Raw genomic sequence first — 56,295 nt, 5'->3', positions numbered from 1 at the left:
CACCTCTTACCATTCCGAACAGAGAAGTTAAGCCCGTTAGCGCCGATGGTACTGCATTAGTGGGAGAGTAGGTCGTTGCCTTTCTTGAAGGCCCTTCATTCTAAATGAAGGGCCTTTTCTTTTTTAAATTGTGATCATTACTTTATTATAATTTTCCTGATCGTTTTTTTTGCAATCAAATCTGTTATTTCCAAGAATTGAATCCCCTTTTTGAAGAGGGCAAATTAAACAGGGGTTTAATGGTCAATTGAATAGGTGTTCCAACCCTAGAAGATACCAAATGTAAGTTTGTTTCTGATTTTAGACTAAATGCATAATTTTTAATTGAATAAAATTAGTATTTTAGTCTTCTATGAACACCATTCTTCAGGCCACGCTAAAGACCCTTCAAAAAACAGAATACTTATTGTTAAACTTAGATGATGGAACATTGTCCGATGTGTCTGTTTCGCCCTACTATTCAAGTATAGGTGGCCATATACGTCATATTTTGGATTTTTATGATTGTATCCTGAATATGGATGAGAACAACAGAATTGATCTCACCGCAAGACAGCGAAACATAAATGTTGAAACCTGCTGCAATCATGCGTCAGATTATTTAAAGGGTATTATTGAAAGATTAAAAACCATGGAAACTCGTCCTGATTTAGAGGTTACGGTTACTGACGATCTGGGTATGGGCGCTACAGATATGCCCTATACGTATGGGGCATTACTGGCTCAGGCCAATAGTCATACCATTCATCATTATGCCATTATCAATTATATATTAGATCGCCTCGGACTTACCATGAAAGACCATAGCTTCGGATACAACCCAACAACGCCTCAGGCATCCGGTTTGAATTAACCCTTTTTAAACATGCTGTCCATTATGGTATGTATTCCTCGAAACCCGAGGTATACCGCTAAACAACATATAGCGATGGCAATCACCAACATAATCGTATCAATAGGAGCTGTTAATTTTGTTTGGGAAATATAAATCAGGCTTGGTCCGGTAAACATACAGATCAAAGAACCTCCCATTTGCTTCAGTCCTTTAACGAGTGTTTCTTTATGTGTTCGCTTGGTTTTGGTCATTATAATGTTTTATCGCACTGCGTACATTTCCAAATTGGTCCAATAGCTGCTGGGCCTCTTCCTCTGTAATATGCAATTCTTTCATAAGCATCTTAGTCCCTCTGTCGACAAGCTTATTGTTGCTCAATTGCATATCCACCATTTTATTGCCCTTGATATGCCCCAATTGAATCATGGTGGTGGTAGTAATCATATTCAGGACCAGTTTTTGGGCTGTTCCGGCCTTCATTCTTGAACTTCCGGTTACAAACTCCGGTCCTACAATGATTTCTATAGGGTATTTGGCCGTATTTGAAAGAGGACTATTGTTGTTACAGGTAATACAACCCGTAACAATATGGTGGGTATTACACTGTTGTAGCGCACCGATGACGTATGGTGTTGTTCCCGATGCGGCGATACCAACAACAACGTCCTTACTGGAGATGTTATACGCTTTTAAGTCTTCCCAGCCCTGGACGGTGGAATCTTCAGCAAATTCTACGGCATTTCTAATGGCGGTGTCCCCACCAGCAATTAAACCAATAACTAAATCGGGCGAAACACCAAAGGTAGGCGGACACTCCGAGGCATCCAAAATACCTAAGCGTCCACTGGTACCCGCACCAATATAGAACAGGCGACCACCTTGTTTCAATTGGTTGACAACCTGATGTACAAGGACCTCGATTTGCGGCAGCGCCTTCTCCACAGCCAAAGGAACCGTTTTGTCTTCATTATTAATGTTTTGAAGCAATTCAGGAATGCTCATCTTTTCAAGATGGTTATAATGGGAATCCTGCTCTGTGGTTTTTATAAAATCCATAGTTCAAAAATATACATTTTTACACTGACCAGCTTTACGAATAGGGGATTATTCAACCTCATAAATAAAGACAGAGGCCTCAGATAGCCTGAAATACCCCAGTGGGTAGTTTTCCGGATTGGTTTCATTGATGCAATTTCCGCGGACGGTTGCTGGTTGAACTTCAAAAGGATCGCCCTGTTCCTCATCGGTCTGTTGAAGTAAGATATTCATGAATTCATAAAATTGGTTGGAAATTCCAAAGTTTCTTATTTCAACGATATCGTTCGCCTTGAGATTTTCATCGGCATAGAAGGCAAAGATTTGATTGCCATCCGTAAATTCGTCATCATAGACTTCCAGAGTTCGGGTATTGTTTGCAGTATTTATGAATTCAAAGAGATAATAGTTCTCGATCCCCAAAGGATCGGTATAATAGGCTTCCAATTCGGTCTCATCACCCGCAAAACCACCGTTGTTATTCTGTTCTACAAACTCTATGGGACTTACAGACTGCAACTGTCCGGATGCCGTATAAGTTTCGTCATCATAAATTACGGTTAGAAAATAGAGGCCATCAATTCGGGGAATGAAGGCGTCATTAATATAGCTTCCCGTTCCATTTTCTTCGATAAAATCGAACCTGTTGTTAAACGTATCCGTTACATAAACGGTTGCCCCTGTAGCCGGAGGCACATCTGCATCATAAAAGGGGGCTGTCAGGCTTAACCTTATATGTTGCTCCTGGCCACTGGTCCCCTTGAACCAGTTTAAGCCGGCGTCGATGACCAGTCGTGGTTCGGAGGTCTCAAGTGCCACATCAATCACATCCTCACAAGATAAGAGACTCATACTCAACATGAAAAAGAAGCCATATTTTTTCATAGTTTCAAAACTTAAAATTATATGAGATTGACGGTACAATCCCAAATAGGGATAATCGTGTTGCCTCATTTTTCCCGTTCTCCTGATTTCGTCCAAAGGAAATGGAGTTGGCATTTCGTCTGTTGTAAATGTTGTAAAGACTGAATACCCAATAGGTTTTCCATGTTTTCGTTTTGCGCTTTTTCGGAGTGTAGGTGGCTGCCAGGTCCAGACGGTGATAGGAGGGCAATCTGTTACTGTTCCGCTTCCCGTAATTCGGAACGATCACACCGTTAAACGCATATTGTCCGTTAGGAAAAGTGGTGGGTTGCCCGGTCTGAAATAAAAAATTGCTGTTTAATTTCCATTTCTCATTGATTTCATAACTTCCCGTAACAGAAATATCATGTGTTTTGTCAAATGGAGTATAATACCATTCCCCATTATTGATACCGGTTTCCTCCGCGGTTCGACCTCCGGTCTGTTGTTCCGATTTCGATAGGGTATAGGCCAGCCAACCCGTCAGGCGACCCTCATTCTTTCGCAAAAGGAATTCCAGGCCATAGGCTCGTGCTCTACCATTTAAAATGGCCTGTTCGATGGCATTGTTGGCCACTAAATCGGCACCATCGATATAATCTATTCTATTTTTCAGCTTTTTATAATAGCTTTCAATCTCCATGGTATACCTCCTGTTTTTGAAATTTCGGAAATAGCCTATCGCCACTTGATCCAATAGTTGCGGTTTGATAAATTTGCCGCTGGGCGTCCAGACATCCAGGGGAGTTGGTGAGTTGGTATTCGATAACAGATGCAGGTACTGACTCATTCTGTTGTAACTCGCTTTTATAGAACTTGAAGAATTCAGTTGATAGGCCAATGAGAATCGAGGTTCTAAATTGGAGAATTTAGCGATGACATCACTGCGTTTATAGTTTGTAACTCCTATGGGATTGGCTTTCTCATAGATCTGGAAATCGGTGTTAAACACCACAGCCTGGTCATTCTCATAAACATTCAGTTCATCTTGTCCCAAACGATGAAACATACTGAACCGTAATCCGTAGGATAAGGATAATTTATTGGATAATTTATGTTCTGCATCCAGATAAAGGGCACTTTCCACGGCGTATTTGTCTATGAGTTTAAAGGGATTGATGCCTGAGGTTTCAGTAGTTGGAGTGATATTTCCCGGATTGAATTTATAATAGATGCTATTTAATCCGTACTGTAATTTAAAGTTGTTGCTGATATAATGTTTAAAATCGTACTTCAGGTTAAAATTCCGAATGCCTGAAACCCAATCAAATTCTACAAAACCCAGTTTTAAATCGTAATGATAGTTGGAATAAATGAGTGATAGATTTGAAAAGAGTTTGTCCGAAAACAAATGGTTCCATCTGAAATTAAAAACGGCATTCCCATAGGCGTTTTCAAAAGCATCCTGAATGCTGAAGACATCACGCCCAAAATATCCCGACAGATAGATATTGTTGCGATCATTGATCTTGTAACTTAGTTTTGTATTCAGATCGTAGAAATAGGCAATGTTGTCCAGATCGAACAGTGGTAAAAATAGATGGGCATAGGTCGATCGTCCACCAAATAAAAACGATCCTTTATTTTTTTTCAGGGGGCCTTCAGCCAGGAGTTTGCTGCTCACCGCTCCAATGCCGCCATTCATATGGAAGGCATTGCTGTTCCCTTCCTTCTGATAAATATCCAGTACCGAAGACACTCTGCCACCATAGCGCGCCGGAATACCGCCTTTGTATAAGCGTAGGTCTTTAATGGCATCCGGATTAAATACGGAGAAAAAGCCAAACAAATGGGACGAATTATAAAGAATAGCCTCGTCCAGAAGAAATAAATTCTGATCGGCCGCACCCCCTCTGACATTAAACCCGGATCCCGATTCTCCTCCTGTGGTCACACCCGGTAATAGGGTAATGGCTTTAATAATATCGGATTCACCGAGCACCATGGGTATTTCTTTTATGGTGGCTGAAGATAATCTATTGACACTCATTTGAGGGGTTTTAATAATGAGTTCATTGAGATCCCTGGTTATGACAACTTCCTCCAGACTTTCAGTGGATGGTACTAAACTAAAGTTTTTTACCAGGTCTCCTGACAAGGTAATGGTCTCGGAAACGGAGTTAAATCCGAGATAGCTCACAACAATGGTATAGGTGCCTTCGGGCAGTGTTATGGAATAGAAACCATATTCGTTTGTAGCCGCTCCGGATTGAATTTCAGGAAAGACAACATTCACACCAATCAGGGTTTCATTACTGCTCTCTTCTGTAATAAGGCCTCGTAAGGTATATTTTTCCTGGGCATTTACAATGAGGCCATTTAGCAAAAACGATAAAATGATCCAAAGAAACCTGTGATGCATGCAAAATTTTTGATAAAAATAAAAAAAAGCCCCTAAATAGGAGCTTTAAATGCACGGTTTTAGTTTAATTAATCTATGATATCATTCAAGGTCGCATTCGGTCTCATGACTTGATTTGCGAGATCATCCTCCGGCAGGTAATACCCGCCAAGAGACACCGGAACACCTTGGATACCGTTTAATTCGTTTACAATGGTATTTTCCTTATCCGACAATTGCCTGGCCACAGCTGTAAATTCGGCTTTGAGCACTTCGTCTTTCGATTGATTTGCCAGCTCTTGAGCCCAATACAGGGCCAAATAGAAATGGCTGCCTCGGTTATCCAATTCCCCGGCCTTACGAGAGGGGCCTTTCTTGTTTTCCAGAAGTTGTTCGGTAGCCTCATCCAGAGTTTCAGCCAAAATTTTGGCTTTTTCATTCTGGTTCACTTCACTAAAATGTTCCAGCGAAACGGCCAGAGCCAGGAACTCACCCAGGGAATCCCATCGCAAATGATTTTCTTCCAACAATTGCTGCACATGTTTGGGTGCAGATCCTCCGGCACCGGTTTCAAACAAGCCACCGCCATTCATTAATGGCACGATTGAAAGCATTTTGGCACTGGTTCCCACTTCCAATATCGGGAATAAATCCGTTAAATAATCCCTTAGCACATTCCCTGTTACGGATATCGTATCCTTGCCCAATCTTAACCGCTCACAGGTAAAGGTTGTGGCTTCAATAGGAGATAGGATTCTTAAATCCAGGCCTTCTGTATCGTGGTCTTTTAAGTAGGTATTCACTTTTTTAATGAGTTCCGCATCGTGCGCCCTCTGCTCATCCAACCAGAATACGGCAGGTGTTTGCGATGCCCTGGCACGATTTACGGCTAGTTTTACCCAATCCTGAATCGGGGCATCTTTGGTTTGGCACATCCTCCAGATATCACCGGTCTCAACCTGATGTTCCATTAAAGTCTTTCCTTCGGAATCGATAACCCTTACTGTGCCATTCGAAGCAATTTCAAAGGTCTTGTCATGAGATCCGTACTCTTCGGCTTTCTGTGCCATAAGGCCCACATTGGGCACCGTGCCCATGGTTGTGGGGTCAAAGGCGCCATGCGTTTTACAGAAATCTATGGTTGCAGCATACACACCGGCATAGCTGCTGTCCGGTATGACCGCTTTGGTATCCTGTAATTGCCCATCGGCATTCCACATACGACCGGAAGTGCGAATCATGGCCGGCATGGAGGCGTCTATAATAACATCGCTAGGTACATGTAAATTGGTGATGCCTTTATCGCTATTTACCATGGCAATAGCAGGTCCGTTCTTATAGGTTGCCGCGATATCTTCCTCGATTTCCAATCGTTTCGGTTCAGGTAATTCCTTTATGCGTTCTAACAAATTACCCAATCCGGAATTGACATTTACGCCAAGGGCTTCAATCGTTTTGCCATGCTTTTCAAAAACAGCTTCAAAAAAAGCTCTCACCGCATGTCCGAATATAATGGGATCGCTAACCTTCATCATCGTACCTTTCATATGTAAAGAAAACAGCACGCCTTTATCCCTTGCATCTGCAACCTGTTCCTTCAAGAAACGAATCAAGGCTTTTTTACGCATGACGGTGGCATCAATAATCTCACCTTTTTTTATTGGGAAGGTATCTTTTAAAAGCGAGACTTCACCATGTTCATTGATATGTTCAATTTTGATGCTAGTGGCTTCGGACAGCGTAACGGATAGTTCATTATGCGCAAAGTCGCCTTCAGACATGGTAGCCACATGAGTTTTTGAATCGCTTGACCAGGCACCCATGGAATGCGGATTCTTTTTAGCGTAGTTCTTAACGGCTTTCGGGGCGCGTCGGTCACTATTGCCCTCACGCAATACAGGATTTACAGCACTGCCCTTAACCTTGTCATAACGTGATTTAATTTCTCGTTCAGTGTCATTGTTCGGTGTGTCAGGATAATCCGGAACGGCAAATCCTTTGTCCTGAAGTTCCGATATCGCTCCTTTTAATTGTGGTATAGAGGCGCTTATATTGGGCAGTTTAATAATGTTTGCTTCCGGTTTTGTAGCCAGTTCACCCAAAAATGCCAGATCGTCAGATACACGTTGGTCTTCTTTTAAAAAATCAGGAAAAACAGATAATATTCGAGCGGATAAGGAAATATCTCGTGTTTCAATTGTTATGCCAGATGATTTTACAAATGATTTCACAATGGGCAAAAAAGAACGCGTCGCTAAGGCCGGAGCTTCATCTGTTTTCGTGTAGATAATTTTTGACATCCGTGTCTGTATTTTAATTTAAATAAAGTGAATAATAGGATTAAGAATAAGTGCCGTTTTTGGCGTTGCGAATATACAAAAAAATGACAGTTTATTGGCCTTAAAAAGATGCGAATACGAGAGATAATTCGCTAATTAAATCGAAGTCAAAAAAAAGTAACTCCTGATGTGCAATCCACAAAAATAAGATGGTAAAATAATAAAAAAACAAAAGCCATATCACTGTAGATTTGCATCTACTCTGACATGGCTTTCTTTGAAATAACATTCCGTGACCTATTTGGCACTGCTGCCAACTCGATTTGAATTTTCATCATATCTTTTCGGTTCAAGTGCAGTTATTTCAATGAAGCATTCGTGCAATGTTCAAAATGTATTGACGTATTACTCAAAATGCTCCAGTTTAACTGTCTTCCTTGATGCTCTCTCGCTATCCATTCGCTTGCGCGTTTGCACAGCGCTTAAGCATTGTCCGCATCGGCAGTACTACTACTTTGCGGGCTTTCAACCACCTTAGTTTCCACTCGCTTGCGCAGGTGTTCTTTTTGCAGTATCATGATTCTTCGCTTACGCACGCATACACGTGGCACCTCCAAACCTCAAAAGACAATTATATTAAAGAACGTTACTTTAATTTCGAATCTCCGCGAATTCATTTTTTAAGTGAAACCAAAACAAGTTTGTCTTCGATTCTTTCGCTAATATAAATCAAGAATTCAAAAATGCAAATTTTTCCCCTTCTTAAATATCAACCGTTTATGAACCGTAGTTATTAACAATAGTTAATAAAAAAAGCCTTGAGTTCTCAAGGCTTTTTAAATATATGTTGAAACATAAAAGGATTTATGCTCTGCGTTCTTTAATACGCGCTTTTTTACCAGTAAGACCTCTGAAGTAGAAGATGCGCGCTCTTCGCACCTTACCGCGCTTGTTGACTTCAATTTTCTGCAAAGCAGGTAAATTAACAGGGAAAATACGCTCGACACCTATGGAGCCTGACATCTTTCTTATCGTGAAGGTTTCGGAAGCTCCGGAACCTCTCCTTTGAATAACAGTTCCTCTAAAAAACTGGGTTCGGGTTTTATTACCCTCCTTAATTTCGTAATATACGGTAATCGTATCTCCGGCTCCAAACTCCGGCAAGTCCTTTTTTGTAACAAATTCGTCTTGAACAAATTTTACTAAAGATTCCATATCTTTAAATTTAAATGGTTGATCCGAAACAACATTCACGATTTTCGCCAGAGGTTAATCCGAAATTGGCTGCAAAAATAATTATTAATTACCAATTTGCAATATTTTGATTCTGTTTTTTTAATTCTTTTTTTCACTTCGTTTCAATTTTTAACACAGCTAATTTTTGTAAATTTAACATAGCTAATCAAACTTGTATAAACATGAAAAAGAACATGATAGGTTGGTTCGAGATACCCGTTAGCGATATGGATCGTGCAAAAACCTTTTATGAAACGGTCTTTAATATCGAAATTAGTGTTCATGATTTGGGTGGTTTGCTCATGGGGTGGTTTCCGGATAGAGGTGAAGCGCACGGGGCCCAGGGCACTCTAATTAAGCAGGATTCATATATCCCGAGCAAAGAAGGCGTGCTTATTTATTTTATGAGTGATGATGTGCAAAATGAACTCGATCGTGTCGTTCCTGCCGGGGGGGAGATCTACCAGCCCAAAACACAGATTTCACCGGAATACGGCTACATGGGTGTTTTTATTGATAGCGAGGGTAATCGTATTGCCTTACATTCCAAACAATAAAAAGACATTCCTGGCCGAACGATTTGTTCCTGCTTTTTGAGCCGATATGCGGCTCGTTTTCTGACGAATTGCCAAATAGGATTACTTTTATGGAATGATTGACCTTACATTATTATACCATCTGGAATCGTACTTGTCTGATCGGCGTAGACACAAATTCTTTCAGGTGTTACAACAGCGCACCAAACATGTCACCGTCGCTATTGAGGATGTGTACCAATTACACAATACGAGTGCGGTATTGCGGAGCTGCGATGTATTTGGAATCCAGGATCTGCATGTTATTGAGGAACGGAATACCAAACGTATCGATAGAGAGATTGCCATGGGTGCTCAGAAATGGGTAGATATTCATCGGTATAACTCGGCGATGGATTGTATTAAAACATTAAAGCATCAGGGGTATCAGATCGTGGCCACCACACCACATGCCAGTGATTGTGCATTGCAGGATTTCGATGTGACCCAAAAATCCTGTTTTTTCTTTGGGAGGGAAACTGAAGGCCTTTCAGATGAGGTGATACATCAGGCAGATCAATGTTTAACAATTCCTATGGTCGGTTTCACTGAAAGTCTGAATATTTCTGTTTCAGCAGCTATAATTTTACAACAGATAACAAGCAGGTTAAGGCAATCGGATGTGCCCTGGCAATTGAGCGCATCGGAGCAGTTGGAGAAGCGTTTGGATTGGTGTAAGAAAACCATTAAGAGTTATAAGGATATCGTGGATCGCTTTTATGAATAGACAGTCGCTGCATTATTTGCGAAATCGTTTATAGATCGTAATTTGCCTTAGGCCTCCATTTTGCTCGCTATTAAAATGGTATGCGTTTCATAGGTCGATTCAGATAGGGTGTAGGCCACTTTAAAGGTCTTTAAGTCCTTAAAATGTAACTTTAAAAGTTGCTTTTTTAGATCCTCAAGCTGGTGATAGTACATGTAAACCCTTCCCATATGACTTCCCTTAAATCCCGATGAAGCCGGTCTCCCTTCTACAAAACTTAAATACAAACGCCCATTTCTGTTTAATAATTGCTGCGCATTATTGAGGAGGTCCGCACACGCTTCCGACGATAAGTAAGGCAGGCAAAAGCCACAAATTATGCCGTCGAAGTTGGTGGTGAGTTGGTCGATATGGCGGCTATCCATAATCAGGAAATTTGCCGTGGGGTTATTCTTTTTGGCGCGTGCAATCATATTAGGTGCCAGGTCGATGCCCAGAATATCAAATTCAGGGTTTTTTGATAAAATGTATTTTGTAATGTTTCCAGGGCCGCAACCAACATCCAATAGCCTCGCATTTGGTGTGGGCATCCCTTTTAAAAAACAGTCGTAAGTATGGTCATACAGGTCCAATTGCATGAACTTGTCTTCGTAGATTTTGGCGACCTTATTCCATGTCGCCCTGGTTTCCCGTTCTTTGTCCATTTCACGATATGTTAGAATAGGCGAAGCCATTGATTATGATCAAGACCTGAACCTGAACGTTTTTGCTTGTTGTAGTTGTCGGTGTGTAGAATACAGCCATGCTTTAAGTGCATTACAGGCGTGTTGCATCCGCCGTTCAAAAAGGGATAGCTACAACCGTTTGCTTCTTCCGCGGCTGAGTACCTTGTACTCTTCATAGCATTCACTTATGGCATCAAGAATCTGAAGGTCATTGGCCGATCGTATAAAACCCTTGGAGTAGTTGCATTGACTCACAATTTCGTCTAAATCAACCCGGTCTACCTGTAGCAATACCGTTAGCATTTCTCTATCAAAGCGTGTGGCCAGCAAATTTCGGATTTCATCATCTTCCTTCATCTTTTTTAACTTGCGCATCTCGTTGGGTTTTTTTCCAAACATGCGGTGTAAGAAATCGGCCGGATTAAATATGGATCCCAGGATTTTATTCACCCCGGTCGGTTTTCTGGCTTCATATCCCGTACTGGGTAATCCTGAAATACTATAGCGGTAGTTCTCATTGATTATGGGGACTTGCTTGATATCTACTTCCAGGTACCCGGTGAGTCGCAATTGGTTTACCACCACTTCTTCCAGCGCCAGTGCCAGTTCAGTCAATTCAATTTCTGCATTGCCAAATTTTAACCAGTCGTTCGTCACTCTGACCTTGATCGATTTAAACCCTAAATAGGAAAAGTGCAGCGTGTCGTTAACCGCTGCTGAAATAGAAAATTCACCACTGCTATTGGTCGATGTCCCTATAACCTGGTTCAGATTAACAATATTCACATTTTCCAGTGGCGTACCGTCTGTAGCATTGGTAACAGTACCTATGGCCTTAGCGTCTTCCTGAGCAAGTGCTATCGCAGAAGACAGCATAAAGGTGAAAAGAAGTAGGTACTGTTTCATGGTCTTAAAATCAATGATAAAAATACTAAAGAAAAAATTAGTAATGTGACTGTAGCTCTATTTTGACTTAAAATTAACAAATATCTGCTCTAAATATAAAGAATGTTTAATTATCTCCTGGAGCGTCTTGGCCTCGAGGCCGCAAAGTCATTAGATTTTGAGCGTCTTGATTTTGATTTTCCTCCTGAATGCCTTCGTTCTGCTCTGTTTTTTGAGCCACTGCGTTTGTCAGATCGCTTACTGCCATTTCGTTTTCTGTCCCTGCGCTTTCCACTGCCGCGGTTTTCGGAAACTTCTACATTGACAAACCGACCGTTATGTTTGAAATCGGTAAAGAAATTCAGGACCTTCTCCTTTAATGCCTTTTCGGTATTGAAAAATGAAAAACTGTCTTTTGTTTCCACTTTGAACAGGTCGTCCTTATCGAGTTCCAAAATATCTCGTAAAAAGTCTTTGAGTTGCATCCAGTCAAAACCATCCTTTCGACCCACATTTATGAAGTATCGAACAGAATCGTCCGCATCATGCGATCCTGCAACTTGACTGTCAGATACATTTAAATCCGGCGCCTTTTGATAGTAGTTGTAAAATCTGGAGAATTCTACCGAAAAGAATTTCTTTATCAGTTCGTCCTTTGTGGTATCTTCAAACAGGGCATTTATTTTTCCTAAATAATTGTCAATATCATGATTCACTTCGGTGTGATGTACTTTATTGGCTAAAGACATTAATTGGACTTCACAGATGTCCATACCATTGGGAAGGTCCTTTTTCAGGAACTGCTTTTTTATGATACGCTCAATGCTCTTTATTTTGCGGACTTCACTTTTTGACACAATAACCATGGACACACCCGTTTTACCGGCACGACCGGTGCGCCCGGAGCGATGGGTATAGGTTTCGATCTCATCAGGCAGCTGGTAATTGATGACATGGGTAATGTCATCGACGTCAATTCCTCTGGCCGCTACATCAGTGGCTACGAGCATTTGAATCTGATTGTTTCTGAAGGCCTTCATGACCAGATCGCGTTGGTTCTGACTCAAATCACCATGGAGCGCCCCGGCATTATAACCATCTTCAATTAGTTTTTCAGCCACTTTTTGTGTATCGCGCTTCGTTCTGCAGAATACCACGGAAAATATATCCGGGTTGGCATCGGCCAAACGCTTAAGAGCCAAATAGCGATCCCTGGAATTCACCAGGTAATACTCGTGCGAGACCTGAGCGGTACTTTCGTTCTTATTACCCACAGTGATCTCCTGTGGATTGTACATGAAGTTTTTGGCAATGGAGGCGACTTCGTTGGGCATGGTTGCAGAAAACAACCAGGTGCTCTTATCCTGGGGGGTATAGGATAAAATATCGGTAATATCTTCCTTAAAGCCCATATTCAACATCTCATCGGCCTCATCTAAAACACTAAATTGAATTTTGGAGATATCGACCATCTGACGGCTGATCATGTCTTTCATTCTACCGGGAGTGGCGACGATAATCTGTGCCCCGCGTTTCACCTCACGTGCTTGTTCGGCAATACTGGCACCACCATATATGGCAACCACATTCAGCCCCTTACAGTATTTTCCATACAGCTTCATTTCGTTCGTGATCTGTAAACATAATTCACGAGTCGGTGAAAGAATAAGTCCTTGAGTGGTTCTGCTGTTGATATCAATTTTTTGCAGCATAGGGAACCCGAAGGCTGCTGTTTTACCGGTTCCCGTTTGTGCTAAAGCCACTAAATCGGTTTCTGATTGTAAGAGAACAGGAATTGCTTTTTCCTGTACTTCGCTGGGCGCGGTAAAGCCCAGGTCACTGATAGCCTGTAATAGGTCCTTGTGGAGACCCAAGTTTTGAAATGTGCTCATTTTAAGTAAGTATTCGATTGTGTTATGTGGTGTTACATGAGAAGCGAATCGACATACTTAAACCTAAAACTTCCGGTAACACATCCTCTCCCTGAGGCGTTTATGAAAAATTAAGACCTTGATTAAAAGCTTAAAGTTTCAGCGGGCAAAGATACATTTTTATTTGAATTAACCTTTACTTTTTATTCAGGGAAATGGATCTGCCTTCCAGCGTTCAGCAGATTTTAAAAGCCCCTTGCGCAGCACTATTGCATCAAGTCAGCAGGTTTTTCAAATTTTATAAGCATGATGTTGCAAAATTGTCCTGTGAATTTTGAAAATTCACAGGACAATTTCAAAAATTCACAGGACAATTTCAAAGGTGCATGCCTACAAAATGAATTGAACCTAAGTAGAGTATTACGAACGGATGCTTTAGTGTTGATTGGATACCAGGCAGCATTGGTGCAACTAGCTTCTTAAATTCCGGATGCGCTGCAATAGGGTGGGATGTGAATAATGTACAAAAACGTAGGCCGGATGCGGCGTTAAATTACTTAAACTGTTTTTTGACAGTTTTTTAAGGGAACTGATTAAAGGTTCGGCCCTAAAAGTTGATTTTGCATAATCATCGGCCTGGTATTCAAAGGCCCGTGAGAATAAGTTCATCCCCAAACCTGTAATTTCGGAAATGGGCGAATACAACAAGGCAAAGGCAATTAAGCCAATATGGAAACTGGCTGTTTTCACCCCCAGAGCTTGAGATAATAAGGGATTGGATATAAACAGGGATAGAATATAAAGTGTGATCCCGGTTAATAGGATAGAGGCTATAAGATTAAAAATAATATGATTCTTTTTGTAGTGCCCGACTTCATGAGCCAGAACAGCCACAATTTCATCATCCTCAAGATCATTGATTAGCGTATCATATAAAGTGACGCGTTTTTCCCGACCAAACCCCGAAAAATAGGCATTGGCCTTGGTGCTGCGTTTGGATCCGTCAATAACAAAAATTTTATCCAGTGTAAAACCAACCCCTTTGGCATAGGATGAAATCTGATCCCGCAAAGCACCTTCTTCCAGTGGGGTTTGCTTATTGAACAAGGGTACGATCAGTTTGGAGTAGAACATATTCATGAAAATAGTGAATACAGCTACCAGGCCCCAGGCATACAACCAAAAGTGTGTTCCGGTTATCTGGTAAAACCATATAATCAATGCCAAAAGACCACCGCCAACGATTCCCATCATAAGCCAGCCTTTAATTTTGTCGAGAATAAATGTTTTAATTGTGGTTTTGTTAAAACCAAATTTTTCTTCGATCACGAAGGTGCTGTATACCGAAAACGGCAGCGATAGAATATCGCTTCCCAACATAATGATGCCAAAGAACAGCAGCCCAACTAAAATGGGTTGGCTGGTGATACTTCGTGCCAAATTATCCACATACGCAAACCCGTCAAACCAAAGGAATCCCAATGTTAACAGCAAGGAAAAGGTCGAAGTAATAATACCGAATTTATAGGTTGTGGCCTTGTAGCGCTGGGATGTGTCATAGGCCTCCTGATCGTAAACATCCTGTAATTCCTTGGGAGGGGCATCCTTAAAATGTTTTGCATTCAGGGCATCAATCACCTTATCGACTATAAAATTGATGATTAATAGTATTATGATAATATAAAACAAGCTACTTGCAGTCATAGTTGTTGATGGACATTTAACAATTAATAATTAACGAATTGGAATGAATCAAATGGTAATTATTCCTTTGATCATAAAACAATTTTGTATCGTATTTTAAGTATGCTCGACAGTTCGATGTCATATTCTTTGAAGATTCATTTGGTGTTTTTAGCTCCATATTGATAGTCACTCCTTTCTAATTGATCATCACACATCCTTAATTTCAAATGACCATGCGCTGTCTTTTGGCCTCAAAAATAAGAATTCCTGCCGCAACTGAAACATTCATGGAATCTATTTCCCCATGCATCGGGATTATGATATTCTGATCGGAATGCTTAAGCCACTCCGGACTTAGGCCCGAATCTTCAGTACCTACCACAATAGCCGTTGGCTGCCTAAAGTCCTGGGTATGGTAATGGACTGATGCCTGAAGGGCAGCACAGTAGATTTTAATTTCATGACCCTTCAGAAAATCAATGATTTCCGAAGTTTCACCAGTGGCAATCGGATTGGTGAAAATACATCCCACACTGGATCTGATAATATTCGGGTTATACAGGTCCGTTTTCGGATTGGCAATAATTACGGCATCCACTTTAGCCGCATCGGCAGTTCTTAACAATGCCCCTATATTCCCCGGTTTTTCAGGCGCCTCGGCCACTAAAATTAACGGGGAGGGACCTTGTAATACCAACTCTGAGATCGTATGATGTTTTGCTTTAGCCAGGGCTAGGACGCCTTGGGTGGAATCGCGGTAGGCCAATTTCCCATACACCTCTCGTGAGATTTCAATGACCTTACTTGAACGGTCTGCAATAGAGTTTACCTGTTCCGCAGAGAACAATTCAGGTACATATAAAAGGGTGTCTATAGAATAACTTCCCTTTAAGGCGAGTTCTATCTCACGTTGACCTTCAATGACAAACAAACCTGTTTTTTTACGTTCCCGTGATTTGTACTTCAATTGGACCAATTGACGGACCAGGGGATTCGTGATACTGGAAATTAATTTTACAGACAAGGGTTAATAAGTTTAAAGCATAAATTCAGAGGTTCATGACCTAAAGTGAGACTATGGCTATTCATTTAATCGGTTTACCAGGGATTCGCCCATTTTTTTTCTGTTAACCGTTACGTTTAGCAGGTCCAATACTGTGGCCGCGATCTGATTCGTATAGATTTGTCCTTGATCGACAACCTCCCCTTTGGGCTTCATTTGAGGACCTATAATGGCGAGCCAGGTTTCATTAGAGTCTCTTACACTGCTCCCATGACCGGTCCACAATGATGAGTCTTCAGCTCCCGTACCCCGTCCGTGATCCGTTGTAATAACGAAATAGGTCTTGTCTTTATAAAAGGGATCATTCTGCACAGTTTCCCAAAGATCCTGAATAAGGCCATCGGTATTATGTATGGCGTTAATATAAAAATCAAAATGACCACCATGAGCAAAATCGTCCGTTTCACCGTAGGAGATATAGACCAATTCCGGATGTTTTTTCTTAATATGTTCTTTTGCCATATAATGGGTAAACACGTCAAGTCGTACACTTTCCCACAGTATGGGAGCCTGAAATTGCATCGTGTTGATGAGTTCCTCACGCGCCGTGAGTGGAGTGGTGGTGGCCTTCATATACCCGGCATTTACGGGGATTCCTGAGCGCTTATCATTGATGATATACGGAAAGACATCCCAGCTGCAAAATGCAGCTACCTTCCCATTATAGTCCGCTAATTGGTTTACTTTCTCCAGGAAGGTTACGTTGCTGTTGTAGATCTTGTCATTACTGGTAATATTCTGGTCATCGGGAAAACCGGTTAGAATTTCACTGTATCCCGGGTACGAGAACCACATGGTGTTGGTAAGATCCATCTTATTCCCTTTATCCCTGTTTCCGTATAATTGACCTTTTTCAGCAATGCTATTCCAGAAAAAAGGCATTAATTTTTTACGGTTTTCTTCTAAGGACTGCCCTTGAAACCTTTCTTCTAAGAGATTTTTATTCCTGGTATAATCCGAATTATTGAGCAGTGATGCGTCTGTTCCCCTAAAAACCTCCTGCCACCGGACACCATCCAGGGTGATTAAAAATACTTTGGCATTATCGGTGTTTTGAGCATGGATCTTTCCTGTTAATAACAAGATCAGAATGATAAGAAAAAGCTTGTTTTGCATGAATTGTGAGTTTTAAAATGGTCAGCGACCAATATGTTATCAAATATAGTGAGTTCTGATGTTAAATAGAAAAAGTAATACATTCCATTTGCGCTTAAAGACGACGACCTCTTTAAATAGGAGCCCCACAGGGATCAGACCTTTATTTAACGCTAGAGATAATAGCACCTTAAGTTCTTTGCCAAAAAAATATTAGAATTACATTTCGTTACATCAAGAGGACGATTATACGAGATCCTTGTCGCCAAAATAATTAACCAATAAGGCGACCACATAGCTGTAACTTTCGATACCCCTGTGTTGGTTATTGGCCTTTAAAAAATGGCCATAAAAGAGTTTGAAAAAAGGTTCCAAAGGATTCTCATGGGCTTCCCAAAACTCGCGGGTCTCTTTATAGTTTTTGAGTATACCCGGGTTAACATCCGCTACCATATCTTCGAAAAGACAGGCATCTCGCATGAATATTTCATTGAGGCAAAAACGCAGGGCAAAGGCATAGCTACAGAATTTAAAATAGGCGTTCTCATGATTTGAGGCCGCCAGGAATCCAATGAAATTGGCTTCATTTTCTGCAGCATAACCCAGTTGGTGTGCAATTTCATGGGACGCTGTTGTCGGGAATTTAAAAATGGGAATGATGCCATCGATTTGGGCTTCGTTGGTAAACGGATTTAAATAACCGCTAAATCCCATATAGGTTAGAGGGTAACTGTATAAGGATCTCTTGATGCTTTTCGGATGGTATTCCAAATGTGGAAAGGCAGGTTTTAAATTGTCATAACCCCCGGAAACCATAGACAGTATGTCGCGTTTCGTATAGGGTAGATCAATTTTCAGGGAGTCGTGTTCAGCAATGTCCAGATGAAGGGCATTAGTTTTGGTAATTAATTTTTCCGTGACCGATATCAGTTGTTCAGAACTGTAATCGGCACCTAAATTCAGTTGCTGATGAAGCGGCACCCGATAATAATTGAAGCCCCATAACACATGAAACGCGAAATAAAAGAGCGATACCGCCGATAGTATATCAATGATCCGGTTTTTGAAATCCCGTCGCCATCTGTTCCTGTTCACATAAAACCATCGCAAAACATAGAAAGTCGTTAGCGTGTATAGGATATCCCCAAAAGAAAAGGGAATCCATCCCAATGCATATCTGAAACACGCTGAGATAAATGTATACACACCCTGACTGTAGTAGTGCTCGATAAATTCAGGATATTGCGACACAATTCTCACCAAAACATACTGTGGAACAAGTCCCAGAGCGATCCAAAGTTTTGTGTTTTTTAGCATAGACCAAAAATAGAAAATTGTTTTACATTTTTAGGCCTGTTGGGATTAAAACAGGGAAGGTCTTTATATCTTTGTGATATACCAAAGAAAAACAATGAATTCAGAAATAAGACAACTCGAACCTAAAGCCTTGTGGAATAAATTTGCCGATTTGAACGCTGTACCTCGCCCGTCAAAAAAAGAGGAACGCGTCATTGCCTTCATGACCTCCTTTGGGAAACAACTGGGACTGGAAACCCTGGTGGACGAAGTGGGTAATGTGATCATTAAAAAACCGGCTACCAAGGGCATGGAAGACAGAACCACGGTCGTGATGCAGTCGCATTTGGATATGGTACACCAAAAAAACAACGATACCGTTTTTGATTTTGATACCCAGGGTATCGAGATGGTTGTGGAAGGGGATTGGGTAAAGGCCAGGGGTACGACCCTCGGAGCCGATAATGGTCTTGGTGTAGCCACCATTATGGCGATTTTAGAAAGTGAAGCTATTGCACACCCGACAATTGAGGCGCTGTTTACCATTGATGAGGAAACAGGGATGACGGGGGCCAAAGGTTTGAAGGCAGGGCTACTTACAGGAGGCATCTTACTCAATCTGGATACAGAGGAAGACGATGAAATTGGTGTGGGCTGCGCAGGAGGTATCGATGTCACTGCCACGCGTACCTATACCTTGGAGGAGGTAGGAAAGGGTAATAAGGGATTTAAAATAGAGGTCAAAGGACTGCAGGGAGGGCATTCCGGTATGCAGATCCATGAAGGATTGGGCAATGCCAATAAGATTATGAACCGACTCCTGTTTGATGGTTTTGAACAGTATGGGCTCCGAATTTCTGAAATTGATGGGGGAGGGTTGAGAAATGCCATTCCGAGGGAGAGTACAGCAATCATTGCGATTGACGCCGATCATGAACAGGCCTTTGTAAAGGAAATGACTGCACGATCCGGATTCATTAAGGCCGAACTGCATACCATGGAACCCGATTTGAGCATTGAGCTGAGCGCCTGCGATACGCCGCAATACGGTATGGAATTGGCAGTGCAGAAGGCCTTGACACGCGCTTTGTATGCCGCCTTAAATGGGGTGTACAGGATGAGTCCCGATATCCCGGGTCTGGTTGAAACCTCCAACAATATTGCTAAGGTCCTGGTAAAGGACGGACAGATCCATATTGCCTGTTTGACGCGTTCTTCAGTAGAGAGTGCCAAGATGGACCTGGCCAATGCCTTACGTGCCACGTTTGAACTCATGGGCTGTGCTGTTGTATTTTCCGGGGACTATCCGGGATGGCAGCCCAATATGAAATCCCCTATATTAAAGGTGATGACCAATCTCTATGAAGCACTGAATGGTGAATCACCGCATGTCGCGGCCTGTCATGCCGGACTGGAATGCGGTATTTTAGGTCAGAATTATCCTGAAATGGATATGATTAGTTTCGGTCCGAATATAAAGGGTGCCCATTCACCGGATGAACGGGCACAGATATCTTCTGTACAGAAATACTGGACCTTTGTCCTGGAAATATTAAAACATATTCCCGAGAAACGTTAACTCGGTCTCAGTTGGGTTAACCATGTCATGTATGGTTTTCATTTTTGCCCTGAGGCAGCCTAAGTAGTGGTACCGTATAGGTTTCCATTACAAACCTCTGTTATGGCCGGATCAAATTTTTTTACTTCTTCATGTGAGCCATTTACTGAGGGCTGAGTCTTCAAGAGGTCTGCAATAGGCAGACTTACCCATACTTGATTTGTTTACCAGCAAACTTTTAATGTGTTTGGATTCAAGAATCCAAACTCATAACGTATTGTCCATGGGCCTTTGAGGCCGTTTCTTTGTTGCCTAAATCTTAAATCTTATGTTACGAAACTTACTTTTTATTATCGCCATAGCGATGGGAACATCGGCTTTGGCACAGACGACCTATTATGTGAAGTCTGATGGGAACGACAATCTAAATGGCTTGACCTGGAACACGGCCTTTGAATCCCTGCAGAAGGCACTGGACATGGCGACCTTTGGTGATGCGATCTGGGTGGCGCAAGGCACCTATTATCCCTCTGCACCTCCGGGAAACGTCCATCCTGATGACATTCCGGGATTGACCGACAGAGACTTTACCTTTATACTGGTTGATGGTGTCAACCTTTATGGCGGATTTGCCGGTAATGAGACCAGTATAGATGACCGATCACCTGGTCATACGACAATTTTGAGTGGCGATATCGGTATACCCGGTGATGCCTCGGATAATGTATACCATGTGGTATTGGCACACCATATCGATCGGGAAACCCATATGAATGGCTTTACCGTCAGGGATGGGAATGCCGACCAAAACACGTCTATACGATTTGAAATCGGATCTCAAGCGATGGCACGCGATGCCGGTGCCGGTCTTTTTATACAAGCTTCCTCGGCCTTCAACCTTGAAAACATGATTGTTCAAGCTAATGTGTCATCGCGTGACGGTGCAGGAATCATGATGCGTTCAAGTAATTTAAAGGCTTCAGATCTAAAAGTGATGTTTAATCATTCAGATGCCCATGGGGGAGGCATATCTGCAGGGAGATCTGAATTGGTGATAACTAAGACCATCATTCTCGACAACACAGCCAATGGCTATGGCGGAGGCCTTAACCTTAGTCGTTCGAATATCTCAATGCATCATGCTCTGGTGACCGGAAATACAGGTCAGAATGGCGGTGCTATTCATATTTCTGGTCTCATGGACACAACGGGTACCTATACCTGTAACCTTTATAACAGCACCATAGCCGGAAATGTGGCAACAAATGCAGAAGGAATGCTATTGAACCCTAATGCCGGTATGACTCTGGAACTGAATGTCGTCCACAGCGTGTTGTGGAACTCCGACAACGATTTTGTCGGCCTGGATAGCCCTGGCCTTCTCAATATCAAGGGATCCAATGCCTTTACCTCCCAGGATCCTTCAGCTTATGGCAGTCCTGAAGGCTTTATAAAACTGGATAGTAATCCTTTTATAGACAGTGACAATGCATCCGGGGCAGACGGGCAAATAGCGACACCGGATGACGGTTTTATTCCTAAGGCAGGCAGTGTGTTACTGGATGTGGTAAACACAAAGTCAACAGTAGATGAAAGGGATACAGATATTACGGGGATTAGACGCAGGCACATCGGGGAAGCTACCGATGTTGGTGCCTATGAGCACTGTCCTGATCCCCTGGCAACTGAGATCCGTTACTTCGATGGCGATGGCGATGGTTATGGTGATTCAGATATCAGCAGTTCCTTCAATATATGTGACGTATCTGAGGACCACGTCCTACAGGTCGGCGATTGCGACGATGCCGATGCCTCGGTATATCCCGGAGCTCTGGAGATATGCGACAACAAGGACAACGATTGTAACGGGACCATAGACGATAATGACTATCCCTTCAGTGTGATCTATGTCAGGGCCAATGCCACCGGTGACAATTCCGGTACCGATTGGAATAATGCCTTTACCTCCCTCCAGGACGCCCTTGACAAGGCGGCCCGTTTGCAATCCTGTGTTGATGAGATCTGGGTGGCCGAGGGCACCTATTATCCCTCGGGACTTCCTCGTAATGCCGATCCTTTAACGTCCTTAGGTGATCGCGATTTTACCTTTCATCTGGTGCCCGGTGTAAAAATGTATGGCGGATTTGCAGGTCATGAGAGTCGCGTGGTGGCTCGTGAGGGCGGAGAAACTGTCCTCAGCGGGGATATCGGCGTACCAAACCTGGACACCGATAACTGCTATCATGTGGTAACCCTTTTGGATGCCCAGGAGAGCACCCTGATAAACGGGTTTACTGTAAAGGACGGGTATGGTTCTTTTGAAGCCTTCGACAATTTCTTAACCGTTGATGGCACGGACATTAGCAGACGCCGGGGTGCTGGTGTGGTACTCTACAATTCCAATGCGGTATTGGAGGCACTGGTTATCCAAACAAACAATTCATGGTCAGGGGGCGGGCTATTCATTAATGGAAGTGCCCCAAACATACGGAAATGTGTCATTGTGAACAATACCTCCAGTGCAGATGGTGGCGGCATTGCCTTGGGGATCTCCAGTGCGCGTTTTTACAATACCCTGATTACAGCCAACACGGCTACAGGAAGAGGATCAGGAATATTTGTTGATAGAGGACGACCTAGCTTCTATAATGTCACTATTACCAACCATGTCGGTTACGGTTTATATTCGAATAATGAGGCGAACCATCTTAAACTTTACAATACTCTGTTTTATAATAACAGGTCCTCATTTGGTTCGGATCAGGACCTTTACTTCGTGCATGCACCTGCCGTGTTCAACGGAAATTCAAATTTTTCAGCCCAGGACCCAACAACATTTGGGGGCGACACCGCCGGATTCAGCCAGTTGTTGGATAATCCCTTTGTAAACATAGACGATCCCGAAGGACCGGACGGAACTTATCGTACCTCGGATGATGGTCTGGCCATAGGCGAAGACAGCGGATTACTGGATATCGGATTTGACGATCCTTCCGTTTTTGAACAGGAGACCACCGATATTACCGGTGTGGTCAGACGTATGGTAAGCGGCATACCGGACATCGGTGCCTATGAATCCTGTACCGCTGTGGATGATACCGATGGTGATGGTATCGTCGATTGCTCTGATGCCTGTATCGATGTGGATGATGACGGCATTTGCGATGCTATGGACACGGATAATACGCAGCCCAATATTAAGATCTTTCTTCTGGCAGGTGGCACCAACATGCTGGGCCATGCACCGAACACCGAATTGGACCGATTGCTTTGTGCCAACGGCAGCCTTCTGCTTGATGACGACCCTGATGGTTGTTACCTCAGTGACACCGATCTTAAAGACCGCTATTTCAATGTGATCTCCGATTTCTATTATAACGATACCCGGGGGACCTTCGAAAATGGTTATGAGGAAGATCAGGCGCGAGAAGAAGCCAAGCGCTTGTTTGCCAATCCTTTGATAGACGGTCAGTTAAAAACAGACCATGGACGTGTTTCGGTTGTTCAATTCCAATACGAACGTAACGAGGAGGGCTTTCGTAACCTGGTCCCTTTAGAGGCCGGTGCCCTGAATACCGGTTTCGGGAAGTCTGCGACTACCTATGGGCCGGAACTCATGCTGGGGCGCTATCTTTCCGAATATTTTGATGGTGAGATCATCCTGGTGAAAGTGATCGAGGAAGATTCCAACCTCTATCAGCACTGGCGTGCCGATGGAGGTGACCATGGTGACGGAGCAGGGAATTTCCCCTTATTGAAGGCGCATTTGGAAGATGTAAGGGATACTCCAGGAAATTACCTGGCCAAATATGCCGGAAGGTCTACCATGGCTCAAGTAGAGGGTATATTCTGGTTCCAGGGATGGCAGGATGCCCTTAATGCGGAATACGCAAATAATTACGAACAGAACCTGTCCGATCTTATCGGTACCCTTAGGGACGATCTGGGTCAACCCAATCTGCCGGCCGTGATCATCAACACCCATAACGACAGTTCCCTCGGTGAGGTCGTTCAGAAAGCCCAAACCAGTGTGGCCAATTCCATAGGTACGGCCGCAGCACTCGTAACAACAGACCTTTCGAATTACGAGTATTTCGACGCTGCGTCTCCTCTGCTTATAGGGCAGTCTGCAGCGGTCGCCATGCGCAAATTAATAGAAGGCTATGAAATCGCAACTCCGGTTTTACATATGCCCCGGTTGACCGGCGATCAGGACCACTCCAGCTATATGAATGTGATAACTGTAACGACCGGGTCAGATTACGACAGCATAAGGCACCCATATACGGGATTAAGGGGAAAGACGATCGACATGGCGCTGGAGGTGCCATTTCCTGAAGGATCATCAACGGTAACCTTTAAATTCATACCGGATAACCTGGCCCAGAACGACACAATAGGTGCCGTGAGCAGGGCCTTGTCATCTGCGGATTTCCTTACCATTGTTCAGAAATACGATGCCTTGCAACTCTTAGATAAAGATGGAACGGAACTTATAGAGATTGAAGGCCTTTCGGATGTGAGTTGTAACCATCTGGGGATCGTGATGCGCCGGGGCGAGATCGATGTCTACCTGAACGGTAGTTGGTATAATGAAATAGCCCTGCCTTGGTACGCTAATAACCATATGGTCCTAGGACCTTACAATGGTCAGGCCTGGGATCTGCGGATATGGGATCGGGCGGTTTCTCCCCTGATCCTGGAGGACCTGAGTCAATACTGTCTGACAAGTCTGGAAGTGGACGACCCGCCATATGGTGAAGAGTACAATAACCCCTTATGCGGGGCCTACGTCTGCCTCTGGGGTCAGAAGGACGAACACGACATGACGGAAGAGAAGTTCCAGTATTATCTGGACAGGCAGGAGCTCGCATTTGAAACCTTCGTTTTAAATACAGGCATGTACCCGATGGATGATCTGGATGCATTTGTTTACGGACCAAACGGACGGCGTCGTGACTATGTGATGCTTCGGAGACGTGACCATAAAATGGAAGAGGGTATTGTGAATACCTTTGTCAGATCCTGGTCCTTAAGCAACCCGCATACCAGGGAAAATGTGAACTACTGGCTGCATGAGAATTTCCATTCCTACCAATTGTTTAAGCGTCTTGAAGACCGCAATGCGGGTCCCGGCCAATGGCTTATGGAAAGCACGGCCGAATGGGCGCCGAATGCCATTTTTCCGGGGGCACATTCCACCCTGTTGGGACATTATAGCCTATTTCCGCATCTGCCCTTATGGACCGTGAGCACCTCCCCGGTAGAAGCCTATTATGGGACCGAATTTGCCGGTGGACATGCCTATGGGTCCTATGCGTTTTTCAATTATCTAACACAGGTGACCTCGACAAACCTTATAGGCAAATTGTTTAACCGGTGGCCGCATGATCATATGAAGGGCCTTCGGGATCTGCTCGAAGAAGAGGGATACGATTTGAAGGAGGTATTCGCTGATTTTGCTGCCCGGACAACTGTGTGGGACTATGATGACGGCACCGGTCCCTACTTCAAAGCCTCAGAAGAGGACTCGCGAAAACGCATGAAAAAGGCGCGACCTTGGGCGCAATCCTTCGGTAATAAAATAACAGACAGCCTGTCGGCAAAGGGCACTGAAGGGTACTGGAGAGCTGTGCCTGATAAACTGAAACCGGGAGCCTGGGCCTACAACGCGTTTAAGATAGACAGCACCCTGTCGACCAGATATACCCTTAAATTTAGAGGCGCTCCGGAAAATCCCGTCCAAACGGGTTTCAAGGCCAGGGCGGTTATTAAGAGCGGGGATAGTTATTCTTATATGCCTTTTGAAATTAGTGAAGAGGCGTCCCAGGGTCGGGCCGAATCATCAGTGGATATCTGGACAAACGAGGGGGATGCCCTCTATTTGGTCGTGGCCTCAACACCCGATATCTATGAAGGGTTCGAATACATCTACGACTATCAATACGCCATAGAGGTGGCCTGTAGCGATTGTGACGGTGATGGCCATACCGAAATCGAAGGGGATTGTGATGATACGGATGCCGAAGTCCATCCGGATGCAGAAGAATTAGCTTATAACGGTAAGGACGACGATTGTGATGCCGCTACACCGGACGACGATCTGGACGGGGATGGCTATTTGGTAGAAGAAGATTGTGATGACACGGATCCGGCTATCCATCCCGGAGCTACTGAACTATGTGATGACGGTATCGACAATGATTGTAATGGCCTGACAGATGGTGATGAGGCCACATGGTATCGGGATGAAGATAACGACGGGTATGGCAATCCCGCCGTATCGGTATTAGCTTCAGACTGTGTGCGACCGGATGGATATGTACTGGACAGTACCGATTGCGACGATTCCGACGCCGCGATCAATCCGGGTGCCGAAGAGGCCTGTAACGATGGTGTGGACGACAACTGTGATGGTGAGGGAGAACCCTGTGAGGTATGCGCCGAAATCGGTCCTGAATTTGATTGTAATAATAATGGGGTTCCAGATGAATGCGAGCTCACCACGGATTCCCTATTGGATCGCAATGTAAATGGCGTCATGGATGTCTGTGAGATCATGGCGGATGTCGGACTGGATTGCAACGGGAACGGCATACTGGATGCCTGGGAATTGGAAAATCCTGAGCACGAGGATACTGATCCCATGGAAGATACTGACGGGGACGACGTTCCTAATGGTTGTGACAACTGCCCGAATGATGTGAATACGGATCAGGCAGATGCAGATGATGATGGTATCGGCGATGTCTGCGACCCTTGTGTGGATGTTGATGGTGACGGTATTTGCAATGATATGGACTGTGATGATTATGACACCATGGTTAGCCGTCCCGACATCGGATTGGACGTGGTTCCTTCGCCGAGTAAATGTGGTGACAGATCCATTTATGTTTTATACTCCGAGATCGGAGTGACCTATCAACTGCTGTCAGAAGATGGCAGTGTATTGGATGAAAAACCGGGAAATGGCGGAGCCGCGACATTTACTGTAAATCCTGAGGCAACTACCAATTACATGATCGGGGCATATTACACGGCTGATAGTGGCTGCTCCGTCATATTGGATAACGGAGCAACGATTAGGACCATACCAGACCGTACTCTGAGGGTGGTCAGTGAAGATGACGACCAGGATTATACCCTATGTGAGGGCTCATCGACTCAAATTGTCGTTCAGGCTTCCGAAACAGAGGTGTTCTACGAGCTCTATGCAAACGGCACGGCCACCGGAATAGGATCGAGATATGGTAACGACGATCCTGTTGTGTTCAATGTGACACCTGACGAAGATACTGAGTATACGGTAAAGGCCAGTTATTCGCTCTGTGGTAGTGTGTTTTTAAATGATAAAGTGAGGGTTACTGTTGAAGTTTTTCCTAACACTGCCCTGACGGTTGAAGGGTCTGAAATATGCCCTGGTGATCCCGGTACCGTCAAAGTTTTGGATAGCCAGGAAGGTATCACCTATCAATTGGTTTTGGCATCGGATGACAGCCCGATAGGAGATGCTCAGATTGGTGACGGAGGGCAATTGGAATTCACAGTAAATCCTACCGAAACGACCACCTACGTGATTGCTGCCAGTTCGAGTTCGGAATGCGGTTCCCTTTTGGATGATACGGCTACTGTAAGGCTTAAAACAGATGTGGAATGCGAGCCTTTGAGTTTGATTGATCCAAACCGAAAATGGTTCCTGGTTTTTCCCAACCCGGCCTCCGGTATATTCTATATCAAGACGATGGGCGCCTATCAGATTGATAAGGTGGAGATCTATGATACCAATAATAAATTGGTTAAAAGGGTAACCCAGAATTTTAATGAAATTGGCATTCGTGATCTGGCATCAGCTATGTATCTCGTGCGAATTCATACCAATCAGGGCATTTCGAGCCATAGATTAATAATTGATTAGTAGTAGTTAATAAGAATCAAAAAAGGCAGGTGTTTCACCTGCCTTTTTTATGGACTGAAGCAAATACACCATCCTGTGGCAAACTGTATCGCTTTTGCGGTAATCTGTTTTATTTCAAGAATCCAAACCTTCAAGCTATTGCTTTATAATGCCATAGGCTTTTTATTTGTGATGGTGTTTGCATAATGGGGTTTAAATTGTACCATGCAACACCTGACCCAAATCAGGTATGGTTGGGACGTCCTATTTTGTGAGATTTGTTGGGGACAACTTGCATGATGGATTGTTCTAAGACCATGCCTTTGATTGGGTATTATAGTTTCATAATACCTCTTCGATCTATTCTTCAATAGACGTCTTCCACTGTTTCTATCGCCATAAAGGTTCTGGATTCCGAATGGACGACATAAACTACGTCATTGTTGAAATGACCAATCCTTGTTTTAAACGCAACCTTAATAGTCAGTTTTGATGAGAGAATTAGGATGAAATGACACTGATGACTACCTCTTAAAAACATTTTAACGAAATAAATTGCTTTTTATCGATAATTTTGTATATTTGAACTGCAAGTTTTGCAAAAAGCATGTTTTGAATGAAACATAAAGTAAGCACCCCAAACCTGCCTCTAAAAAGAAACATTCGGAATAATGCTTTTTTTATACTCCTTAGCTATCTATTGCAAAAATAGCTCTTGCGACTTAAGGAACGGGATCATAGCCCGATCCACCCCAGGGATGGCAACTAAAGATCCGCTTTAAAGCCAGGTATCCACCCTTTAGCAATCCATGTTTCTGTAAGGCCTCTTTCGCGTAATTTGAGCATGTGGGACTGTATCTGCAGGTTGCAGGTGTCAGTGGTGAGATCAAGGTTTGATACATCTTGATCAATAACAGAAAGGGTGCTATGAGTAGTTTTTTCATACTGAGCTTTGCATCGCCAGGTCCCGAGTCTTCGGTATTGAATGCCAAATGAATTCCGACAAACAAAGTAATTAATTAATTGAAAAGGTAGTACCGTCTTTACCGTCCTTCAATTGAATGCCCACCGCTGCCAATTCATCACGAATCTTATCCGATAGGGCAAAATCCTTATTAACTCGTGCCTCTTGTCTTAATTTAATGAGTATCTCCACAGCACCTTCTAATTTACCTTGACCAGACGGGCTGGTTTCAGAACTCTGCTCAAGACCCAGAACATCGAAAATAAAAACCTGCATCGTCTCTTTAAGAACATTTAAATCCTCCGATGAAATGCTCGCTTTACCATCTTTGATCTGATTGATATATTTGACCGCCTCAAACAATTGTGCAATGAGAATAGGTGAGTTGAAATCGTCGTTCATGGCATCATAACATTTCTGTTTCCATGCCTTGACAGCTATAGTCGAACGCTCCGCAGCAGATAAACCATTCAATACGGATAATGCATCCATAAGTCGGTTAAATCCTTTCTCACTGGCTAAAAGCCCTTCGTTGGTAAAATCCAGGATACTTCTGTAATGTGCCTGAAGCATGAAAAATCGGGCAACACTGGGCGAATAGGCCTTTGAAATATTTGGGTTGTCACCTGTGAAGATTTCACCGGGCAAAATATAATTCCCCGTAGATTTGGCCATTTTTTTCCCATTCATGATCAGCATATTGGCATGCATCCAGTAATTTACAGGAGATTGGCCCTTGGCAGCTTCGTTCTGTGCAATCTCGCATTCATGATGTGGGAATTTGAGATCCATACCTCCACCATGTATATCGAAGTGTTCTCCTAAATATTTCGTGCTCATCGCTGTACATTCCAGGTGCCAGCCAGGGAAGCCATCACTCCAGGGGGACGGCCAGCGCATAATGTGTTGGGGTTCTGCGCGTTTCCAAAGCGCGAAGTCCTGTGGGTTTTTCTTGTCGCTTTGCCCATCCAGTTCTCTGGTGTTATGAATCAAGTCTTCTAATTTACGCTTGCTTAGTTTACCGTAATCGTTTGACGCGTTGAATTTATGAACATCAAAATAAACTGAACCGTTAACGACATAAGCAAAACCATTGTCAATAATGTTCTTTATTAACTCGATTTGCTCTATAATATGTCCGGTTGCGGTTGGTTCAATACTTGGGGGTAAAAAATTAAAGGCATTCAGAATGTTGTGAAAATCGACCGTATAGCGTTGCACGACTTCCATAGGCTCTATTTCTTCCAATCGTGCTTTTTTGGCAATGCGATCTTCACCCGAATCAGCATCGTTTTCCAAATGTCCGGCATCGGTAATATTACGCACATAACGCACTTTATACCCCAAATGTCTTAAATATCGAAATATCACATCGAAGGACATGAAGGTTCTTACATTGCCCAGGTGCACATTGCTGTATACCGTTGGACCACAAACGTACATCCCAATATGGCCTTCGTTTATGGGACTGAAATCTTCTTTTTGTCCGGAAAGGGAATTGTATATTTTTAGGTGCTGTTCTTTGTAAAGTTGCATCAGATTTCTTTAAGTGGCAGATTGATAAATATGGATTAAAACTTGGTGTCCAATTTAATATAATCTAAAAATTCCTGTCGGGTGGCTTTGTCTTTAAACCGTCCTCCAAACTCAGAGGTTACAGTACTGCTTTCAACATCTCGTATCCCTCTGGAATTGACACATAAATGCTTGGCGTCGATGACACAGGCCACATCCTTAGTTTCGAGTACCTTCTGCAATTCCCTGACGATTTGAATCGTTAAACGCTCCTGAACTTGAGGACGCTTGGCAAAATAATCGACTATCCGATTCATTTTAGAAAGTCCGACAACTGTTCCGTTTGAGATATAGGCGATGTGCGCTTTACCAACGATTGGCAACAAATGGTGCTCGCAGGTTGAATAGACCGTAACGTTTTTTTCAACAAGCATTTCACCGTATTTATATTTGTTTTGAAAAGTCGAGGCATTTGGTTTTTTTTCAGGATCTAAGCCACCAAACAATTCTTTAACGAACATTTTGGCTACCCGCAATGGCGTCCCGCTTAAACTGTCGTCACTTAGATCTAAACCCAAGGTTTCCATAATGTGACGAACATCATCTTTTATAATATCTATTTTCTCCTCTTTAGATAATTTAAAAGCATCATTGCGCATCGGTGTGTCCTGGGATGTCCCGATATGATCATTACCCAATGCGTCAAACTCATCTAAGTTATTGTTAATTTTCATGATCCAGTAAATCAAATTTTAGTTTGCAAAGATAAACATTTCCCGTTTTTAAAGCTCAGTCTTTAACTAACATTTAATGATATTGGGGATTTGTCAATGTAAATACAGGAGGATCGACATAAAATAGTTATGGCCCGAACCATCAAAGGGTTCAGGCCATAATTAAAAAACTAGAACATGTTTAAATATTAAAACTTAAGGACAGGGCTATATTTGAATTCGTCCTGTCAATTGAAACCGGATCCGTTAATCCAACATTGTACATGGATGTTTCAAAACTTCTATTGGACTGATCAAAGGTTATATCTAATTTGGTGTTTCCAAAACTATAGCCAAGTCCTAATGAAAAGCCATCTAAATCACCCACAGTAACGCCATCCTTATAGGGGCTTTCTTCGAAGCGGTAGCCCCCTCTGAAACTAAATTGTTTGTATTTGTACTCCCCACCTAATCTATAAGAAGCAGCGTTGGTAAACGCATCATTGATATCTGCATTTAAACCTGAATAATCGGATTCGGGCTTAAATTTGGTTTTACTGTAATCCTTTTGGGAGTAGTCAAAACTAATTAAGCCCTGTTGTCCAAAGACATAAGCCAAACTTCCGGTAAACTTTGATGGTGTTTGAATCTTATATTCCGGATAAACGTTAACAATATCTGCAACATAAACAATATCGGGATCGGCCAGATTCGAATCGATAAGCTGCGACGTTTCTTCTTCTATCGTATACCAAATGGGAGAATCGTAAGTCAGTCCCACTCTAAATTCCTGGCTCAATTTAAGTATTCCACCCAATTGGAATGAAAAACCACTGCCTCGCGTGGATAACGAATTATCGAATCTGATGAAATTAAGATCCGGATCCGTATTGGGAGGGGTGTTCGAGTTGGTTTCTTCCAGGGAGGTGGTTCTTTGATAATCCAAGAAATGTGAGTTCAAATTAATTCCTAAGTAGAGATTATCTTCGTATTGGGTTGCAAAGTTGAAAGCAACTTTACCGTTGTACCCTGTACTTGTATAAACGTAATCGTGGGTAAACGTACCGTCATAAAGATTCGAAAAATAGGAGGTGTTGTTATCGTCATCGACATCAGGTTCCAGGATGTAGGACTGATATCCTAAAAAAGCCTGCTGATGAGCAAATCCAAAGGCGTTTCCGATATCGAGATAAGCATCCTCAATAAATTCACCGTTCAACAGGGAGATATCTCCCAATCTTACACCATCGGCGTAATTTAGAAAATAGAGGTCTATAGACTGATTATTCGTGTTTGTACCTCGGGCAAACCAATCGTTATCAAAATTATTGGTCCTGTCATAGGCAATACCAATGGTGAATTTCCGCCATGGTGAATCATTCCTACTGGCGAATACGAAAGCAGCCCCACCTTGATGGATATCAAAATTGGAATCGTTCGTTGACCCCAATCCATTAAAATAACGTGTATCGTTGGTCATGTCTGAGTTTGATAAACTAAAGGAAGCATGACTCTGACTGAAAACAGCTGAACCTGCAGGATTTATGCTTACGGCACTCATATCGCCGCCGAGGGCACCAAAAGCACCGCTCAATGCTCTGAAACGTGCTGTTCCCAAAATGTCATCCTGAGAATAAAGAAGGGCATCAGTTAAATCCTGCGCATACATTGTAGAACAAAAGAGGAAGCTGAATAGGAAAATATTTAATTTTTTCATAAAAAGGGTGTTTAAACAGTGGATGAAAAATGCCACTTATTAAAATTAATGTTATCTTAAATTATGGAAGGATGTTATTGTTAACGTCTCCTGCCGCCACCGCCACCACTACTTCTGGATGAGCCGGAACTTCTGCTGCTACCACCGCTACTGGATCCGGAATAAGACCTTGACGACCCTGAATTGCTGCTACTCCTGTAACTCCTATTGTTTGAGGAAGAAGTGCTCCTTCGATTGTATGAAGGATTACTACTTCTCGAATACGATGGAGACGAGCGATAAACTGTACTGGAACTTCGTCTAGCCATTGAAGACGACGAGCGTCTTGTAGAATTTGCCGATGGTGTCACCGAGCGACTTCTTCTAATGGCAGTACTTGATGATCTTTGATTAGGAGAGTAGGTCCTGGTCCCATAATTGGACGATCTTCGTGTCGTATTTGCATTTGCATTTGAAGATGATCTGCGGTTCGACAGGGAGGCTACGCTGCCTCTTCTTGAGGTATAATATTTTGAATTTGCAACATTCGATGCGCTACCTGAAGTTCTTCTGCCTGAGGCATAGCTACCGCGTCTGCTTGCGCTGTAGGATGCTCTGGGTCTGTAGAAGTTATTGTAACCGTAATAACGCGATCTCCAGGGTCGGTTAAAACCATAATAGCCAAATCTATTAGGGCGGTAATAGGCCCAGCTACCGTAATATCCGCCATAAAAGGGAGGGCACCAGAAGGGGTCATAGAAGCCCCAGCTATTCCAACCCCAATTGTTCCAACCCCAGGTATTCCAGCCCCAGTTGTTCCAACCCCAATTATTCCAGCGGTTCCATCTCCAGTTGTTCCAACCCCAACCAAAACCAACATTCCAGCCCCAGTTGTTCCAACCGTTATCAATGTAGTTTATAGTAACGCTATTACTGTCCTGACCCCAACCTGCATAACCTTGGTAATCATTTGTTAGAGAGTCGTTATCAACAAAATTATCACTGGAATAGGAATCGATATCCGTGAAAATAGCATCGTCAGCCGAAATGAGTTCGGCTTCTAGAGATTTATTTCGAAAATAGTTTTTGTAATAATTACTGTTCGAAGGATTGGGAATTTCAACAACAGCATCTTGATATTGGATATGCGGTTCTGAGGTATCATATATGCCATCATTGTCAACACCTACGTATTGATATGATCCGCACGATGTAAAACCAATCAATAACCCTAAAATGGCTAAAATTGGCATTTTTCTTTTTAGGTAGTTATTACATTGCATATCTCTAGAATTTTATTGTTGAACATAACAAAAATAGTTAGTTTTGCCAAACTATTTCTTTTATAACATAGTCACAATATTTGTGCCAAAACACTAGTATGAGCAAAAAACTTACAAGCAGAGCAGAGGATTACTCGAAATGGTATAACGAATTAGTCGTTAAGGCCGACCTGGCGGAAAACTCAGCAGTTAGAGGCTGTATGGTAATTAAACCCTATGGTTATGCGATTTGGGAAAAAATGCAGGCAGAACTGGATCGAATGTTTAAGGAAACGGGTCATCAAAATGCCTATTTCCCACTTTTTGTACCTAAGAGTTTGTTCGAGGCTGAAGAAAAAAATGCGGAAGGTTTTGCAAAAGAATGTGCAGTTGTTACACATTACCGTTTACAGAGCGACCCTGAAAGAAAGGGTAAATTACGTGTAGATCCGGAAGCAAGACTGGAGGAGGAGCTTGTTGTGAGACCTACGAGTGAAGCTATTATTTGGAATACCTATAGAAATTGGATACAGTCCTACAGGGATTTACCCATTTTGGTGAATCAATGGGCTAATGTGGTACGTTGGGAAATGCGTACCCGGTTGTTCTTACGTACGGCAGAGTTTTTATGGCAGGAGGGACATACCGCACATGCTACAAAAGAAGAGGCCATGGATGAGGCCAAACTTATGAACAACGTATATGCCACATTTGTGGAAAATTTTATGGCTATCCCCGTAATTCAGGGCGTTAAAACGGAAAGGGAACGTTTTGCAGGAGCCGAAGAAACCTTTTGCATAGAGGCCTTAATGCAGGATGGTAAGGCACTTCAGGCGGGGACTTCTCATTTTTTAGGGCAGAATTTCGCGAAAGCTTTTGATGTGAAATTTGTTAACAAGGAAGGTAAACAGGATTATGTATGGGCAACCTCATGGGGTGTGTCCACACGTTTAATGGGAGCTCTTATAATGACCCATAGTGATGACAGCGGTTTGGTATTACCCCCAAGTTTAGCGCCAAACCAGGTGGTGATAGTTCCCATATACAAAGGAGAGGAGCAGCTTCAAAAGATTACTGAAGTTGTCAGTGGTATTCTTAAGGACTTGAGGAATAAAGGTATTTCCGTTAAATATGATGATCGCGACACCTTAAGACCTGGAGCGAAATTTGCGCAACACGAACTGCAAGGTGTGCCTTTGCGTATTGCAATCGGCCCAAAGGATTTGGAAAATGGTACGGTTGAATTGGCCAGAAGAGATACCTTTTCTAAAGCGATTATTGCCTTGGATGATCTAAATGAAACGGTGGAATCTTTACTGCGGGAAATACAGGAATCCTTATTTAGCAGAGCTCTGAGGTTTCGAGATGACCACATCACAGAAGTAGATAATTTTGAGGATTTTAAAAAGGTCCTGGAAACCAAGACGGGTTTCGTTTCTGCGCACTGGGATGGAACAAATGAAACAGAGGATAAAATTAAAGAGTTAACAAAGGCTACAATTCGTTGTATTCCTTTGGAAATGAAAGCCGAGAAGGGAACCTGTGTTTACAGTGGAAAACCCTCTTCGGGTCGTGTATTATTCGCGAAGGCCTACTAATTGTAAAATTTTTAAAAAAAATAATTTAGCGCTTGCAGCATTTAAAAATAGTTGTATTTTTGCACCCGCTAGAAAGATATAATATAACTGCTAGCTTGCAATTTAAAACATTGCGCGTTATTTGAAAATTTTTGCAGACATAAATAGGACATTTATCTTTGCGCACTTGAAAAAAATGGCCCGTTCGTCTATCGGCTAGGACGCCAGGTTTTCATCCTGGTAAGAGGGGTTCGATTCCCCTACGGGCTACAATATTTAATAAGAAAAATTAAAATGGCAAATCATAAGTCAGCATTAAAAAGAATCAGAAGTAGTGAGACCAAGCGTTTAACTAACAGATATCAGCACAAGAGTACACGTAGTGCTATCAAGAAATTACGTGAGTTAACTGATAAAAAAGAGGCTGAAGCACTTTATCCTTCAGTGGCTTCCATGTTAGATAAATTAGCCAAGAAAAATGTGATTCATGCGAATAAGGCGGCTAATCTGAAATCTGGTTTGACAAAACACATTGCTTCATTGTAATAGAAGCCGAAATTTAAAAATTAAAGCCTTTCAATTCTGAAAGGCTTTTTTTTGTTAGGAAACATCTATTGACTCCTACATCGCGTTGTTAACGTAAAAAAAGCCTTGAACATTGTTCAAGGCTTTTTTTAAAAAATTGTCGTATTTATCAACCGTTCATTGATATTAAGAACTCTTCATTATTTCTGGTTTGCTTGAAACGCTCATTGATAAATTCCATGGCTTCAACAGGATTCATATCCGCAAGGTACTTACGCATAACCCACATGCGTTGAATGGTATTGTCGTCCAGTAAAAGGTCGTCGCGTCGCGTGCTTGAAGAGGTCAGGTCTATGGCTGGGAAAATTCTACGGTTGGATATTTTTCTATCCAATTGTAATTCCATATTACCTGTTCCCTTGAACTCCTCAAATATAACCTCATCCATTTTGGAACCGGTTTCCGTAAGGGCTGTGGCGATAATGGAAAGAGAGCCTCCGTTTTCAATATTTCTAGCGGCACCAAAGAACCTCTTCGGTTTATGTAAAGCATTAGCGTCAACACCACCACTTAAGATTTTACCGGATGCCGGCTGTACCGTGTTATAGGCTCTTGCCAAACGTGTTATGGAATCGAGGAGAATGACCACATCATGTCCGCACTCCACCAATCGTTTGGCCTTTTCCAGGACAATGTCTGCAATCTTCACATGTTCATGAGCTTCTTTATCAAACGTAGACGAAATAACTTCACCTCGTACATTTCTCTGCATGTCGGTTACTTCTTCAGGGCGCTCGTCAATTAATAAAATCATAAGGTAAACTTCCGGATGATTCGCAGCAATTGCATTTGCAACATCTTTCAGTAACATCGTTTTACCCGTTTTTGGTTGGGAAACTATCATACCGCGTTGCCCTTTTCCGATTGGTGAAAACAAATCCATAATCCGTGTAGAAATGGTACTCTGTTTTTCAGCAATATTGAATTTTTCTTTTGGGAATAGAGGGGTCAGGTGTTCAAAAGCGACACGATCTCTCACCACTTCTGGTTTCTGCCCGTTAATTTTCGTGACTTTAATTAAAGGAAAATACTTTTCACCCTCTTTAGGCGGACGAACTTGTCCAAGCACAGTGTCGCCTTTTTTCAAACCAAATAACCTGATCTGTGATTGCGATACATAAATATCATCAGGAGAAGATAAGTAATTGTAATCAGACGATCGCAAAAACCCGTAACCATCTTGCATGATATCCAGAACACCTTCACTTTCTATGATGGCATCGAACTCATAATCGGGTTCCCTGTAACGGTTTCTATTGTCTTTATTACCGTTATTCTGGGTGTTTTTCTGATTTTTATTCTTATGTTGTTGGTTTTGTTCCTTTTTCTGCTGTGTATGTTGTTTGTCTTTGGTGTTTGAATGATCTTCAAAGGATTTTTTGTCATCCTGACCTTTTTTATCATCCTGACCTTTTTTATCATCCTGCCCTTTTTTATCATCCTGCCCTTTTTTAGAACCTGTTTCTTTTTGATTTTCTTGTTGTTCAGGTTTTTGAGAACTTTCTTTTTGAATGCGTCTTCTGGGCTTTCGTGTGTTAGGTTTTTCTTGTTGTCCTTGACTAGTCAGGGTAATTTCTTTAGCTGTCTCAGGATTCGCAGCTTGTACATCTAAAATTTGATATACTAAATCTAATTTTTTGAGAGAACGATATTTAGGAACGTTTAATTGTTTTGCAATCTCTTGAAGATCAGAGAGCTTTTTCTCTTTTAATTGTGAAATTTCAAACATTGATGTTTAATTGAATAATTTTTACTTCTAATATTTAGGGTTGTTCTGAAAAAAAGATATTTTATTCTGAAGAATTAACAATCTGCATATGTGATTGTTGCGTATTGTTACTGCAATTATACAACTTTATTTTCATTAATAAGGTCTAAATTATAAAAGAAACTATTATTTTTGCAATCCAATTGTAAATATTCATGTTACAGCGTGTACAGACCCTTTATCTTTTAATCACTGTTGTGGCATCAGCTGCTTTGATTTTTGTTTTTCCATTATATCAGGTCAGTGATAATGATGGGGTATGGGTCTATGCGGCGAGCGACAATGTGCTATTGAGTGTATTTTTGTGTTCTGCAGTATTATCGCTGATAACTATATTGAAATATAAGAATAGGAAGACTCAATTTATGTTGGGTCGACTAAATATAATTTTGAACTTTTTTATACTAGGATTTTTCGTGTATCAATCTCTAAATTTATCTGGAGAAACGGTTGTTTCGAAGAAAGGTATTGGGATGCTCCTTCCTATTATTTCTATCGTTTTTTTGGTTTTAGCTAATAAAGCCATTAAGAGGGATGAGGATCTTGTAAAATCTGTAGATCGATTGCGGTAAACCTAACATCTTAGTAGTATTAGTGCGTGAAACCCAAAGTGAAAGCTTTGGGTTTTTTTATACGGTAGTCCTGAGCCATGATGACAATCTTAAGTGGCCCCGGATAGTTTACAGACACAATAGTAATATTACAATTTGGGTTTTTTGATGGGGTAAGATGAGCTCTAAATTAAAGTAAACAGCCTCTTGAATAAATGCTTAATCAAGAGGTTAGCTGTTTACTTCTCTCTGACTCTAAGGTTAAAATGCACAGTCTTTTTTTAACCCTTACAATAAAATTATCATGTGCAATTTAGGACTTAATTCGTCATAAAAAAGTTGTTTGGTGTTCAGATTAATGAATTAGAACACCTTGATTAACGGGGATCTGGTAGTTGCCTGAAACGTTTGATGAATTCGGACGGATACATATTGCATAATTTATTGAATGCCGCATAAAAGGTAGATTTTGAATTGAATCCTGATTCCTTGGAAATCGCTTCAATGGTGTAATTTGAATACGCATTATTAACAAGAAGTTCTTTGGCATGGTCTATTCGACAAGAATTAATAAAATCGAAAAAGGATTTACCGGAAATGGTATTAATGGATTGGGATAAGTAATTGGGATTGGTTTCTAAGGTCTTGGAAAGGTCTTTTAAATTTATTTTCGGATTTAAATATAACTTCTTGTTTTCCATTAACTCCAAGAGGGCATTAAATATTTTTTCCTTTTTTTCATGAGACAAACTGCAATTTTTATTGGATCTACGCGAAAGTTGAATAGGCGATATGGCTCCGATGCTCTTGTAAATTTCAGGGCGACATAATATTAAAAGGACAATGGCAAACGTATTAATCGTCATTATTGCTGCCGGATAAATGCTGTGTACCTGGTTAGAACTGAAGTTTACAAAACTGATTAAAAGGGGAGTGGAAATAATGAGACCTAAAAAAATATAGAACCATATAAGCGTATTTTCATCGGAATATGAATATTCTTGTTTGACTAATTCCTGATAGGTTATTATATCTTTTCGTATCAGGTAAAAATAAAACACGGAGAGTACTAAAATGTTGATTTTATGTTGGTTTTTAAAAATGGTAAAATTGAAGTTATTGGCATCAAAATGAAATTCAGCAGACTGTGCTTCCGGACTAAATAATAAATAAAGCCAGATAAAAAACTGTATGATAAACGGTGTTAGATGCAGCAACTGCAATTTGTCAAATTTGTACCGATTTCGAAAATAGGTTCGAATGTAAAAATAGAATATAGGAAGCCCCAAAAAGAGGAGCACATGGTCTAAAAGATAGAGTCTGGTGAATAGTTCAAGTTGCCCGAAAGCAAATATGATATAACAGATCCCGATAAGAACGAACAGCAGGCTGAGGACTTTATTGGCCTCAATACCGAATTTGTTTTTGTTAAAAAGCAGTATCACTCCAAAAGAAATAAAAAGAATACCATTAAAAATAATTATAGAGGAAAAATAGTGTAACATGGGACTAGTGGGTTAAGAGATTTTGGGCTAAGGATATATGTCAGAGATCGTGCGATTGAGCGCTTTACGAACCGTATCAGTAATTCGGACTCATGGATCATCGGTATTTGGACTAAATTTAAAGCGGTTCATAAATGGGTTTATTCATTACTAATTTCTTTATGCATTACCTTGTACATTATAATCTCCATTTCGCATGAGGCGGACATTATATCTGCTAAACTATTTTAAATTGAAACACAACGAAACAATTCGCTATTTTGATCTGTTCAGATTTTTGAATCAGAACAAATAATCCGAGGTTTTAATCGAAATAGCAGGGATGTAATATTAAAAAGTCAGTCGGCTAGAGAACCTTAATACTAAGTAACAGGTTGTTTGCAAATAATTTTGAAAGGGCCAGATTCTCAATTTATTTTTTGAATTCTATAACTTCTAAGTTATCAATTTTAACACCATCGATGGTGAAACGCAGCATGGTCCGAACTTTGTGAAAACCATGCTTACCAATAGCGCCGGGATTCATATGAACCAGATTGAGCTTTTTATCCGGCATAACCTTAAGAATATGAGAGTGTCCTGTAATGAATAATTTCGGAGGTTGCATCCGAATGGTATCTCGAACTCGTCTGTCATAGGCCCCCGGGTAACCACCAATATGGGTGATCCAGACATCTACATCTTCACAAAAAAAACGAAGATGTTCCGGAAATTCCCGTCGAATAGTGCTGTCATCTATATTTCCATAAACGCCTTTTAAGGGTTTATGGGCACGTATGGCATCGGCGACTTCAATTTTTCCGATATCTCCGGCATGCCATACCTCATCAGACTGCTTTACATATTTCAAAATATGAGCATCCATATAACCATGCGTATCTGAAAGCAATAAAATTTTGGTCATTCCAAGTTTTAATATTTTATTAAGAGTTGTGTCGATGCATGAATTGTAAAACTATCTATCTTTGTCAGACGACAAAAATATAAAAAGCATTTGAGGTATTTTATTGAAATTTCTTATAACGGCACTGCATATCACGGTTGGCAGAAGCAGCCAAATGCGACCTCAGTTCAAGAAGTTGTCGAGGATGGTCTCAAGAGGTTACTGGGTGAAGCCATTTCTGTTTTGGGAGCTGGAAGAACCGATACCGGTGTGCACGCAAAACAAATGATTGCGCATTTTGATTCCGACAGTTCTTTCGTTGAAACAGATGTAGTGTATAAGCTCAATGCATTTTTACCTGAAGACATTGCTGTTCACAGTTTATACAAGGTGCGACCGGATGCACATGCGCGGTTCGATGCCCTAAGCAGAACCTACTTGTACAGAATATCATTGACGAAGAATCCGTTTTCATTTCAGAATGCTTACTTCATTAAATACCCCTTAAATATTGCCAAAATGCAGCAGGCTTCGCAAGTTTTATTGGGATATAAGGATTTTCAATGCTTTTCAAAAAGTAATACCGATGTAAAGACGTATTATTGTAATATCCTGAAATGTGACTGGATCCTGGTCAAGGATGAATTGCATCTAGTGATTAAAGCCGATCGATTTTTGAGGAATATGGTTAGGGCCATTGTCGGAACCATGATCAATATCGGGACCGGAAAGTTAGATAACGATGATTTGTACGCTATTATTGCATCCAAAAATAGAAGTAAGGCCGGGTATTCTGTTCCGGCTCATGGATTGTATTTAACGGAAATTGAATATCCGGAAAATATCAAACTGTAAAATGAGAATGAAGAAAGAACGTATTTTTGATTTTAAGCTGTTCAAGCGCTTGTTTAAATACATTAGACCTTACAAGATTGTCTTTGTGAGTTTGGTGCTTTTGGTTGTTTTGCTGGCGCTGTTTAGTGCGGCCACCCCAAAAATAACGGAATTTGCTATTGATAATAGTATTGCCACGAAGGAAAAAGGTGATTTTCTGTTTTATATTGTTCTGTTACTGGTGGTTCTGCTCCTTCAATCTGTTTTTCAGTTATTATTTATATACTACGCCTCCTGGTTAGGACAAAATTTGGTAATGGATGTGCGAACAAAACTTTTTGACCATCTGCTTAAATTTAAAATGAAATATTTTGACAATTCATCTGTCGGGGTTCTTATTACGCGTGCGGTAACAGATATGGAGCGTATCGCTGATATTTTTGGTCAGGGTTTGTTTATGATTATCCGGGATCTGCTCACCATGGCCGTTGTCTTTAGTTTCATGCTTTATACCAATTTGAAATTGAGTTTCATAGTGTTTATTATGTTACCCGTTTTAATTTATGCGACCCGCATTTTTCAGAAATATATGAAGAAGGCATTCGAGGTGGTTCGTACAGAGGTCTCTAATTTAAACGCTTTTGTGCAGGAGCGTCTTACCGGGATGAAAATACTACAGTTATTTACAAGAGAGGATATCGAGTACGAAAAGTTTAAAGCCATAAATGAACGTCACAAAAAGGGTTGGTTAAAGACGGTTTGGTATAATTCATTCTTTTTTCCCATTGCAGATCTGGCATCATCCGTAACCATTGGATTAGTGGCATGGTACGGTGGTTTAAATGTCGTCCTGGGGGGTAGTGTCACCCAGGGGGTGTTGATCGCATTTATTATGTATGTGCCCATGTTGTTCAGGCCTTTACGCCAAATAGCCGATAAATTCAACACATTGCAAATGGGTATGGTTGCGGCGAACAGGGTATTTAAGGTCCTGGATACGACCTCTCAAATTGATGATAATGGCACTTACGTCGCACATCATTTTAAAGGTAATATTGAGTTTAACAGGGTTCGATTTAGTTATGTGGAACATGAGGAAGTCCTTAAGGGGGTTTCCTTCAAGGTGAATGCAGGTGAAACAATAGCCATTGTCGGTGCCACAGGGGCAGGCAAATCTACTATTATAAATTTGTTGAATCGGTTTTATGAAATTAATCATGGAACTATTTCCATAGATAATATTAACATTAAAGAGGTAACCCTGGCCTCACTTCGTTCTCAAATAGCAGTGGTACTTCAGGATGTGTTTTTATTTGCAGATACCATATTAAATAACATCACCCTGAACGACCCGGATATTTCTGAAGCTAAGGTCATAGAAGCGGCCAAAGCCATTGGAGTACACGATTTCATTAATAGTTTGCCGGGCGGTTACAACTATAATGTAAAGGAAAGAGGCGCCATGCTATCGTCAGGACAGCGACAATTGATTTCATTTTTAAGAGCCTATGTCACCAATCCGAGTATTTTGATTTTGGATGAGGCCACATCCTCTGTGGATTCTTATTCCGAACAGCTTATTCAAAATGCAACTGATCAGATAACAAAAGGAAGAACCTCTATTATCATTGCCCATCGACTGGCCACTGTAAAAAAAGCAGATAAAATTTTAGTAATGGATTCCGGCCGGTTGGTTGAAGAAGGTACGCACAAGGAATTGCTGAAAAACAAGGATGGATATTACAAAAATCTTTACGAGGTTCAGTTTCTTAAAAAAGAAGAGGTGTATTAAACTACGCTAATGGCCTTATGCTAATGCTGTTAGTGTTAGATCAAATCATTTTTTATCATTTTGCTTAACGCGTTTGTATCCTCAAAGACGACAAATTCACCGTCTTTAATATAGGATATGTGTCCTGTTTCTTCGCTTACTACAAGGGCAAGAGCATCTGTTTTCTCTGTTACCCCTATGGCAGCCCTATGGCGCAATCCGAAACGCTGAGGGATAGATTTTTCATTATTAACAGGCAAAATGACCCGCGTTGCCTTAACAATATTATCACTCACAACAATAGCACCATCATGGAGCGGACTATTTTTAAAGAAGATGCTCTCAATTATGGGCTGGGTCACTTTAATGTTCATTTCATCTCCCGATGACAACAAAAAGTCCAGGTTATTATTGCGTTCAATTACAATCAATGCCCCTGTTTTACTCATAGCCATTTTGCTGCAGGCTGAAACTATGGCATCGACATCGGTGGCGTCTGTGGATTCAGTCTTTAAAAATTTGAACTGTTTGATAAACCGGCCGCGTTTACCAAAATTGGTCGATCCCACCATGAGCAGAAATTTTCTTATTTCAGGCTGAAAGACAACAATTAAAGCGATTATTCCCACTTTCATGAACCCACCGAATATTCCGGTTAACAATTCCATATTAAGAAAATCGGTGAGTCGCCAGGCACCATAAATAATGATTATACCAATAAAAATATTAATGGCAACGGTGCCTTTAACCAATTTGTAAAGATAGTAAAGCAGCAGAGCAACTAGAATAACATCTATAACGTCTACAACGGTGAATTTCAAAAGATCTTTAAAGATGTCCAATAGTTTGTGATTTTGGTAAATTTAGTAAAATATGGTTAATTCGAAATATACTCGACAGGAGATAAACTCCCATTTTTAAATTCGTTTGAATTGAATAATGACTTTATTTCAATGTACTTCTGAAATGTTAGATTTTCATTTAAATTCAAAATAAAGACGCATTCTTTATTCAGCTTGCTCGAGATTGATCCCAAATCCTTGATGAGAGCAGCATGGCTGGATCTTAAAGCATTTGGATCATCATTTAATAGCCTAATTAGAATCCTATCTTGGGATACATAATGAATAATAATGTATGAGCTCTTTTCAGAATCTTGTCCATCCGGATCGTTGCTATCAGGCTGTTCTTTATAGATTATATCCGTAAAATCAATAAAGCCAAGGGTGTTTCTAAAGGTATCATGACAGGTAAAATAATTTCTTGCATTTGGATTTTTATGTCCGGCATTCTGTTTTTTTTCTTGTAGATATTTAATATGAGGTATGACTTGTTTCAAGGTTAAACGCTTGTCCACGTTAACCAGCCAATTCGTGGTACTAATAAGATTTTTTCTATTTAGTTCTACACTGTCTTTCTCCAATTCATCATAAAACAGATACGCCGCCGAGATATCAGACAGTTCTGTTATTTCCGAATGTGAAATTTCAGGTAATTGAAGCAGCCTTTCATGTCCACATGAAACAATAAACAAAGCCAATAAGCAAAGGAAGCCATATTTCAACGAATTACCCTTCATTTCCAAGTGCTTCAACTAACTTAATACATTCCACTGCTTGCCGCACATCATGTACACGTAAAATAGAAGCTCTTTTTTGTAATGCTATTGTATGTAAAACAGTTGTACCGTTTAAAGCTTCTTGTGCATTACTTTCTAAGGTTTTGTAAATCATAGATTTTCTGGATAACCCTACCATAAGTGGGTAATCAATTATTTTAAATAATTCCAGGTGATGTAATAATTCAAAATTTTGTTCTATGGTTTTTGCAAAACCAAATCCGGGATCAATAATAAGGTCTATAATGCCTACGCTTTTTGCAGCCGCCAATCGCTCGGAGAAATAAAACAGAATATCCTTTACCAAATCGTCGTAATCAGTGTTCTGGTGCATGGTTTGTGGTGTACCCCGCATATGCATCATAATGTATGGAACCTGCAAGTCAGCTATAGTTGGCAACATATCCGGATCTAAAATTCCGGCTGAAATATCATTGATTAAAGCCGATCCGGCTTCGATGCATTGTTTAGCCACCTGGCTGCGAAAGGTATCGACCGAAAGATATATTTCCGGAAAATTATTTAAAATCAAGGAGACTATGGGTACTATTCGCTTTAACTCCTCATCCTCACTGACATATTCAGCCCTGGGTCGGGAACTGTAAGCACCCACATCGACAAAAGTGGCCCCTTCCGAAAGCATTTTTTCAACCTGACTTAAAATGGCAACATCAGATCGGTATAAACCACCATCGTAAAATGAGTCTGGTGTTACATTGAGAATACCCATTACTTTTGGTGTTGACAGGTCGATCAGGTTGCCTTTGCAGTTTATGGTAAATGTTCGGTCCAACGTAATTTTATGCGATATAAATAGGATGGAGACCACACGATTGGGCTCCTTTGATTATAATTAAATAAGTTGTAAAAGTAACTAAAATTGCTATTTATCTGTCCAAGTCAACTTTTAAAACATTAACCTTTTGAACTTTAAACAATTTAAGCGAAATTTACCCCAAATTGAATTTTTTATGCAAGATACCTCAAAACAATATGATGCGGTAATAGAAACCTGTAAAAAGTTGTTCAAAAAAAAAATGAGTGATTACGGAAGTGCATGGCGTATTCTTAGGATGCCCTCACTGACCGATCAAATATTTATTAAGGCGCAGCGGATTCGTGGTTTGCAGGAGAACGACATCAGGAAAGTGGATGAAGATGAGATATCGGAGTTTATCGGCATCATAAATTATTGCGTAATGGCATTGATTCAATTAAATAAAGGTATCGCAGAACAACCTGACCTTTCTTTGGAAGAGGCGGTATCTTTATATGAAGATCAGATAAAAGTCACTAAAGCCTTGATGCAAGATAAAAATCACGATTACGGTGAAGCCTGGAGAGATATGCGCGTAAGCAGTTTAACCGATTTAATTTTGCAGAAAATATTGCGGGTAAAACAAATTGAAAACAATCAAGGTAAAACCTTGGTAAGTGAAGGAATAGATGCGAATTATCAGGACATGATTAATTACGCTGTTTTCGCTTTGATCCATTTAAATAAAGAATAATTATATTAAGCTCTTAAGTTCTCTTTGTTTAATTGTTTTGAACATTTTGAGCCTGGACACTTTTAAGAAGTACTATGAAGATATTAGTAAATAGTAGCAGGATATTTGTTGGCGTTTTATTTATTATTTCCGGTTTAATTAAGTTAAACGATCCCCTTGGGTTTTCCTATAAACTCCAGGAATATTTTAGTGCAGATGTTCTAAACCTCCTATTCTTAGACTCTTATGCCTTGGGAATTTCAATTTTGGTTGTTGTTTTTGAAGTCATTTTAGGTGTTTTTCTATTGATAGGCTATAAACCAAAATTTACCGTTTGGAGCCTGTTAGGTATGATTGTATTCTTCACGTTTTTAACCTTTTATTCAGCATATTTCGATAAAGTAAAAGATTGTGGTTGTTTTGGAGATGCTCTGAAATTAACACCATGGGAAAGTTTTACAAAGGATCTGGTTTTGCTGATTTTTATTTTGATGCTATCCTTTGGAATGAAATTTATAAAACCTGTATTTAACAAGTTAACCGTTACTGTTCTGGCCCTCTTAAGTTTTATTTTTTGTTTGTGGTTCGGATATCATGTGTTAATGCATTTGCCTGCTGTTGATTTCAGGGCCTATAAAATTGGAAATAACATTAAAGAAGGTATGGAAATTCCAGAAGATGCTCCAAAACCCCTATTGGAGTACTCATGGACATTTAATGTGAATGGTGAAGAGCAAGTCATTGTAACAAATGGTTCATACCCTTCCGTTGAAGGTGAGTTTGTCCGAGTGGACACAAAAGTTCTTTCTGAGGGTTACACACCTCCTGTTGTCGATTTTTCAATTGAAAGTGAAGATGAAGATTTAACGGAGCAGTTTTTAAGTACAGAGAATTTAATAGTGGTCGTATCTTACAGTTTGGAAAAAATTGAGGGCGATGGTGCTTTAAAATTAAAGGCGCTGCAGAATGAAGCACGTAAAAACGGATACAGTATAATCGGTTTAACGGCCTCATCCAAGGATACCAAACAACGAATTAATCAGGACTACAATATTGATTTTGAATGGTATTTATGTGATGAAAAGGCACTTAAAACTGTAATACGATCCAATCCAGGAGTATTAATGCTCGATGAAGGTACGGTAAGACAAAAAGTACATTGGAACGACATTGAAGACTTAGAATTTTAATTTTAAAACCCCACAGCGCACTGTTAGCCTATTTTTTAAATAAATTGACTTACGCTTTACTCACATTATTTGGAGTAGTTACAGTTATTTTCTTTTTATTCAATGTACTGCCTGGAGATCCAGCCCAAATGATGATGGGGCAAAATGAAGATAGTGAACAGTTGGCCCTGGTGAAAAAAAAATATGGGTTTGATAAACCTATGGGCACCCAGTATCTTTATTATTTGAATGACCTGTCTCCTTTATCGTTTCACTCTCAGAATAAAGACGATTACTCTTTTCGGAGTGACGGGAAGTATAATGCCTTTTTATTGTTTCCAATTGCCGGGGTAGATGTTGTAGTTAAGTTTCCTTATTTACGAGAATCGTTCACCAAGCAGGGAAAAAAAGTAACCCAGGTCTTGTCTGAGACCTTACCAAACACATTTGTTTTGGCGCTTACTGCCATAACAATTGCCATAATTATAGGTCTTTTTTTAGGCATTATTTCCGCCTTGTTTAAGGACCGCTGGCTGGATAAATCCATTCAGGTATTAAGTACATTAGGAATGAGTGTTCCTTCTTTTTTCAGTGCCATATTATTTGCCTGGTTGTTCGGGTTTGTCCTCCACAGGTATACTAATTTGGAAATGACCGGTAGTCTTTATGAATTGGATGACTTTGGAGAAGCCATGCATATAAGATGGAAGAATTTAATTTTGCCTTCCATTGTATTAGGGATCAGGCCCTTGGCGGTGGTCGTTCAGTTAATGCGCAATTCACTTTTGGAAGTTTTTAGTCAGGACTATATCCGTACGGCCAGATCCAAGGGATTATCGGAATTTCAAATTATTAAGAATCACGCCTTGAAAAATGCTTTAAACCCTGTTATCACAGCAATTTCAGGATGGTTTGCTTCCATGTTGGCAGGTGCTGTATTTGTAGAATATATTTTTGGGTGGAATGGTATAGGAAAAGAAATTGTAAATGCACTTAATACCTTAGATTTGCCGGTTATAATGGGATCAGTTCTGGTAATTGCACTTGTATTTGTAATGATTAATATTTTAGTCGACTTAGTTTATGCATGGTTAGATCCAAAAGTTAAATTGCAATAAATAAAATGTTAAAAATGATCAGTATATTCCTCTTTATAATTAGTTTTTTTAGTTGTAACTCTGAACCCATACCGGAGTATTTTAGTGAAGCAGCCTTAAATGACACCTTTGTTACCCTGGAAGGGGAGACCATAGATTTTAGATCCATACTGGAAGAACACAAGGGAGAAACTATTTTAATTGATATTTGGGCTTCCTGGTGCAAAGACTGTATTGTCGGTATGCCTTTGGTTAAGGATTTGCAGACTCAGTACGAAGATGTGGTCTATATCTTCCTTTCACTGGATCGTGGCGTAGACGCCTGGAAGCGTGGTATAGAAAAGTACGACGTTAATGGATTTCATTTTTATATGCCATCAGGTAAGAAATGTCCTTTTGCAGATTTTGTAAAAATTGATTGGATTCCGAGGTATATGGTAATAAATAAGGCTGGAAAGATAGAATTATTTAAAGCGATAAAAGCGGATGACAATAAGTTGGTGGAGGCTTTGAAAAAATAGTATTTTTGTTGAGAAAGTAAGTATATAATTAAATATTCCGAAAGCGGAATCATAAATTGGATTCTATGAGAAAACAAATTGTTGCAGGGAACTGGAAAATGAATAATGATTTAGCGCAAACCGAAGCGTTATTAACTGATTTAAAAAAATTAGAACAAACCTCCGGAGCCGAGGTCATGGTGGCTCCAACTTTTACAAACCTTTACCATGCTTTTGAATCCTTGAAGAACTCGAGTATTGAGGTTATTGCTCAGAATATGCATTTTGCAGATAAAGGTGCTTATACCGGTGAAATCAGTGCAGGTATGTTAAAGAGTATAGGCATTAAAACGGTTATTTTAGGTCATAGCGAACGTCGCGAATATTTTAATGAAACAGATGAAACACTTGCCAAGAAAGTAGATGCAGCGCTTGCCAATGATATGCGCGTTATTTTTTGTTTTGGAGAACAGCTGCACGATAGAAAATCCGGAAATCATGAAACTGTTGTTGAACAGCAAATAAAAAATGCCTTATTTCATCTTGAAGCGTCATCATTCCAAAACATTGTTTTAGCCTATGAACCTGTTTGGGCTATAGGAACCGGAGAAACAGCCTCACCCGAACAAGCACAGGACATGCACGCTTTCATTCGGGCATCACTGGCTAAACAGTACGGAAATGATGTGGCCGATGCCACTACAATATTGTATGGAGGCAGTTGTAAGCCCGGTAATGCTAAAGAGTTATTTTCCAAACCGGATGTCGATGGTGGATTAATAGGAGGCGCTTCCCTAATTGCCGAAGATTTTTTTGCTATTGTCAATGCCTTTTAAGCTTTAAGTGACACTTTGAACTTCGAATGCATTCAGTGCCATTCACCTTTGAGAATTTGAAATCTTAGAGATCCAATTGCCTGTTATTTTTTAAACTGTTGCACATGCTTTATCTGGAATATCATTTTAACGTAAGACCGATTCAACCAGGGGTTGAGATCCTTATAGCAGAATTGGGTTTTGCCGGATTTGAAAGTTTTGTAGAGACTGAGAGTGGATTAATGGCGTATATCAAAAAGGAAGGTTGGGATGATGCTGTTTTGGAAGACATTCAGATTTTAAAATCAGATGAATTTAAAATAACGCATACCGTTAAAGAAATTCTACAGACCAATTGGAATGCCGAATGGGAAAAGAATTTCGATCCAATAACTGTGGAAAATAGATGTGCTGTTCGAGCGCCTTTTCATCCGAAAACAGATGTGGAATACGATATTGTTATTGCGCCTAAAATGAGTTTTGGCACGGGTCATCATGAGACCACCTACATGATGCTTCAACAGATATTGTCCAATGACTTTAAGAATAAAACCGTGCTTGATATGGGTTGTGGTACCGGGGTGTTGGCTATTTTGGCTGAAAAGAAAGGTGCTCGTATGATAGACGCGGTAGACTATGATAATTGGTGTGTTATAAACAGTGCCGAGAATATTGAACTGAACTCCTGCAAGCACATAACAGTAATTGAGGGGGATGCCTCCGTTTTAAAAGATAAAACCTACGATATCATTTTAGCCAATATCAATAGAAATATCCTTCTCAGGGATATAGAAACCTATGCGTCATGTTTGAATAAAAACGGGATGCTGTTTCTGAGTGGATTTTACCGTGATGACGTTTCTGCCATTCAAAGGGAATGTGATAAACATGTGTTAAAATTTAAAGAAAAGTTGGAACGAAACAATTGGGTTTCCCTAAAATTTATAAATTAGTAAAACGGATATGCTAAAGTAGAAAGAAATAGAAAAATGAGCTCAAAAGAGAAGACATTAGAGGATTTATTGATTAAAGAAGAGGTCGTAACGCAGAACGAGATTGTGTTATACAACGATGATGTGAATACTTTTGATCATGTTATTGAGACTTTAATTTATGCCTGCGATCATACAGCGGAGCAGGCAGAGCAGTGTTCTTTAATCGTGCATTACAAAGGAAAGTGCACGGTAAAAACAGGGTCTTTTGACGATTTAAAGCCCCGTTGTACGCTCCTTTTAGATGCAGGTTTGAGTGCGGAGATCATATAAAAAAACCCTGAGCATTCAGGGTTTCTTCATTTTATATCAAGTTCTTAATCGGATATTCGGCCTATAGCGCAACTAATATAGGATTTTGCTCGAGTCTTTACCGCGTTTGCATCACCAACGACCGGATACCCCAGTTTCTTTAATACCTCTTTAACAACACTTACATCGGTTTCATTCTGATAAGAGAATGTAACGGAATGATCGACCATATTTATAGATACATTCGAAATAGGGGACATGTCGTTTAGTCGTGATGTTATGGTTTTTGCGCAGCCCCCACACTTGAGATTTTGTATTTCAAAGATTTTTTCCATCGTTATAAGGTCGTGGGACAAACATAGTTAGATCGCGGTAAGTCCGTGTTTTTAAGTGAGGCAAAACCCCCTGCAATATCAATGACATCAAAACCTCGAGCCTTTAAAATAGAGGCGGCTATTACAGATCGATAACCCCCGGCGCAATGCACATAATAGGTTTCATTTTTATGAATGGTATTCATATTGTCGTTAATATAATCCAAAGCGAAATGTTGAATATGTTCACCTTCTAAATGCTCCGATGCGTACTCACCGTCCTTTCTAACATCGAGCGTTGTATTTACCTTATTTTCTATTCGTCTGGCATATTCATCTGCAGAAATAGACTCAATCTGCTCTATTTCCTTTCCCGCATTTTGCCAGGCTTCAATACCACCATCCAGATAGCCCAGGGTATTGTCGTAACCAACACGCGATAATCGCGTTACCGCTTCCTGTTCCTTTCCTTTGGGTGTTATTAATAATAGGGGTTGTTTTAAATCGGTTATTAAGGCGCCCACCCAGGGTGCAAAACTCCCATGTAAACCAATAAAGATAGAATTTGGAATATGCGCCTTAACAAAATCTAATTCGTTTCTGACATCAAGAACTAATGCGCCCTCCTGATTGGCCAAGGCTTCAAATGTTTCAGGATCTAGCGGATTGTTGCCTTTTTTCAAAACGGTTTCAAATTCATCGTAACCGGATTTATTCATCATGGCGTTTTTCGCAAAATATTGCGGTGGTGGTGCAATGCCCTCCAAAACCTCTCTTACAAACTCTTCACGAGTCATATCGGCTCTCAAGGCATAGTTTGTTTTTTTCTGCTCGCCTAAAACGCCAACGGTTTCCTTACTCAAATTTTTACCACAGGCAGATCCTGCGCCGTGTGCTGGATAGACAATAACATCATCCGGTAAGGGCATTATTTTATTTCGCAAAGAATCATACAGCATACCCGCCAAATCCTCTTTTGTCAAATCCGACTTAATGGCCAGGTCTGGGCGACCAACGTCACCAAGGAATAAGGTGTCACCCGAGAAAATAGCGTATTCCTTACCATTCTCATCTATCAAAAGATATGTAGAGGATTCCAATGTGTGTCCCGGAGTATGTAACACTTTTATCCGAATGTTACCCAGTTCAAACACCTCATTATCTTTAGCTTCATGGATATCATAGTTTGTTTTGGCACCGGGCCCGTAAACAATGGTCGCCCCTGTTTTTCTTGCCAAATCCAGGTGCCCCGAAACGAAATCAGCATGAAAATGCGTTTCAAAAATATATTTTATTTCTGCATTTTCTTTTTTTGCTTTATCCACATATTGCTGGGTCTCTCTTAGAGGATCAATAATGGCAACTTCGCCTTCAGATTCAATGTAATAGGCACCTTGTGCAAGACATCCTGTATATATTTGTTCAATCTTCATAGTGTAAGTTTTCTTTTTGTGTATTCAATTTTTTGCAAAAATAATGCAATGGTCCTATTTTTTTTGTCACTTTTGTCACATAAGTCTTAGCTTATTTCTTTGTATAAGATATAAAAGGCCATAAGTAAAGTGAAATAGCCAAATCCTTTTTTTAAGCGTTCTCCACTTATAAATTTAGAAATAAATATGCCAATAACTATACCTAGTATAGAAATTATGGTAAAAGTGAGAAGAAATGTCCACTCAATTTCTAAAGTTTGTACATCACCTATAAAGCCAATCAATGAGTTAATGGTTATAATAACCAAAGACGTTCCAACTGCTTTCTTCATTGGGATATTTGCCCACAGCACCAAAGCTGGAACATATAAAAACCCGCCACCGGCTCCTATTATTCCCGTAATAGTACCTATTACCAGCCCTTGTATAAAGGTTTTGGAGTACGTTTGTTTTTCTTGATTTAAGCGGTTTTTGGAGCTTCTTCTTATCATAGAAATTGAGGCGAGAAGCATTATGATAGAGAAGAATACCATGATAGCCATGTCCTTTGTAAAAACATAGTCACCGCTTTTAAGAAGTTCTTCGGGAATATTTGGTACCAAAAATCGTCGTGACAGATATACGGCTAAAAAAGAGGGAAATGAAAAGGCTAATCCAATTTTAAAATCGACTAACTTTTTTTTATGCTTTTGATATGTTCCGACCATGGACGATGTCCCAACCACAAAAAGCGAATAGGCCGTGGCTGTAACCGGATTATATCCTAAAAGATACACCAGTAAAGGTACGGTAAGAATAGATCCACCACCTCCAATAAGTCCTAATACCAGACCAACAACGAGGGCGCCAAGATAGCCTAGAAGGTGGGTGCTGTCCATTAATGAGGTAATTTTTCTTTTAGCAGACCGTAGACAAACGTACCAAGAATGGAGGCAATAATAACGATAACCATACTGAATACACCCGTACCGAGCAAGATATACATAGGGCCGGGGCAAGCACCAATCAATGCCCATCCTAATCCAAATATACTGCCACCTAAAATATTTTTAAAAAGTCCGCTTTCTTTTTTTGGAACATAAATTTCTACGCCTTCCAGGTTTTTTATGTGGCCTCTTTTTGAAATTTGTAAAAACAGGATACCCGAGCCAATGGCAGTACCGATAATACCATACATATGGATGGATTGAAACCGGAACATCTCATAAATACGATACCAGGAAACGGCCTCAGATTTAACGAGAACAATGCCGAAGAATATACCGACAAATAAAAATTTAATATAGCTTGCAACTTTCATAGATCCGATATTAAGATTTAAACAGTAAAGGCAAAATAAAATTTGCCATTAGTAAACCACCAATAAAAAAACCAATCACAGCAATTAAGGAAGGTTTCTGCAGGCTGCTCAATCCTGCAATCGCATGACCGGAAGTACAACCACCGGCATAGCGGGTGCCAAAGCCCACTAAGAACCCTCCAAGAATGAGCAGAATTAGCCCCTTTGCAGAACCCACAGTCTTCCAGCTAAATAGTTCATCGGGGACCAGGCTGGCACCAGAATTCGAGAATCCCATCGTACTGAGTTCTTGCACAGTAACAGGATTTAAATCTGTAACACTGGCGTTGGAAAGAAATTGCGTAGCTATATAACCACCGATAATGGCACCAATGACCACCGTTAAATTCCAGAGAGAATCTTTCCAATTAAATCTGAAAAAATCTGAATATTTTCCTGCTCCGGCAATGGCACAAAATGTCTTTAAGTTCGACGACATCCCGAATGTTTTTCCAAAGTAGAGCAGCAGCGCCATGACCAGGGTTATTAAGGGCCCTGAAATATACCACGGCCAAGGATCTAAGATAAATTCCATAACGTTTCTATGTTTTAAAAATGTAAAATTAGTCTAATTAATGCGATATCTCGAAGAATAGCCGTTTAGGACTAAATTAATTCGATTTTATTTCTACTGAGTTTTATTTTGTTTTCGTTTTCCAGTTGCTTTAACAGCCTGGAAATGACAACGCGCGAGGTGTGTAAATCTTCGGCAATATCCTGATGTTTAATGGCTATACTTTTGCTGTTATACAATTGCGATTTATTTAAAAGGTATTTATACAAACGACCATCCATTTTCAAGAACGCGATGGTGTCTATGGCATCCAACATTTCATCGAAACGAATTTGATAGCTTTCGAGGATGAAATTCCTCCAGCTTTCATTATCGTGAAACCAACGCTCCATATATTGAACAGGGATCATAATCAAACTTGATTCTTTTTCAGCCACTGCTCTTATTTTACTTCTTGAGATGCCCAGACAACAGGTAAGGGACATGGTACAGGTTTCTCCTGCCTCCAGAAAATAGATGAGCAGTTCATTACCTTCATCGTCCTCTCGGAGTATCTTAATATTTCCTGAAAGTAAGAGCGGAATAAATTTGAGGGTCTGATTGATATCGATAATGATATCATTTTTCTTGAACGTTTTAAAAATACCAATTTGAGCAATCTCCTGAATGAGATTTTCATCAAATATTTGACCATATTTTTCGAGAAGTAATGCTTTATTCATATTCAAAAATAAGGAATTGAAATTTGAATTAATTATTTGGAGAAGTTTTAATAAATACACTATATTTGCACCCACTTAAAAAGGCCACGTGGCGCAACTGAATAGCGCACTTGATTACGGCTCAAGAGGTTCCAGGTTTGAATCCTGGCGTGGTCACGAATAAATAGTTCAATAAGAAAAAACGCCAAGTTTACTTGAGCGTTTTTTTGTTTGGACTATTTTCAAAGCGGAGCTTTGAGGGAACAAGGTGCGAAGCACCTTAATCCCTGATTGATTGGAATAATTTATTCCGATTTATTACCGAAAGAGCGTTTTTTTGTTTGGACTATTTTCAAAGCGGAGCTTTGAGGGAACAAGGTGCGAAGCACCTTAATCCCTGATTGATTGGAATAATTTATTCCGATTTATTACCGAAAGAGCGTTTTTTTGTTTG

Annotated in this window: 47 protein-coding genes, 2 tRNA genes and 1 rRNA gene; 20 read left to right on the top strand and 30 right to left on the bottom strand. The window is 40.8% G+C overall.

The features are described 5' to 3' along the window. Positions 1–84, top strand: a 5S ribosomal RNA gene (rrf, locus tag MR041_RS14605); the annotation flags it as partial. Between the two features lie 268 nt (positions 85–352). Continuing rightward, positions 353–853 (top strand): hypothetical protein, encoded by a 501-nt coding sequence (locus tag MR041_RS14600; RefSeq protein WP_242094989.1) that lies wholly within the window; start codon positions 353–355, stop codon positions 851–853. On the opposite strand, the gene MR041_RS14595 is transcribed toward MR041_RS14600, so the two are convergent. From MR041_RS14595 to rplS, 6 genes are all read right to left on the bottom strand, one after another. Beyond that, positions 850–1,086 (bottom strand): DUF6095 family protein, encoded by a 237-nt coding sequence (locus MR041_RS14595; protein WP_242094988.1) that lies wholly within the window; start codon positions 1,084–1,086, stop codon positions 850–852. The two genes, MR041_RS14600 and MR041_RS14595, sit on opposite strands and share 4 nt — an antisense overlap. Further along, on the bottom strand, positions 1,061–1,891 hold the full coding sequence (gene murQ / locus MR041_RS14590) for an N-acetylmuramic acid 6-phosphate etherase (RefSeq protein WP_242094987.1): 831 nt from the start codon (positions 1,889–1,891) through the stop codon (positions 1,061–1,063). The genes MR041_RS14595 and murQ overlap by 26 nt, the downstream gene beginning before the upstream one ends. Before the next feature lie 48 nt (positions 1,892–1,939). Beyond that, positions 1,940–2,755, bottom strand: a complete 816-nt coding sequence (locus MR041_RS14585) for a DUF4249 domain-containing protein (protein WP_242094986.1) — start codon at positions 2,753–2,755, stop codon at positions 1,940–1,942. Between the two features lie 4 nt (positions 2,756–2,759). Further along, a complete protein-coding gene (locus tag MR041_RS14580) occupies positions 2,760–5,135 on the bottom strand; it encodes a TonB-dependent receptor (protein WP_242094985.1) in 2,376 nt (791 codons plus the stop codon). A gap of 68 nt (positions 5,136–5,203) precedes the next feature. Beyond that, complete coding sequence (locus MR041_RS14575) at positions 5,204–7,414, bottom strand: NADP-dependent isocitrate dehydrogenase (protein ID WP_242094984.1); 2,211 nt, start codon at positions 7,412–7,414, stop codon at positions 5,204–5,206. An 843-nt stretch (positions 7,415–8,257) separates the two neighbouring features. Next, positions 8,258–8,608 carry a 50S ribosomal protein L19 gene (gene rplS / locus MR041_RS14570; RefSeq protein WP_242094983.1) on the bottom strand — a complete coding sequence of 117 codons (351 nt, stop codon included), beginning with the start codon at positions 8,606–8,608 and terminating at the stop codon, positions 8,258–8,260. 203 nt (positions 8,609–8,811) lie between these two features. Here rplS and MR041_RS14565 point away from each other — a divergent pair, with 203 nt between their 5' ends. Both MR041_RS14565 and MR041_RS14560 read left to right on the top strand, forming a co-directional pair. Beyond that, positions 8,812–9,186, top strand: a complete 375-nt coding sequence (locus MR041_RS14565; protein WP_242094982.1) for a VOC family protein — start codon at positions 8,812–8,814, stop codon at positions 9,184–9,186. Between the two features lie 94 nt (positions 9,187–9,280). Continuing rightward, the gene (locus MR041_RS14560) at positions 9,281–9,931 is read left to right on the top strand and encodes a TrmH family RNA methyltransferase (protein WP_242094981.1); all 651 of its coding nucleotides are present in this window, start codon (positions 9,281–9,283) and stop codon (positions 9,929–9,931) included. Positions 9,932–9,978: 47 nt separating this feature from the next. Here MR041_RS14560 and MR041_RS14555 read toward each other — a convergent pair whose 3' ends face one another. The 7 genes from MR041_RS14555 to MR041_RS14525 form a co-directional block, all read right to left on the bottom strand. Then, entirely contained in the window at positions 9,979–10,614 is a 636-nt protein-coding gene (locus MR041_RS14555; protein WP_242094980.1) for a class I SAM-dependent methyltransferase, read from the bottom strand. A 150-nt stretch (positions 10,615–10,764) separates the two neighbouring features. Continuing rightward, positions 10,765–11,541 carry a carboxypeptidase-like regulatory domain-containing protein gene (locus tag MR041_RS14550; protein ID WP_242094979.1) on the bottom strand — a complete coding sequence of 259 codons (777 nt, stop codon included), beginning with the start codon at positions 11,539–11,541 and terminating at the stop codon, positions 10,765–10,767. A 110-nt stretch (positions 11,542–11,651) separates the two neighbouring features. After that, a complete protein-coding gene (locus MR041_RS14545) occupies positions 11,652–13,412 on the bottom strand; it encodes a DEAD/DEAH box helicase (RefSeq protein ID WP_242094978.1) in 1,761 nt (586 codons plus the stop codon). A 450-nt stretch (positions 13,413–13,862) separates the two neighbouring features. Beyond that, positions 13,863–15,095, bottom strand: coding sequence for a M48 family metallopeptidase (locus tag MR041_RS14540; RefSeq protein ID WP_242094977.1), 1,233 nt, complete (start codon positions 15,093–15,095; stop codon positions 13,863–13,865). Positions 15,096–15,300: 205 nt separating this feature from the next. Continuing rightward, positions 15,301–16,101 (bottom strand): TrmH family RNA methyltransferase, encoded by an 801-nt coding sequence (locus tag MR041_RS14535; RefSeq protein ID WP_242094976.1) that lies wholly within the window; start codon positions 16,099–16,101, stop codon positions 15,301–15,303. 57 nt (positions 16,102–16,158) lie between these two features. Further along, the gene (locus tag MR041_RS14530) at positions 16,159–17,256 is read right to left on the bottom strand and encodes a sulfatase-like hydrolase/transferase (RefSeq protein ID WP_242094975.1); all 1,098 of its coding nucleotides are present in this window, start codon (positions 17,254–17,256) and stop codon (positions 16,159–16,161) included. A gap of 225 nt (positions 17,257–17,481) precedes the next feature. Then, positions 17,482–18,552 (bottom strand): DUF3810 domain-containing protein, encoded by a 1,071-nt coding sequence (locus MR041_RS14525; protein WP_242094974.1) that lies wholly within the window; start codon positions 18,550–18,552, stop codon positions 17,482–17,484. A 94-nt stretch (positions 18,553–18,646) separates the two neighbouring features. Between MR041_RS14525 and MR041_RS14520 the strand changes: the two genes are divergently transcribed. Next, positions 18,647–20,110 (top strand): aminoacyl-histidine dipeptidase, encoded by a 1,464-nt coding sequence (locus MR041_RS14520; RefSeq protein ID WP_242094973.1) that lies wholly within the window; start codon positions 18,647–18,649, stop codon positions 20,108–20,110. Between the two features lie 307 nt (positions 20,111–20,417). After that, positions 20,418–28,004, top strand: a complete 7,587-nt coding sequence (locus MR041_RS14515; RefSeq protein ID WP_242094972.1) for a MopE-related protein — start codon at positions 20,418–20,420, stop codon at positions 28,002–28,004. Between the two features lie 701 nt (positions 28,005–28,705). Here MR041_RS14515 and yidD read toward each other — a convergent pair. The 5 genes from yidD to MR041_RS14490 form a co-directional block, all read right to left on the bottom strand. Further along, the gene (gene yidD / locus MR041_RS14510; protein ID WP_242094992.1) at positions 28,706–28,927 is read right to left on the bottom strand and encodes a membrane protein insertion efficiency factor YidD; all 222 of its coding nucleotides are present in this window, start codon (positions 28,925–28,927) and stop codon (positions 28,706–28,708) included. Between the two features lie 71 nt (positions 28,928–28,998). Beyond that, positions 28,999–30,483 carry a cysteine--tRNA ligase gene (gene cysS / locus MR041_RS14505; RefSeq protein WP_242094971.1) on the bottom strand — a complete coding sequence of 495 codons (1,485 nt, stop codon included), beginning with the start codon at positions 30,481–30,483 and terminating at the stop codon, positions 28,999–29,001. Between the two features lie 35 nt (positions 30,484–30,518). Then, a complete protein-coding gene (gene folE, locus MR041_RS14500) occupies positions 30,519–31,196 on the bottom strand; it encodes a GTP cyclohydrolase I FolE (RefSeq protein ID WP_242094970.1) in 678 nt (225 codons plus the stop codon). A 181-nt stretch (positions 31,197–31,377) separates the two neighbouring features. Then, positions 31,378–32,892, bottom strand: a complete 1,515-nt coding sequence (locus MR041_RS14495; RefSeq protein ID WP_242094969.1) for an OmpP1/FadL family transporter — start codon at positions 32,890–32,892, stop codon at positions 31,378–31,380. Between the two features lie 80 nt (positions 32,893–32,972). Then, a complete protein-coding gene (locus MR041_RS14490; protein WP_242094968.1) occupies positions 32,973–34,124 on the bottom strand; it encodes a hypothetical protein in 1,152 nt (383 codons plus the stop codon). Between the two features lie 128 nt (positions 34,125–34,252). Here MR041_RS14490 and proS point away from each other — a divergent pair, with 128 nt between their 5' ends. The 3 genes from proS (at position 34,253) to rpsT (ending at position 36,256) form a co-directional block, all read left to right on the top strand. Beyond that, a complete protein-coding gene (gene proS, locus MR041_RS14485) occupies positions 34,253–35,731 on the top strand; it encodes a proline--tRNA ligase (RefSeq protein ID WP_242094967.1) in 1,479 nt (492 codons plus the stop codon). Between the two features lie 177 nt (positions 35,732–35,908). After that, a tRNA-Glu gene (locus tag MR041_RS14480) sits at positions 35,909–35,980 on the top strand. 24 nt (positions 35,981–36,004) lie between these two features. Beyond that, positions 36,005–36,256 carry a 30S ribosomal protein S20 gene (gene rpsT, locus MR041_RS14475; protein WP_242094966.1) on the top strand — a complete coding sequence of 84 codons (252 nt, stop codon included), beginning with the start codon at positions 36,005–36,007 and terminating at the stop codon, positions 36,254–36,256. Between the two features lie 148 nt (positions 36,257–36,404). Here the strand turns inward: rpsT and rho are convergent, their stop codons facing one another. Beyond that, the gene (rho, locus tag MR041_RS14470; RefSeq protein ID WP_242094965.1) at positions 36,405–38,024 is read right to left on the bottom strand and encodes a transcription termination factor Rho; all 1,620 of its coding nucleotides are present in this window, start codon (positions 38,022–38,024) and stop codon (positions 36,405–36,407) included. Positions 38,025–38,218: 194 nt separating this feature from the next. On the opposite strand from rho, the gene MR041_RS14465 reads away from it, so the two are divergent. Then, a complete protein-coding gene (locus MR041_RS14465) occupies positions 38,219–38,635 on the top strand; it encodes a DUF4293 domain-containing protein (RefSeq protein ID WP_242094964.1) in 417 nt (138 codons plus the stop codon). Between the two features lie 356 nt (positions 38,636–38,991). Here the strand turns inward: MR041_RS14465 and MR041_RS14460 are convergent, their stop codons facing one another. Both MR041_RS14460 and MR041_RS14455 read right to left on the bottom strand, forming a co-directional pair. Next, a complete protein-coding gene (locus tag MR041_RS14460; protein ID WP_242094963.1) occupies positions 38,992–40,119 on the bottom strand; it encodes a helix-turn-helix domain-containing protein in 1,128 nt (375 codons plus the stop codon). Positions 40,120–40,531: 412 nt separating this feature from the next. Further along, entirely contained in the window at positions 40,532–41,023 is a 492-nt protein-coding gene (locus tag MR041_RS14455) for a metallophosphoesterase family protein (RefSeq protein ID WP_242094962.1), read from the bottom strand. A 90-nt stretch (positions 41,024–41,113) separates the two neighbouring features. On the opposite strand from MR041_RS14455, the gene truA reads away from it, so the two are divergent. Both truA and MR041_RS14445 read left to right on the top strand, forming a co-directional pair. Beyond that, complete coding sequence (truA, locus tag MR041_RS14450) at positions 41,114–41,857, top strand: tRNA pseudouridine(38-40) synthase TruA (protein WP_242094961.1); 744 nt, start codon at positions 41,114–41,116, stop codon at positions 41,855–41,857. Between the two features lies 1 nt (position 41,858). Next, positions 41,859–43,628 (top strand): ABC transporter ATP-binding protein, encoded by a 1,770-nt coding sequence (locus MR041_RS14445; RefSeq protein ID WP_242094960.1) that lies wholly within the window; start codon positions 41,859–41,861, stop codon positions 43,626–43,628. Positions 43,629–43,663: 35 nt separating this feature from the next. Here the strand turns inward: MR041_RS14445 and MR041_RS14440 are convergent, their stop codons facing one another. From MR041_RS14440 to folP, 3 genes are read right to left on the bottom strand one after another with little or no spacing between them, the layout of a single operon-like run. After that, on the bottom strand, positions 43,664–44,449 hold the full coding sequence (locus tag MR041_RS14440; protein ID WP_242094959.1) for a diadenylate cyclase: 786 nt from the start codon (positions 44,447–44,449) through the stop codon (positions 43,664–43,666). 35 nt (positions 44,450–44,484) lie between these two features. Continuing rightward, positions 44,485–45,186 carry a hypothetical protein gene (locus MR041_RS14435; RefSeq protein WP_242094958.1) on the bottom strand — a complete coding sequence of 234 codons (702 nt, stop codon included), beginning with the start codon at positions 45,184–45,186 and terminating at the stop codon, positions 44,485–44,487. Continuing rightward, on the bottom strand, positions 45,176–45,955 hold the full coding sequence (gene folP, locus MR041_RS14430) for a dihydropteroate synthase (protein ID WP_242094991.1): 780 nt from the start codon (positions 45,953–45,955) through the stop codon (positions 45,176–45,178). The genes MR041_RS14435 and folP overlap by 11 nt, the downstream gene beginning before the upstream one ends. Before the next feature lie 241 nt (positions 45,956–46,196). Between folP and MR041_RS14425 the strand changes: the two genes are divergently transcribed. The 7 genes from MR041_RS14425 to MR041_RS14395 all read left to right on the top strand — a co-directional run bounded on the left by MR041_RS14425 (position 46,197) and on the right by MR041_RS14395 (position 51,561). Further along, positions 46,197–46,736: a DUF1599 domain-containing protein gene (locus MR041_RS14425; RefSeq protein WP_242094957.1), complete on the top strand. Its 540-nt coding sequence runs from the start codon at positions 46,197–46,199 to the stop codon at positions 46,734–46,736. A gap of 74 nt (positions 46,737–46,810) precedes the next feature. Continuing rightward, a complete protein-coding gene (locus MR041_RS14420; protein WP_242094956.1) occupies positions 46,811–47,905 on the top strand; it encodes a BT_3928 family protein in 1,095 nt (364 codons plus the stop codon). Positions 47,906–47,925: 20 nt separating this feature from the next. After that, entirely contained in the window at positions 47,926–49,002 is a 1,077-nt protein-coding gene (locus MR041_RS14415; RefSeq protein WP_242094990.1) for an ABC transporter permease, read from the top strand. Positions 49,003–49,016: 14 nt separating this feature from the next. Then, entirely contained in the window at positions 49,017–49,502 is a 486-nt protein-coding gene (locus MR041_RS14410; protein ID WP_242094955.1) for a TlpA family protein disulfide reductase, read from the top strand. Positions 49,503–49,567: 65 nt separating this feature from the next. After that, the gene (tpiA, locus tag MR041_RS14405; RefSeq protein WP_242094954.1) at positions 49,568–50,317 is read left to right on the top strand and encodes a triose-phosphate isomerase; all 750 of its coding nucleotides are present in this window, start codon (positions 49,568–49,570) and stop codon (positions 50,315–50,317) included. Between the two features lie 104 nt (positions 50,318–50,421). Continuing rightward, positions 50,422–51,249 carry a 50S ribosomal protein L11 methyltransferase gene (prmA, locus tag MR041_RS14400; protein WP_242094953.1) on the top strand — a complete coding sequence of 276 codons (828 nt, stop codon included), beginning with the start codon at positions 50,422–50,424 and terminating at the stop codon, positions 51,247–51,249. Between the two features lie 36 nt (positions 51,250–51,285). Further along, positions 51,286–51,561, top strand: coding sequence for an ATP-dependent Clp protease adaptor ClpS (locus MR041_RS14395; RefSeq protein ID WP_242094952.1), 276 nt, complete (start codon positions 51,286–51,288; stop codon positions 51,559–51,561). Between the two features lie 44 nt (positions 51,562–51,605). Here the strand turns inward: MR041_RS14395 and MR041_RS14390 are convergent, their stop codons facing one another. The 6 genes from MR041_RS14390 to MR041_RS14365 form a co-directional block, all read right to left on the bottom strand. Next, positions 51,606–51,875, bottom strand: a complete 270-nt coding sequence (locus tag MR041_RS14390; RefSeq protein WP_242094951.1) for a heavy-metal-associated domain-containing protein — start codon at positions 51,873–51,875, stop codon at positions 51,606–51,608. A gap of 2 nt (positions 51,876–51,877) precedes the next feature. After that, positions 51,878–53,287 (bottom strand): MBL fold metallo-hydrolase, encoded by a 1,410-nt coding sequence (locus MR041_RS14385; protein ID WP_242094950.1) that lies wholly within the window; start codon positions 53,285–53,287, stop codon positions 51,878–51,880. Between the two features lie 86 nt (positions 53,288–53,373). Beyond that, entirely contained in the window at positions 53,374–54,165 is a 792-nt protein-coding gene (locus MR041_RS14380) for a sulfite exporter TauE/SafE family protein (RefSeq protein ID WP_242094949.1), read from the bottom strand. Further along, complete coding sequence (locus MR041_RS14375) at positions 54,165–54,587, bottom strand: DUF6691 family protein (protein WP_242094948.1); 423 nt, start codon at positions 54,585–54,587, stop codon at positions 54,165–54,167. The genes MR041_RS14380 and MR041_RS14375 overlap by 1 nt, the downstream gene beginning before the upstream one ends. Before the next feature lie 10 nt (positions 54,588–54,597). Continuing rightward, the gene (locus MR041_RS14370) at positions 54,598–55,161 is read right to left on the bottom strand and encodes a YeeE/YedE family protein (protein WP_242094947.1); all 564 of its coding nucleotides are present in this window, start codon (positions 55,159–55,161) and stop codon (positions 54,598–54,600) included. A gap of 71 nt (positions 55,162–55,232) precedes the next feature. Continuing rightward, positions 55,233–55,862 carry a Crp/Fnr family transcriptional regulator gene (locus tag MR041_RS14365; protein ID WP_242094946.1) on the bottom strand — a complete coding sequence of 210 codons (630 nt, stop codon included), beginning with the start codon at positions 55,860–55,862 and terminating at the stop codon, positions 55,233–55,235. A gap of 82 nt (positions 55,863–55,944) precedes the next feature. Here MR041_RS14365 and MR041_RS14360 point away from each other — a divergent pair. Beyond that, a tRNA-Arg gene (locus MR041_RS14360) sits at positions 55,945–56,018 on the top strand. The last annotated feature ends 277 nt before the right edge of the window (positions 56,019–56,295 follow it).

The sequence above is a fragment of the Aestuariivivens sediminicola genome (assembly GCF_022662015.1).
Taxonomy (GTDB): Bacteria; Bacteroidota; Bacteroidia; order Flavobacteriales; family Flavobacteriaceae; genus Aestuariivivens; species Aestuariivivens sediminicola.
The sequence above is the reverse complement of the archived record's forward strand: the minus strand, read 5'-3'. Positions and strand labels throughout refer to the sequence as shown.

Bases quoted from the DNA above. Each gene is read 5' to 3' on its own strand.
- MR041_RS14600 (WP_242094989.1), top strand. From the start codon at position 353: ATGAACACCATTCTTCAGGCCACGCTAAAGACCCTTCAAAAAACAGAA.
- MR041_RS14595 (WP_242094988.1), bottom strand. From the start codon at position 1,086: ATGACCAAAACCAAGCGAACACATAAAGAAACACTCGTTAAAGGACTG.
- murQ (WP_242094987.1), bottom strand. From the start codon at position 1,891: ATGGATTTTATAAAAACCACAGAGCAGGATTCCCATTATAACCATCTT.
- MR041_RS14585 (WP_242094986.1), bottom strand. From the start codon at position 2,755: ATGAAAAAATATGGCTTCTTTTTCATGTTGAGTATGAGTCTCTTATCT.
- MR041_RS14580 (WP_242094985.1), bottom strand. From the start codon at position 5,135: ATGCATCACAGGTTTCTTTGGATCATTTTATCGTTTTTGCTAAATGGC.
- MR041_RS14575 (WP_242094984.1), bottom strand. From the start codon at position 7,414: ATGTCAAAAATTATCTACACGAAAACAGATGAAGCTCCGGCCTTAGCG.
- rplS (WP_242094983.1), bottom strand. From the start codon at position 8,608: ATGGAATCTTTAGTAAAATTTGTTCAAGACGAATTTGTTACAAAAAAG.
- MR041_RS14565 (WP_242094982.1), top strand. From the start codon at position 8,812: ATGAAAAAGAACATGATAGGTTGGTTCGAGATACCCGTTAGCGATATG.
- MR041_RS14560 (WP_242094981.1), top strand. From the start codon at position 9,281: ATGATTGACCTTACATTATTATACCATCTGGAATCGTACTTGTCTGAT.
- MR041_RS14555 (WP_242094980.1), bottom strand. From the start codon at position 10,614: ATGGACAAAGAACGGGAAACCAGGGCGACATGGAATAAGGTCGCCAAA.
- MR041_RS14550 (WP_242094979.1), bottom strand. From the start codon at position 11,541: ATGAAACAGTACCTACTTCTTTTCACCTTTATGCTGTCTTCTGCGATA.
- MR041_RS14545 (WP_242094978.1), bottom strand. From the start codon at position 13,412: ATGAGCACATTTCAAAACTTGGGTCTCCACAAGGACCTATTACAGGCT.
- MR041_RS14540 (WP_242094977.1), bottom strand. From the start codon at position 15,095: ATGACTGCAAGTAGCTTGTTTTATATTATCATAATACTATTAATCATC.
- MR041_RS14530 (WP_242094975.1), bottom strand. From the start codon at position 17,256: ATGCAAAACAAGCTTTTTCTTATCATTCTGATCTTGTTATTAACAGGA.
- MR041_RS14525 (WP_242094974.1), bottom strand. From the start codon at position 18,552: ATGCTAAAAAACACAAAACTTTGGATCGCTCTGGGACTTGTTCCACAG.
- MR041_RS14520 (WP_242094973.1), top strand. From the start codon at position 18,647: ATGAATTCAGAAATAAGACAACTCGAACCTAAAGCCTTGTGGAATAAA.
- MR041_RS14515 (WP_242094972.1), top strand. From the start codon at position 20,418: ATGTTACGAAACTTACTTTTTATTATCGCCATAGCGATGGGAACATCG.
- yidD (WP_242094992.1), bottom strand. From the start codon at position 28,927: ATGAAAAAACTACTCATAGCACCCTTTCTGTTATTGATCAAGATGTAT.
- cysS (WP_242094971.1), bottom strand. From the start codon at position 30,483: ATGCAACTTTACAAAGAACAGCACCTAAAAATATACAATTCCCTTTCC.
- folE (WP_242094970.1), bottom strand. From the start codon at position 31,196: ATGAAAATTAACAATAACTTAGATGAGTTTGACGCATTGGGTAATGAT.
- MR041_RS14495 (WP_242094969.1), bottom strand. From the start codon at position 32,892: ATGAAAAAATTAAATATTTTCCTATTCAGCTTCCTCTTTTGTTCTACA.
- MR041_RS14490 (WP_242094968.1), bottom strand. From the start codon at position 34,124: ATGCCAATTTTAGCCATTTTAGGGTTATTGATTGGTTTTACATCGTGC.
- proS (WP_242094967.1), top strand. From the start codon at position 34,253: ATGAGCAAAAAACTTACAAGCAGAGCAGAGGATTACTCGAAATGGTAT.
- rpsT (WP_242094966.1), top strand. From the start codon at position 36,005: ATGGCAAATCATAAGTCAGCATTAAAAAGAATCAGAAGTAGTGAGACC.
- rho (WP_242094965.1), bottom strand. From the start codon at position 38,024: ATGTTTGAAATTTCACAATTAAAAGAGAAAAAGCTCTCTGATCTTCAA.
- MR041_RS14465 (WP_242094964.1), top strand. From the start codon at position 38,219: ATGTTACAGCGTGTACAGACCCTTTATCTTTTAATCACTGTTGTGGCA.
- MR041_RS14460 (WP_242094963.1), bottom strand. From the start codon at position 40,119: ATGTTACACTATTTTTCCTCTATAATTATTTTTAATGGTATTCTTTTT.
- MR041_RS14455 (WP_242094962.1), bottom strand. From the start codon at position 41,023: ATGACCAAAATTTTATTGCTTTCAGATACGCATGGTTATATGGATGCT.
- MR041_RS14445 (WP_242094960.1), top strand. From the start codon at position 41,859: ATGAGAATGAAGAAAGAACGTATTTTTGATTTTAAGCTGTTCAAGCGC.
- MR041_RS14435 (WP_242094958.1), bottom strand. From the start codon at position 45,186: ATGAAGGGTAATTCGTTGAAATATGGCTTCCTTTGCTTATTGGCTTTG.
- folP (WP_242094991.1), bottom strand. From the start codon at position 45,955: ATGGGTATTCTCAATGTAACACCAGACTCATTTTACGATGGTGGTTTA.
- MR041_RS14425 (WP_242094957.1), top strand. From the start codon at position 46,197: ATGCAAGATACCTCAAAACAATATGATGCGGTAATAGAAACCTGTAAA.
- MR041_RS14420 (WP_242094956.1), top strand. From the start codon at position 46,811: ATGAAGATATTAGTAAATAGTAGCAGGATATTTGTTGGCGTTTTATTT.
- MR041_RS14410 (WP_242094955.1), top strand. From the start codon at position 49,017: ATGATCAGTATATTCCTCTTTATAATTAGTTTTTTTAGTTGTAACTCT.
- tpiA (WP_242094954.1), top strand. From the start codon at position 49,568: ATGAGAAAACAAATTGTTGCAGGGAACTGGAAAATGAATAATGATTTA.
- prmA (WP_242094953.1), top strand. From the start codon at position 50,422: ATGCTTTATCTGGAATATCATTTTAACGTAAGACCGATTCAACCAGGG.
- MR041_RS14395 (WP_242094952.1), top strand. From the start codon at position 51,286: ATGAGCTCAAAAGAGAAGACATTAGAGGATTTATTGATTAAAGAAGAG.
- MR041_RS14390 (WP_242094951.1), bottom strand. From the start codon at position 51,875: ATGGAAAAAATCTTTGAAATACAAAATCTCAAGTGTGGGGGCTGCGCA.
- MR041_RS14385 (WP_242094950.1), bottom strand. From the start codon at position 53,287: ATGAAGATTGAACAAATATATACAGGATGTCTTGCACAAGGTGCCTAT.
- MR041_RS14380 (WP_242094949.1), bottom strand. From the start codon at position 54,165: ATGGACAGCACCCACCTTCTAGGCTATCTTGGCGCCCTCGTTGTTGGT.
- MR041_RS14375 (WP_242094948.1), bottom strand. From the start codon at position 54,587: ATGAAAGTTGCAAGCTATATTAAATTTTTATTTGTCGGTATATTCTTC.
- MR041_RS14370 (WP_242094947.1), bottom strand. From the start codon at position 55,161: ATGGAATTTATCTTAGATCCTTGGCCGTGGTATATTTCAGGGCCCTTA.
- MR041_RS14365 (WP_242094946.1), bottom strand. From the start codon at position 55,862: ATGAATAAAGCATTACTTCTCGAAAAATATGGTCAAATATTTGATGAA.